Source organism: Pseudomonas sp. EggHat1 (assembly GCF_014892995.1).
In the GTDB taxonomy this organism is placed as follows: Bacteria; Pseudomonadota; Gammaproteobacteria; order Pseudomonadales; family Pseudomonadaceae; genus Aquipseudomonas; species Aquipseudomonas chaetocerotis.
Genome location: NZ_JACKQK010000021.1, coordinates 1 through 56363 on the forward strand (window position 1 = coordinate 1; position 56363 = coordinate 56363).

The following is a 56363-nucleotide window of genomic DNA, read 5'->3' on the forward strand; positions in this document are numbered from 1 at the left end:
GTGTTCGTGTTCAGCCGGGGGACATAGGTAACGGGTGTCGGGAGACATAGGTAACGCATTTAGGCTTACGGAGTTCATCGAATCGGGAGATCGAGTGATGCCGTGGCCGGAGCGCAGCACTATGTCGATAAGGCGTGAATTTGTTCTGTTGGCGGGGCAACCCGAAAGTAATGTACGGGAGCTTTGTCGGCGCTATGGCGTCAGTCCCAGGACTGGCTACAAATGGCTGGATCGGTACCGTGAACATGGCGATGCCGGTTTGCAGGACCGGTCCCGGCGTCCCTTGAGCAGTCCGGGGCGCAGTGATCCGGAGGTGGAGCAAGCGGTGGTGCAATTGCATCATCGCTATCCCTACTGGGGCGCTCGCAAGCTGCGAAGCTTATTGCGCAACGCGAATATTGATCCGCCCCATCACAGCACGATCGATGCGATCCTCAAGCGCCACGACTGTCGTGTCCTCTATCACAGCGAACAGGTCCAGCCGCCGGCTAATCACCGTTTCGAGCACCCGAACCCGAACGATCTCTGGCAGATCGACTTCAAGGGGCACGTTCCCCTCAACGGTCACCGGTCGTCTCGGTGCCATCCCTTGACCCTGCTGGACGATCACTCTCGCTTTTCGCTCTGCCTGCAGGCTTGCGAGGGCGAGCGGCTGGAGCTGGTTAAACCGCATCTGATCGACGTGTTTCGCCAGTACGGTTTGCCACTGCGCATAACTGCCGACAACGGGCCGCCTTGGGGCTCAAACATCGCTGGTGGGCTATCCACACTGGAGGTTTGGCTGATGCGTTTGGGCGTCGAGGTCAGCCATAGCCGGCCTTATCACCCGCAGACCCAGGGCAAACTGGAGCGCTTCCACCAGACACTCAAGCGTGAAGTGCTGCATCGCGCGTTCAGCGACTTGCAGCACTGTCAGCGGGTGATGAACCGGTGGCGAGACGAGTACAACCACTACCGCCCGCACGAGGCTCTGGACCAACGGCCGCCCATAGAACGCTACCGGCCCAGCCCACGGAGCTACCCGGAGCAACTGCCAACAATCGAGTACGAACCGGGAGACCACGTGGTGAAAGTACGTCGCACCGGGCAGGTATATTTCAAAGGGCTCAACGTCTTCGTCAGCGGAGGTTTATACGGGGAGCAGGTCGCCATCCGCCCTACCGCCGAAGATGGCGTCTACGATGTGGTTTTCATCCGTAAAACGCTACGTCAGATAGACCTGAGGCAACGGGCAACATGATCATCAACCTGTTACCCATGTCCCCCGACAGGTGTTTACCATGTCCCCCGGCTGAACACCGAACACAAGCCGACAACACAGGCGCTGCGGCCGTTCAAGCCCGTTCGGCAGCGGCAGGGCGCTTTCGGCCCATCTGCTTGCTGGCCATGCTCATCAGGCGCTGAAAGGTGGGGCAGCTCAGGTGGTTGTCGGCCGGGCAGAGCGCCGCATGGCGCAGCCCGTCGCGAATGGCGGACAGGCGGCGAATGGTGTGATCCAACTGCTCTGCCTTGCGTTCCAGTTGCTCACGGTCGATGGCAGGACCGCCCTCGGCAGCCAGCATCTCGGCGATAGCGTCCAGTGAGAAACCGGCCGTGCGCCCGAGTGCGATCAACGACAGGCGCTGCAGCACCGACTCGGCGAAGACCCGCTTCAGGCCATTGCGCCCGATGGAGTGGATCAGCCCTTTTTCTTCGTAGTAACGCAAGGTCGAGGCCGGCAGACCTGACCAGCGCGCGACTTTTCCGATATCCAGCTCTTTCATGCTTGACCTCAAGTCGACTTTAACTGGCAGCCTTGTTTTGAAGGCTTTTCAGATAGATTAGATGGAGGTGCGTATGGCAGTCGAGATCATCATGTTGGGTATTGGCGCAACGCTGTTGATGGACCTGTGGGCGCTGGCGCGCAAGCGCTGGTTCGGTGTGGCGGCGCTGGATTACGCCTGGGTCGGGCGTTGGCTGGGGCACATGGGGCATGGGCAGTTTCGCCATGCGGCGATTGGCAAGGCGCCCACAGTGCCCGGTGAGCGTGCGCTGGGCTGGATCTTTCATTACCTGACCGGGCTGTTATTTGCCGCGTTGTTCCTGGCCTGGGTTGGCGAAGCCTGGCTGCTGCGCCCCACGCTTGCGCCGGCGCTGGCCTTTGCTGCGCTCAGCATGGCAGCGCCCCTGCTGCTGATGCAGCCGGCGTTCGGCATGGGCGTGGCCGCTTCACGCACGCCGCAGCCCTGGCGGGTGCGTGTGCGTGCGTTACTGACCCATCTGGTATTCGGCCTGGGCCTGTACCTGATGGGGCTGTTGGCTCAATGGCTGTAACCCGGCTTCTGGCGAATGGTCTTGAGCAGGTCGTCCGGGCTGATGTGGCCGACTACCTGAGTGGCGGCGCTGCCCGGTTGCGGCAGGTCGAGGATGTGGCCCTTCATCTTGCCGATCACGTGCATCTCGCACGGCTTGCAGTCGAACTTCAGGGTCAGCACTTCATCCCCATGTACGAGCTGCATCGGCGCCACCTTGGTGCGTACGCCGGTTACGCCCTTGGCCTGCTTCGGGCACAGGTTGAAGGAGAAGCGCAGGCAGTGCTTGGTGATCATCACCGGCACTTCGCCGGTTTCCTCGTGCGCCTCGTAGGCCGCGTCGATCAGCTGCACGCCATGGCGATGGTAGAAGTCGCGCGCCTTCTGGTTGTAGACGTTGTAGAGGAATGACAGGTGCGACTCCGGGTACACCGGCGCCGGGTCGGTCTCGGCCTTGCGGCTGCCGCGTGGGTGAGCGGCGACGCGCGCTTCGGTCAGCGCTTCGATGGCCTCGCGGCGCAACGCCTTGAGCTGCGAGTTGGGCACGAAGAACGCCTGCGGCGCGTCGATGGTGACGCCCTGGGCGTGGTAGATGGTGGTGCCGAGCTGGGTGAGCAGGTCGCGCAGGCCGTCGAGCGCCTGTTCGGGTTTGTTGGCGACACCGAACGGGCCGGGCAGGGCGACTTCGACGCTGATGCCTTCTTCGCTGATGGCGGTGAGCGTGAGGGCATCTTCATGCAGCTCGGCCTTCCAGCTGACGCCGATACGGCGTTCGGCGCTGGTGCGCTGCAGCGCCTGCTGCCAGTTGTGGTCGAGGTTGCGGCTCAGTGGATGATTCGGACGCAAGCGGAACAGCCCTTCGGGCATTTCGTTGGGCTCGACGCGGTAGCGGTAGCGCTTCTCGCCGTCTTCCTCGAACTCTGCCTTCAGTTCGGCGATATTGGCGCGGAACCCCACCACCTCGCGCTTGACCAGCACGTTGAGGCCGTCGCCATTGGACAGCGGCTCGTGAGTGACGGCGATCAGGTCGCGCTTGCCCACTTTCTCGACAAAGCCCACAGACAGCCCGGTGAATGTGGGCGAGTCGAAGGCGCCGATGTCCACCTTGCGCTCGGTGACGAAGTAATCGGTGCTGCCGCGATGGAAGGTCTTGTCCGGGTCGGGCACGAAGAAGTGCGCGGTACGGCCGCTGGAGGCGCGGGCCAGGTCCGGGCGGTCTTCGAGGATGGCGTCGAGCTCGCGGCGGTAGTGGGCGGTGATGTTCTTCACGTAGGCCACGTCCTTGTAGCGGCCCTCGATCTTGAACGAACGCACGCCGGCCTCGACCAGGGCGCGCAGGTTGGCGCTCTGGTTGTTGTCCTTCATCGACAGCAGGTGTTTCTCGTAGGCGATCACGCCGCCTTTTTCATCCTTGAGGGTGTAGGGCAGGCGGCAGGCCTGCGAGCAGTCGCCACGGTTGGCGCTGCGCCCGGTTTGCGCGTGGGAGATGTTGCACTGGCCGGAGAAGGCCACGCACAGCGCGCCGTGAATGAAGAACTCGATGGCCGCGTCGGTGGCATCGGCAATCTGGCGGATTTCCTGCAGGTTCAGCTCGCGCGCCAGCACCAGTTGGGAGAAGCCGGCCTGGTCGAGAAATTTGGCCCGCTCCAGCGTGCGGATATCGGTCTGGGTGCTGGCATGCAGCTCGATGGGCGGAATATCCAGCTCCATCACCCCCATGTCCTGCACGATCAACGCATCCACGCCCGCGTCGTAGAGCTGGTGGATCAGCGCGCGCGCCGGCTCTAGCTCATCGTCATGCAGGATGGTGTTGATCGTGGTGAACACCCGCGCGTGATAGTGGCGGGCGAACTCCACCAGCCTGGCGATATCGCTCACTTCGTTGCAGGCATTGTGCCGCGCGCCGAAGCTCGGGCCGCCGATATAGATGGCGTCGGCGCCATGCAGAATGGCTTCGCGGGCGATCTCGACATCACGCGCGGGGCTGAGCAGTTCCAGGTGGTTCTTGGGCAAGGACATGGTGTTTTCTTTTATCAGGCTGGCACACGGGCAAGGCGCGCATTGTACCGGGCTGTTGGCCTGTGGGCACTCGTCAGATGCCGGACGGCTGGCAATACGCACCGATGGCGGTACAGTAGCGGCCTTTTTCAGGCGGAGGCGTGGCGATGGACAACAGAGGGTTGGAGAAGCTCGATCAGTGGCTGCTCAAGTACGGCAATGATGACTCGATCCTGTCCGCCAGCGAGCTGGACGGTTATTTCGCCGCCATCGTCTCCGGGCCGCGTCAGGTCGCGCCTGCCGTCTGGTATTCGGCGATATGGGCCGACCAGCCGCCGCAATGGCCGAGTGACAAGGATGGCGAACGCTTCATGAAGCTGGCCGTCGAGTTGATGAGCGAGGCGGCCTACATGCTCAGCGAGGAGCCGGATGACTACGAGGCAATCTTCCTCGCCGACGATAACGGCAAGGGCGAGAAGCTGATCGTTTCCGAGTGGTGCGCAGGCTACCTGCGCGGCGCTGTGGTTGCCGGTTGGCTGGAGGAGGCACTACCCGACTCGGTACAGGCCGCGCTGGCGCTGATCACCCTGCATGGCGATGAAAGTGGCAGCGAGACGCTCAAGGCCATGTCCGACGCCGAATACGAGGCCAGCACGGCGATGCTCGAACCGGCCGCTGTCGAGCTTTACGAGTACTGGCAGCAGAACCTGCAGCCGGTGCTACCGGTGCGCCGTGATGACGCCAAGGTCGGGCGCAACGATCCGTGCAGCTGCGGCAGCGGCAAGAAGTACAAGCAGTGCTGCATGCGCTGACCGGTTGTCGTCACCCTGCCTGGCGAGCGAGCCCCGATGTCGTGCTCAACCGCAGTGTGGGGCCTCGGTCATGGGCAGCAGTTCGGACCGCGCGCCGAAAACCTGCATCACGTCACTCACCGACATCCACCAGTCGTCATGCCACTTGAGTACGCGCATGCGTTTGTCTGCGGTATTGAGCTGTCGATAGCTGGGCGGGCTGGAGCTTCTTAACAGGTTCGGCAGCAAGACCTGGCAGAACCAGCTGCGCAGACGCTCGGCGCGTGAGCTGGTGCTGCTCAGGCTCAGGCGTAGCAGGTTTTCCAGGTCGATCGTGGCTTGAGGCGCTTGCTCGTTGCCGAAGAGGATGCCCTCCGGCCGGCAATGCAGCAGCAGGGCGGTTTCTTCATCCGCCAACTCCAGGGCCTGACAAACGGCCTGTGCGGCGAACCAGAAGCGGCCGTCGGCGGCGCGCCGTACGGTGAAGCGGATATCTTCGAAGATGAGGTGGATCGAACTGGTCATGACGCCCTCCCTGGTGCATGAAACAACGGCTTGTCGAATGCAATGAAACCATGATTTTCATTTAATATACAACTGACTGTTCAATCAAGCATGGAAGCGGAACTTAACGTCCGCGTCCATGACCGAGAAAACCGAATTCGCCCAGCGCCTGCGTGGCGCCATGATCGCGGCTGGATATCCAGATCGCCCTGCTGTGCTCGAGCGCGAGTTCAATTCGCGTTACTGGGGCCGTTCCGTGACCTTCCAGGCGGTCTCCCGCTGGTTGCGTGGCGAGGCAATACCGTCGCAGGACAAATTGCAGGTCCTTGCCGAGTGGCTGCGTATCGAACCGCAGGTACTGCGCTTTGGCGAACAGGCCGGCGCTGCCGTGCGCGAGCAGCGTGGCCGTTGGGAAGATCCCAAGTTCTATCAGGAACGTGAGGTCATCGAGGCCTTTCTCGCTCTGCCAGCAGCACAGCGCAAGGTGGCACGCGAAGTGGTGATGGCCCTGGCTGTTGCAGCCAAGGCTGACTCCGGCAAGAAGCCTGGCTGAGGCCCTGCCTGAAGTCAGTCGTGGTCGTGGTCGTGGTCGTCAATTACCTGCCGGCAATGCGTACTTCGCCTGACGCCGGCGAGTGAGCAGACGCCATGTTCACCCCAGCAGTTCGGCAAACGCCCTGTCCGCTTCCAGCACCGCCGGCAAGGCTTCGAACAGCATGGTCAGGTCGACTTCCTCGAATAAAGGGCCTTCCAGATTCTGCTTCGCCTGTTCGCTGACGCCGTCCAGCTCGATGGTTTGCGCGACGATCACCGACTGTGCGACCAGGCGCGCGTAGCGGCCGTCACCGGGCGCCTGAGTCGGCCGTGCCTGATAGGCAATGGCGTGCTGGATAAGCGCAGGCAGCTGCCAGCGGCGCGCCAGTTCAGCGCCCACTTCCGGGTAGCCGAAGCCCAGTTGCAAGGTTTCCTCGGCGGCATGAGCGGCGGCTTCACGTTTCGGATGACGGTTCATGCGCCGGGCGAAATCCGGCGCGCCGGTCTGGATCAGCAGTTCGCCAATGTTGTGCATCATGCCGCAGGTGAAGGCTGCGTCGGTGTCCAGCTTCAGCTGCTTGGCCAGGCTGCGGGCGATACTGGCGACGCGAAAGCTACGAATCCAGAAACCCTTGAGGTCGAAGCCGGTATCGACCTGAAACGCCCCTGTCATCGCCGAGGCCAGCACCAGCGTGCGCAGGGTGTTGAAACCCAGGCGCATGGCGGCGTCCTCGACGCTCACGGCTTCACGAACTCCACGAAAACGCGGCGAATTGGCCAGACGCAGGACCTTGGCGGCGATGACCGGGTCACGCTCGATGTTGCGCGCCACGCTTTCCAGGCTGGAGGAAGGGTTGTCGAACTGTTGGATCAGATCCTGCGCAACCTTGGGAATACTGGGCAGGGTGTGCAGTTGGGCGAACAGGCTTTCTATATCCATGGCAACTCCGATAGGGACGAACGCTGCAGTGATGGCTGATGAAAAGTGCCCCTTGAGCATAGCTGTGCCTATCGCTGCAGCCAGTTCCATAACCGCTACCTAGAGCCTTTTTCATGGGTGTTGCCCGATTGAAACACCAGCCCCGAGGGGCTGGCATGTCGGGGAGGGCTTACTGACGCGGTGCAGTGCTGGTTTCGGCCGCTGCAGACCACAGGCGGTAGCGCACTTCGACATCCTTCGGCGCGTAGATCACCAGTGGCAGCTTGCTGTTGTAGCGCACCAGTTGCGGCTCACCGCCAACGCGCACGAAGGCCTGCTTGCGGCTGCCGTCCGGGCAGGCCATCAGCGTGCTCATGGCCGGGCCGACCTGGCCCAGTTCGTAGTAGGTGTAGCCCCAGCCTTCCACGGTTTTTTCCTGCCACTGGCCGCCCAGGCGTTGCGGGTTGCAATCCACTTCCAGGGTCTTGCCGGCGATGATCTCTACCTTGTGTTCGGCTTCGTTGGCTTGCGCCGGTAGTTCGATCACATGGCGGTTATAGCCGTCGGCAGCGGCGGGGTAGGGCTTGAGCGCTTCCGGGGTTGCCGCGCAGGCAACCAGCGGCAGCGCGCAAGCGAGGGAGAGCAGTGGCAGTTTGAGTCGGTTCATGATGATTCCTTGCTGAAAGGCCTTCTGGCCTGTCCGTGGTTGGGAAATCGCCTGATCGGCGGAGCAGCACTGACCTTGGTGAATAGGCCAATTTCCCGTGCTTTTCAAGAAGTTTCAGGGCGCCTCGGCTGAGGGTTTCAGCTCGGCGGGCAAGGCTTGCTGAAGGTAATCCATGAACAGGCGCACCTTGGGCGTCAGCTCGTAGCGGTCGCGTACGCACAGGTAATAGTCCAGCGCAGCGCTGGTAGCCCGGCTGTCCGTTGGCGTGGCCGAGGAGAACAGTTCGACCAGTTCACCTCGAGCCAGATAGGGGGCGGCGACAAAGGACGCCAGTCGGGTGATGCCGCCGCCTGCCACGGCGCACTGCGCCAGGACATCGATATCGTTGCTGCTCATACCCACTTTGACCTGGGCATCGAAATGCACGCCCTCGCGGACGAAGCCCCAGCGCAACAGGCGTCCGTCGGTGGCGAAGCGAAACAGCAGGCAGTCGTGGTCGCGCAACTGTTCGGGTTCGCTGGGGTGTCCGGCGCGTTGCAGATAGGCCGGTGCGGCGCAGAAGCGTGTCTGCGCGGTGGCAATGCGCCTGGCCACCAGGCCCTCCTGCAACTGCTGTGCGATGTGGATGCTGATATCCACGCCTTCCTGGACGTGATCGACAGTGGCGTCGGTGGTCAGCAATTCGCAGCGGATACGCGGATGTTGCGCCATGAAACCGGGGAGCAGCGGAGCCAGTACGTGACGACCGAACGCTGCGCTGGCAGCAATGCGTAACTGCCCGCGTGGCTCGTCCTGCAGGTCGGCGATGGCTGCGCGAGCGAGTTCCAGCTCCTGAAGCACAGCTTGCACGCGCTCGAAATACAACGAGCCAGCGTCGGTGAGTGCCAGCCTTCGGGTGGTACGGGTGAGCAGGCGCAGGCCGAGGCCCTGTTCCAGACGAGCGATATTCTGGCTCGCTGCGGCAGCGCTGATACCCAGCAGACGTGCGCCGGCGGCAATGCTGCCGCTCTCCACGGCCTTCACGAAACTTTCCAGGCCGCGCAGGGTATCTGTGCCTTTGCTTTCCAATGTCTCATTCATTCGTAAGTTGATCTTGATACTCAACTTACCTTTCGCCCTCTACCGCCGCAATCATCTTCATCGCTAGAGTGCCCGACACTTTCATCGAACAGGGAACCTGAGCATGTCCGATCTCGACCTCGCTGCAACCACCAGGCGCAACTGGAAACTGCCAGCCCGCGCCATGCCCGTGGCCTTCGCCTTCTTCATGTCGGGCATCATGGCCATGCTCATGTCGCTGGTCATTACTGCTGCAAACCGGGGCATCGGCGAGGGTTATCTGCAGGTGGTATTGGGCGCCTACAGCCTGGCGATGCCGGTGGCGTTTGTCTGTGTGATGCTGGTGCGGCCGATCGTGATCAAGCTGGTGAGCCTCACGGTACGGGCGTCCTGAGTAGTGCTACGCCGCCATCCAGGGGGGAGGGCTTCAGGATTGGCGCGGGCGACAAGGCAAGGGCAATCGGTGGGCGCCTTGCTGGGCGCACACGGATACGAGGTGCTGTGATCAGGCGAATACGAAGTACTTGCGCACCGTTTCCACCACTTCCCAGGTGCCTTTCATGCCGGGCTCCACGACGAAGATGTCGCCGGCCTTGAGGTGGATGGGGTCCATGCCGTCCGGGGAGATGATGCAGTAGCCTTCCTGGAAGTGGCAGTACTCCCACTTCACGTACTCCACGCGCCATTTGCCGGGCGTGCAGATCCAGGTGCCCATGATCTTGCTGCCGTCTTCGGAGGTGTAAGCGTTGAGGTTGACGGTGTGCGGGTCACCTTCGATGCGCTCCCACTTGCAGGCATCGACGACGGGCATCGGCTGGGTATCGCGCAGAACGGTGATCGGTTTGTTGGCCATGGGGCGCTCCGGTGAGTGATCAAAGGGGCGTTCACCATAGAGCGGGGGCGGGGCGGTCGATTGCCTGGGGTCGACACGGGGCTGCTCATTCGCGCAGTGCGCGGGGCTTTCTATCGCTGAAAAAACCAAGGCCGGCTTATCAGGCCGGCCTTGTGGGGCTGCGTTTGGCATCGAGTCATACGACGTTCTCGATCAGGTCATCAGGAAGGTATCAGGCGGTGCGGCTTTTGATCAGACGATCCGAGCCACCTTCGGCAACGCGGTTTTCGATCAGACGGTCCGAGCCACCTTCGGCAACGCGGTTCTCGATCAGGCGATCCGAGCCACCTTCGGCAACGCGGTTCTCGATCAGACGGTCCGAGCCACCTTCGGCAACGCGGTTCTCGATCAGACGGTCGGAGCCACCTTCGGCAACGCGGTTCTCGATCAGACGATCCGAGCCGCCTTCGGCAACGCGGTTCTCGATCAGACGGTCCGAGCCACCTTCGGCAACGCGGTTCTCGATCAGACGATCCGAGCCACCTTCGGCAACGCGGTTCTCGATCAGACGGTCCGAGCCACCTTCGGCAACACGGTTCTCGATCAGACGGTCGGAGCCACCTTCGGCAACGCGGTTCTCGATCAGACGGTCGGAACCGCCTTCGGCAACGCGGTTCTCAATCAGACGGTCCGAGCCGCCTTCGGCAACGCGGCTTTCGATCAGACGGTCGGAGCCACCTTCGGCGACGCGGCTTTCGATCAGGCGATCAGAGCCGCCTTCGGCGACTACAGGTTGGGCGGAAGAAGCGGCGAATACGTTGGCTGCCAGTACGGAGAGGGCGAAGCCGAGGATCAGTTGGCGTTTCATGGTGTGGTGCTCCAGCGGTGTTGTGGTTGGGTATGGAGCAGATGTTACGCACTGGATTTTTTCAGAGAACTTCATTGGCATGATGGTGAACATCGATGCGACTGATGCTTGCTGTAAGGACCGAGATAGAAGGGTCCAAGCGCATTTTTGGGCGCTGTTCGGCCCCTAGGCAGGCCACGGCCGTATAGGCCGTGGCACATGGGCTACCTGATGAAGGTGGCGCCGCGTGTGTTGACGAACAGGGAATAGATGCCATGGCTGCTGGCCATGAACAGGCGATTACCTTTCTCGCCACCAAAGCACAGGTTGGCGCAGCGTTCCGGCAGTGAGATATGACCGATGGCCTTGCCCTGTGGGTTGAACACGCGCACGCCATCAAGCTTTTCCGGATCGCTCTCGGCCGAGCCATTGCTGCCCCAGCCGCACCACAGGTTGCCGAACTCGTCGCATTTGATGCCATCCAGCGCACCGGTGTCGGTGGCTTCGATGTGTTTGCGGCGTTGGCCGAGGCTGCCGTCGTCGTTCACCTGATAAGCCCACACCAGGCGGTGCGGCTTGGCGCGGCCCTCGACGATGTACAGGGTCTTCTCGTCGGGCGAGAAGCACAGGCCGTTGGGGCCGGCCAGATCCTCGATCACACGGGTGACCTGCTGCGTTTCGCCGTCGATGCGATAGACCCCATGGGGCAGCTCCGGCTCGATCTTGTAGCCCTCGTAGAAGTTGCCGGTCTGGAAGGGCGGGTCGGTGAACCAGACCGAGCCGTCGCGCTTGACCACCAGGTCGTTCGGCGAGTTGAAGCGTTTGCCCTCGAACGCCTCGGCCAGCACGGTAATGCTGCCGTCGTGTTCGGTGCGGGTGATGCGCCGGCCAACTTCCTGAGTGGTCGAGCCCTCGCAAGCGATCAGCCGGCCCTGGCGGTCGCGCACCAGGCCATTGGAATAGTTCGATGGCTGGCGGTAGACGGCCAGCGATTGGCTGATCTCGTCCCAGCGCATGATGCGGTTGTTGGGGATGTCGCTGACCAGCAGGTAGCGACCGTCACCGAACCACACAGGACCTTCGGCCCAGCGGATGCCATCGGCGAGCTTTTCCACGCTGGCGTTGAACAGGCGCAATTGCATAAAGCTGTCATCCAGCGCCTTGACCGCGCCGGATGGGTAGCGCAGGTCCAGAGGCTGCGTGGCGTTGGCCAGTTGCGGCAGCAGAGAGGCAGCGCTGGCGGCGGCAGCGGAATAGATCAGCGACTGCTTGAGAAAGTGGCGGCGCGAGCCGTCGGGGCGTTGTTCGTCATTCATCGTGAGGTTCCTTGTTGTTCTTGTTGATCGCGGATGCGACTTCATGAACTTATATGATGTATGACAACTGTGAAAGTGCTTCAATTCTTTCATTAGCGCCTAACACTCAGAAATCACCTGTCTGCATGATTCTGTCTGGCTCGTGCATTAAGTGGTGGCGTCGCTGACTCGGCTTTGTCATATGATGACTGGCGAAAGGTGCCTCCTTTCCCGAATGAGCGTGGCTGTTTCAAGGCGTGCCACGTCAAGTCAATGCTCGGCGGCATCGGTCATGAGCTATGATGCGCGCCCTTCGTCCTCGCGCCTCTGTCATCATGTCCGGCAATGCCCTCTATACCGACCTGTCGGGTTATTACGATCTGATGTGCGCGGACATCGACTACGCCGCCCAGAGCCACTGTGTACAACGCCTGCACCAGCTGTTCGGTAATGGCGGCAAGCGTCACCTCGATCTGGCCTGTGGCACCGGCCCGCATGTGCGTCACTTTCTCGATGCTGGCTATGTCAGCAGCGGCCTGGACATCAACCAGCCGATGCTCGACCGCGCCGCCCAGCGCTGCCCCGAGGCACGCTTTGCCCGGCAGGACATGTGCGGTTTTCAGGTCGACGAGCCGCTGGACCTGATCACCTGCTTTCTCTACTCCATCCACTACAGCGCCAGCATCGAGCGGCTCAAGGCCTGTATCGCCAGCGCGCACGGCGCCCTGGCGGCTGGCGGAGTGTTCTGTTTCAACGCCGTGGACAAGCAGTGCATCGACAACGCTTCGTTCGTTTCCCACAGCGCGCGGCATGCCGAAGGGCAGTTCCGCTTCAGCTCCGGCTGGTACTACCGCGGGGAAGGCGATGCGCAGGCGCTGCGCCTGCGTATCGAACGCAGCGTCGCCGGGCAGACCGAGGTCTGGCACGACGAACACCCGATGGTGGCGGTGAACTTCGCCGAGCTGCAGAGCCTGCTGGCGCCGCATTTCGAGGTGCAGGTGCTGGAGCACGACTATCAGCGCCTGGCGCCGTGGGATGGCAGCTCCGGCAACGCGCTCTTTGCCTGCACCAAGCGCTGACGCGAGGCCGCGTCATCCTCTGCCTGGCCATTGCCTCACGCCGGCTCCTCGACGCGCTCGGCTTGCAATGAACGCTGCAGCTCGGCCACCAGCGCATCGACCTTGGCCAAGGCCTGTTTGACGGATTCGGCAAGCAGTTCACCGCCGACTTCCTGGCCCTCGATGGCAATCTGGTGCACGCGGGTGATGCCGATGAAGCCGAGCGCGGTGATCAGGTTCGGCTCCAGATGGTTCATGTGCGCCATCTCGCCACCCAGGTCGAAACCGACGCCGCCGCGCGCCGTGAGGATTACCGCATGGCGCGGCCGGTCGGCCAGCCTGGGTACATAGGGATCAAGCGGGTTGCTCTCATCCACGTCCACGGTGCGTCCGGGGCGTACCACCTGGTCGATCCACGCCTTGAGCGCGGCGGGCATGCCGAAGTTGTACAGCGGCGTGCCGATCACCAGCACGTCGGCGGCGATCAGTTCATCCACCAGGCGATCGCTTTCGGCCAGGGTGTCGTGCATCCAGGCTTCGCGTTTCGGCTCGGGCGTGAAGGATGAGGCGATCCAGTCATGGCTGATGATCGAGGGCGGATTCTGGCCGATGTCGCGGTAGGTGACGACATCCTGCGGGTGGCGCGCCTGCCACTGGCTGATGAAACGATGGCTGAGATTGCGGCTGTGCGAACCGTGCTGATCCTTGCCGGCGAGGCCGGGGCGGGCGCTGGCGTCGAGATGCAGAATATGGGTCATGATGAGTCTCCTGCTTGAATTTGAATTCATCTGTGATTAGCAGCAGACTCAGGCTAGGGTCGCACCAGTCGGGCGACAAACGATCAATATTTTTCGCAATGGATGAGGAAAACTCAAGCATGAGCCGGCGCCGACTCCCTCCGCTTTCCGCCTTGCGCGCCTTCGAGGCGGCCGCACGCCACGAAAGCGCCAAGCAGGCCGCGCAAGAACTTTCCGTGACCGCCACAGCGATCAGTCACCAGATTCGCGCACTGGAAGAATCCCTTGGTGTCGCGCTGTTCGTGCGCAAGCCGCGTCAGCTGGAACTGACCATGGCCGGGCGCGAGCTGCAGCAGGTGCTGGAGAGCGCCTTCGACAGCATCGGTGCCACGGTCGAACGCCTCAGCGCGACGCCCAGCCGACAGGCCATCACCCTCAGCACCACGCCGGCCGTGGCCGTGCGCTGGCTGTTGTCCTGGGTATGCATGCTGCGCGACTCCCATCCCACTATCGACCTGCGTATCCACGCCTCGCACGAGCCAGTGGCGCTCGATGGCGTCACGGCAGATATCGCCATTCGCTACGGCGACGGCCGCTGGCCTGGCCTGGTGGCCGAAAAACTCTTCGACAACACCTTCGTCCCCGCCTGCAGCCCGTTGCTGGGGCTGCAAGATGCTGCTGAGCTGCCCAGGCATACGCTGATTCACTTTCGTAACCAGGCGGCGATTTCCTCGCCGATGGACTGGGCCGTCTGGCAGAAACAGGCTCAGGTGCCGGGGCTGGATGTCAGTGCCGGGTTGGTATTCTCCGATGAAACCCACGCCGTCTCGGCGGCCGTCGGCGCCCAAGGCGTGGCGCTGATGAGCAGGCAACTGATCGAGGATGAGCTGAAAGAGGGACGACTGGTGCAGCCCTTCGGCCCAGAACTGGAAGGCAAGCCGTTCTTTCTGGTGTACCCGGAGAACCGCAGGCACGATCCGACCATTCTCGCGGTGCGGGAGTGGATCATGGCGGTGCCGGGTGGGTTGTGTTCGATCTAGAGGCAGCGGCCGGCATTTGCCTGGCAAATACCGAACCCGCTAGGTGCCAGGTCGGGACTCATATAGTTTTGTCATCACCGCCCATCGCAGGGCTGGCGCCTCCTCCAGCATCAACGCCCCGACGTTGAGTTGAACCTGTGTCGGGTCGTTGCCGGCGTAAGCGACTGCCTCGTCGATGGCGAGCTTCCAGTCATCCTCGGCAAAACCAGCGCCGACCAGGATGGCGCTTCCGCTCGCTGCGCGCTGGTCGGCCGCGAGAAGGCGTGACATGTACCAGAAATCATCGGACGCGCTGAGAAACAGCTTGCCGCGGTTGTTGTTGGCGAACGGTACTTTCAGCTCGATGTAGTGGTAGCCATTGCCTGCGGCATCGCGCACCCACAAGTCGCACTGCTTGGTTGCGCGATCCATCTGCCCGCGCCGCTGATCCAGCCAGACCTTGTACTCGACGCCTACATCCATCTGCGGCTGCAGCCCGAAGCGTTCGGTCAGCCAGAGGTATAGCTCGATCTTGAGCCAGCCCTCGAAGCCATTGCGCAGTCTGGATAGCTGCGGCAGGGCGGGTGCGCGATGCGCTTGCAGGTCGTTCAGAAACGCCTGGAAGGTATCGGCGACATGGATAATGCCGGGCATCGGAACTCCTGAGCGCTCAATAATAAACATCCTCTGCGGCATGCTTTCTCTGTCGCATCAAGGCAAAGAACGACAGGCCCAGTAGCAGGAGGATCGCCGTCGAACAGCCCATGAAGACCTTGGCGTCTGCATCGCTGGCGTCGTAGGCGGCTTGCGTCATCTTGATCGACGGTGCCCACATGGAGTGGATCAAGGGGATCGTGTCGCCTATGGCATATGCAGCAGGGTTGTGTTGTTTGTTCTGCGTGTAGGTATCCGTGAACGCTGTGCCGTCGACGTCATAGCGGTAGGTGATTATGTTCAGGTCGTGGTTGGGCGTGTTGTGTATCTCGGTGATGCGGGCTTGCGCCGGCTGATTGCCGAGCAGCATGAACAGCGCGGTCGCGCCGTGGTTGCTCATGAGCGCGAGAATGGCGAGGGGCACGATCGCGATCAACGACAGGGTGGAGAGCGTGGTGAGGAAGTCTCTTTTTTCTTCCCGTGGGTAATACATGCGATGGCATCCGTTATTCAAAGGTGAAGTCCAACGGGTGTTGAACCGCGATTTTCAATCAGCGGCCCGTGGGCTGAAGGTAATAGGCATCCCACAGCTTGTTGCGGAATTTGTCGGTCGGGTCGACGCGCTTTTTCAGCGCGAAGAATTCCTCGGCGCGGGGATAGGCGGCGAGGAATTGCTCCCGGCTAGCGTGGATTTGATACGGCAGGTAGTAGCTGCCCTGGTGGGCGATGGCGAGGTCGATCAGCTGTCGTGTCCAGTCGCCGACGGCGGCGCGCTCGCTGGGCGATACGCCCTGGCGGTAGTAGATCACCAGTGCGAAGGTGTCTTCGCGGGCCCAGGCCAGCAGCGTACCCGGGTCGGCCTTGGCATGGCGGATGGAGATATTGGCGACCTTGACCTTGTGCGCTTTGAGCACGTCTCTCATGCCCGTGACGAAGGGCTCCAGCTGGGCTTCGGGAACGAAATACTCCTGCAGCACATAGCTGTAGTCGGGGCCGGAAATGGGCTGTAGCTCGCGCACGTCCAGGCTGGCTTCATGGTTGCGCCACTGCACGTGCGGTCTTTTGAGCAGCAGCGGATCGACGATGTTTTCACGCACCTTCGCGCCGCCATCGCTGCTGGCCACTGTCAGCGCGGCGCGCATGGCTTTGTAGTCGCGGTCCAACGGTACCAGGCGTTCCGTTACGGTCAACGGGGCATCCGTACGCAGGTAGGATACGGCGCGAACGCTGTCGTAGTCGTCCGTATAGAGAATGCCGTTGTGCATCACCATGTCCGGGTTATCGACGACCTGGCTGGCGAAGAACTGCGCATAGTCGCCGAGCGGCATGAGCTGCGTCTGACGCACCAACTTGCTGTTCTCCACCAACGGCAGGGTGGCCTCGACGATGACGCCGAGCCCGCCATAACCACCTATGGCGCCATGGAACAGCTCGCTGTTGTGCGTCGGGCTGGCATCCACCACCTGACCGTCGGCCAGTACCAGGCGTAGCGAACGAACGCCGAGTACCAACGGCCCTTGGCCGACGTACCGGCCATGGGCGTTGACGCTCAGTGCGCCGCCGACGGTGAAGTTGGCGTAGGACTGCATGATCTGCGGCGACAGGCCGTGCGGGTCGATGTACTCCAGTATTTCGCGCCAGGTGATGCCGGCTTGCACGCGGATTTCCCGGTGCTGCGCGGAAAACTCCAGCACCTTGTTGAACTGGCGCATGTCCAGTTGCAGAGCCTGCTCGGTGGCGGTCTGCCCGCCCATGCTGTAGCGCCCGCCACCAATGGCGATGGGGCCGGAATGCCCGCGCACTGCCTCGACGATCTGCTCCAGTTCGGTAGGCGCCAGCACCTGTGCCACCTCGATGGGATTCATGCTGGTGACGTCGTTGACGGTCTCGGTGGCGTGCGCGCAATGGCACAGGAACAGCAGTAGGACGAGGGCGAGGCGCATGGAGCTTCCTTGTTCGCAGCGGAGAACGAATTGCTTGGGCGATAGTGCGTCGTGACGTGTTCAGGTGGCAATCGCCAATGGCTATTCAGGGGCTTCATTTTCAATAGGTCGAAGAAAGTATTAGCGCGTTCTGTCGGTGTTTCTTTTCGATTGAATGGACAAGGATGACCCCACTCCACAGAGAGTGATGACGATGAAACCCATGATCAAACACCCGAGTCTTTGGCTGTGCGTGCTGCTGTTCACTGCCATCGCCGGGTGCGCAAGCCAACCCATCGAACGAGTTAACCCCATGACCCAACCATTGGTATCCCTTGCCGTACTCAAGGCCAAACCCGGTAAACAACAGGCGCTGAAAGAAGGCTTGCTGAGCCTGATAGAACCCACGCGAGCCGAGCCGGGCAATCTCGATTACGTGTTGTTCGAAATGCGGGATGAGCCCGGTACGTTCTACATGCGTGAAGCCTTCAAGGACCAGGCGGCCCTGGATGCGCATTTTGCGACGCCCTATTTTCAGGCATTTGCCGCCACCGCTGATGAACTGCTCAGCGAGCCGTTGCAGCTGATTTTCCTGGAGCAGGTGTCGGACTGAGTGGGACCCGTGGTCGTTGTTTGGTGCATGGGAATGCCCGTTGGCTCGCTGATGGTCGTTCCCGCGCTCTACGTCGCGTGTCGCAACGCTCGATCTCCATTCATGACGTGAGCGGATGTGAAGATGGGAAATAAATACTTCTAGATATCAAATGAAAAGAATTATCATGCGCGCCCGTTAATCAATCGCTACTGTCTGGATGCGTGCTGAGATGTTCTTCCTTTCGCGACTAACCCCCGTTTCGCTGGGCTTTTCCGTTCTACTGACAGCCGGCTTCGCCTGTGCCGACCCGGCTAACCTGCCTGAGACCGTGGTCTATGGTGATGTCGACGAGGAAGCCGATAACCCGCGCGTCAAGGAGGTCAGTACCGCCACCCGCACGGCCACGCCGGTGCGTTACGTGCCTCAGGCCATCGACGCACTGAAGACGAGCAATGTGCTGAACTATGGCACCAATGATCTGGGCAAGGCGCTCAGCGGCCTGCCCAACGTCAGCAGTGGCGCGGATACGCGCTTCGACAGCCTGCGCATCCGTGGCTTCGATGCCAGCAACGACTTCTATCTGGACGGCGTGCGTGACGACAGCCAGTACGTGCGCGACCTGCACAACATCGAGCGCATCGAAGTGCTCAAGGGGCCGGCAGCCGTGCTCTACGGCCGTGGCAGCCAGGGCGGCATCGTCAACCGCATCAGCAAGGCGCCCGAGGCCGGGCGCCGCTCCACGCTCGAGGCACAAGGCGGCAGCGAAGACCTGCGCAGCCTGTATGCCGACCTCAGCGCCGACCCCACCGACACCATCAGCCTGCGCCTGAACATGGGCAATGAGGACAGCAACAGTTTCCGTGACGGCGTCTCCAGCCATCGCCAACTGTTCGCGCCGTCCATGAGCTGGCAACTGACACCTGAGCTGAACTGGCTGGTGCAATACGAATACAGCCGCTTCGACCGCACCCCGGATCGCGGCATTCCCGGCGTTGGCGGGCGCCCGGCGGACGTCAAGCGCGGCACCACCTATGGCGATGACCGCGATTTCATCGACGACACCACGCAATCGCTGCGCTCCAGGCTCAGCTATGAGCTGAACGACAACTGGCAGCTACGGCAGACCACCAGCCTGTTCAAACTCGACAGCGATTTCGACAACACCTACCTGACCGGCTTCAACGCCAGCACTCAGCGCGTGACTCGGCAACGCTGGCAGCAGGATCTGCGCACCCGCAACCTGTTCAACAACCTCGAGGCCGAGGGCCGGGTCGACACCTTCGGCCTAGAACACCGCCTGCTCATTGGCGCTGAACTGGGCAGCCAGCGGCGCGACCCGAAGCTCTACACCGCGCTTGCAGCTAACAGGGGTGGCCAGGCGGTGCCCACACTCGATCTCTACAACCCGGATCGCAGCCAGAGCCACCGTGGCGCCATGGTGATTTCCAGCAACAACCACAGCGAAGTCGAAAGCCGTGGCCTCTACGTGCAGGATCAACTGCGCCTGAATGATCAATGGCAACTGCTGGCCGGCCTGCGTTACGACGAGTTCGAGGTGGCCACCACCAACAAGCTGCGCAACCTCAAGGAAGAGCGCGACAACCACGGCCTCAGCCCCCGCGCCGGTATCGTCTGGACGCCGCTGCAGCATCACTCCTTCTATGCCTCCTGGAGCAAGACCTTCTCCCCGGTCGGCGGTGGCCTGATCGGCATCACCCCGGGCGCCTCGGGCAATGGCAACGAACTCGAGCCCGAACAGACCCGGCAGAAGGAAGTCGGCATCAAGAGCGACTGGCTGGACGAGCGCCTGAGCACCACCCTGGCCGTGTACGAGCTGGAACTGTACAACCGCCGCACCAGCGACCCGAACGACCCGACCCTGACCATCCTTACCGGCCTGCAGCGCTCGCGGGGTATCGAACTGACCGCTACCGGCCGATTGGTCGGCAACTGGTATGTGCGCGGCGGCATCGGCCTGCAAGACGCCAGCATCGTCAAGGACAACAACGGCCTGGAAGGCAACCGTGTCAGCAACGTCGCCAAGCGCAATGGCAGCCTGTTCATCACCTGGAAGCCCGAGCTGGGCTGGTACGCCGAAACCGGCGTGACCCTGGTGGGCGAGCGCTTTGCCGACAACCAGAACACCACCGTACTGCCTGGCTATGGCGCGTGGGACGCCCTGGCCGGCTACCGCCACAAGGACTGGGACGTACGCGCGGCGCTGAACAACATCACCGACCGCACCTACTACAGCTCCGCCACCAGCGCCGGGCAGATCCAGCTGGGCGAGCCGCGTAACCTGGTGGTCAGCGCCAGCTACTCGTTCTGACCGGGCCAGAGCCTCTGTCGTAATGCTTTATCAGCGTTGGCGGGCGTTCAACGTCCGCCAACTGCGCGTGTGCATGCGTGGTGTCGGCTGACCGCCACAGGTAATTGCAATCGGCGTTTCGTGAAACCCCACGGCTAGCGTGGGGCATCGCCTCAATGCAGCGCGCGTGAAGGCAGGCGCTCGTCGACCAACTGCTGAGCCTGCAGGGCGAGCGTGTCGAGGTGCGCGTCACGCTGTTTTTCCGCCTGTTGCATGGCGCGCTGGCCGTGCTGCTTGAGCAGGTAGGCGTGAATCTGCCTGACCTCCGTGGAGGCAAACACCGGCGCCAGGTCCGCGACCGCCACCATGCCGCTGGAGCGATAGTCGCGGCTGCTCATCACCACCAACGCACCTTGAGCAGCGAGCACCTGCAAGCCCAGGGCCTCGAACAGCGGCACCTTGCCTGCCACGCAGGCCAGCTCCAAGTGCGGACGGTGCTCCAGCACGCGTTGCAGCAGCGCCCGGCCGATGCCTTGGGCGCGCTGCTCGCTGTGCACCGCCAGATAGGCGAGGGTGCAGGCGGCAGCATCGTCCGGGCTTGGTAGGTACAGGGCAAACCCCAGCACATGTGCCGGGTCTTCATCGTCCAGCGCCAGTAGCAACTGCACGGGGCCTTCGGCCTCGCCGTTCATGGTCTGCAGGTGCAGATGCAGCTCATAGCCGATCACGTACTGGTACAGCTGATACAGCGGATTGCTCGGTAGCAGCGGTACCGCGCTGACATCGGCGAAGTAGTCCACCACCATCTGCTGCACCTGGCTTTTCAGGGACTCGGGCGGCGGGCTGCTGAGGTGGGAAAGGGTGAACATCGGTATGTGCGGTCCGCTGGAGAATACGTGGGCCGTGGATTGTAACCCGCGGGCGGCCTTGCTCGGGCGCCATGATCGCTCCCGCGCTCGGCGTTGCCCTGCGTCGCGGATGCCGTTGTTCGACCTCGATCCATCTGTTCCCTCTGGCCGTTGAGCGTCTCGGGTAACATGGCGGCGCAGCGAACTCGGACCCAGAAGAACCTTATGCCATCGCCAAAACGAAAATACTCAAGCATCGAGCGCGAACTGATCCGCACCCTGACCCTTGCCTGTGAAACGGCAAAAAGCGAAATCGTCGGCTTCCAGTGGCTGACCCATGACGTGGACTACGAGCGGTTTCCGCAGAGCCTGCGCGTGATCTGGATGTTCGACAGCGAAGCGAGCAGGGCGCGGGCACTCGCCAGCCCGGACAAGGCGCGAATGTTGGAACTGACCCAGGCCGCTTTCGATGAGGTGGGCATCAGCGTTTCCAGCATCGCTGAGCACGTGGCGTTTTCGGTCGAGCAGCCGGCGAGGGGCACCCGTGGCCAAGGACATTGAAAACCCCTGCGTGTCGCTGTGCCAGCTCAACAGCGAGCTGTGCGTCAGTTGCGGCCGCACGCGCGAGGAAATCCGCAAATGGCGGGGCATGAAGCGCCCCGAGAAGATGGCCACCGTGCAGAAGGCCGCGGCGCGGATGAAGGCGATTGCCAAGAAGAAAGGCAAAGGCCAGTAGGGTGGATGACGCTTTTTTCATCCACCATCAGCGGTTGTCCGGTCTACTCGTTACGGAGTGAACCCGCCGCTGATGCGTAGTTCTTCATACCGGTTCCGCTCTTACAGCGGCTCACTTTTGGCAGACGCCCGGATGGCCGGCCCCGCCAAAAGTAAGCAAAAGGTCTCTGCCCCTGCCATCCGGCCCGACTTCGTCGGGTTCCCTCGTTCCATCATTGTTCCAGGGGCCCGACCGGATGCGGCCCACCGACGAAGAGCCGTCCCTGGCCCATCGCGGCTCTCGCGGCATCCCTGCCGCTCAACCCCTTACACAACGATTCCACTCGGCCTCCTGACGGGGCGTTTGGGGTCGTCTGCGAGATTGGCGTACCAGAATCCAAAGGAGCCCAAGCATTGCGGCAAAGCCGCAATGCTTGGGCTCTGCTTTTTTCTTTTTTTGTTTTTTCTGCGCGGACAGCTCAGACGACACGGTTTCCGAATCCCGTCAGGAGGCCGAGTGGAGGTGCTGTGGAGAGGGGCGTTTGGCATGGATGCCAAACGAGGAACGATGGGCCAGGGATGGCCCACCGTGACGACCCTCGGAACAGCGCTGGAGCGAGGGGAGTTGAGCGCAGCGAAACCCGGATGCCGGGCGCGCTTTCTCTTTGGTTACTTTCTCTTTCGCGCGAGCAAAGAGAAAGTAACTCGCCGTAAGGGCGAAACCAGTAGTAGAGGGCGACAGAGAAAATAAATCTGTCCCCAATATCTTCACTTACACAACGATTCCACTCGGCCTCCTGACGGGGCGTTTGGCGTCGCCTGTGAGATTGGTGCTAGGACCACAATGATCGTACCCACGCTCTGCGTGGGCACGCCTTCCGAGGACGCTCCGCGTCCGGTTCTTGATCTGCGGCAGAGATTTGTTGACGTGTTGGAACTGGGATTGATCGACGCAGAGCGTCGAGGGCTGCATTCCCACGCGGAGCGTGGGAACGATCATCATTTACCTGCACCGCCAGACCAAGCGACTCGGTTTCCGAATCCCGTCAGGAGGCCGAGTGGAGGTGCTGTGGAGAGGGGCGTTTGGCATGGATGCCAAACGAGGAGTGATGGGCCAGGGATGGCCCTTCGCGACGACCCTCGGAACAGCGCCGGAGCGAGGGGAGTTTCGCGCAGCGAAACCCGGATGCCGGGCGCGCTTTCTCTTTGGTTACTTTCTGCGCGAGTAAAGAGAAGCGGAGCGCAGCGGAGTAACAGCCGCAGGCTGGCCCGACGGACGAGCGAAGCGAATCAAGTGACTCGCCGTAAGGGCGAAACAGTAGAAGAGGTCGAAAAATAAACCTGTCCCTTTTTCTGCACTTTTTCTGCAGTATGTGGTTGTACTGCTTGACAGGTGGTCGGGTTGGATCTAGCATTCAATTCAAGCAGTACTGGGTCGTACTGCTATCTTTGGGCTAGATAGGAGGTGCTATGAGTAAGGTGCGGGGGGCCTATTGGATTGTATTGCCATGGGTATGGATGGTTCCGGATGTGAGTTTCTACTACGAGAAAACTGTTTCCCAAGGGGGGCAGGACTTAAAGGCGAGAGTTGAGATAAATTCTCCTCGCAGTAACTTTAAGATAATAGATAGGGTTCAAGAACTATGAACGTACACCTCTCGGAAATTGCGGAGATTAAGGCTGGTCATACGTTTCGAGGAAAAGCAGAAGACCCTGATCGGACCGAGGGAGTTAGGCTTATTCAGATTAAGGATATAAAGGAGAGAGGGGTAGATATACATCTATTAAATTTTGCTGCTATAGGAGAATCGAGGGTCTCTAATGTCCTAGAGGAGGGGGACGTCTTATTTCCTCTTAGAGGTGCTAGGGTTGAGGCGATGGTTTTTCCTTCCTGTGGAGGAGAGGAAGTTATTACAACGAATCAGGTTGCTATTATTAAGGTGAGCAAAGGGGTTGCTAGGGCGGAGTATGTGAGTTGGTACTTAAATTCTGAGGCTGGAGAAAGAAATGTCTCTGGATTAAAAGTTGGTAGTGTTGTTTCTAATATAGGTTTGAAAGATCTGGCAGGGCTTGTTTTGCCAGTGCCGAAATTAAGTGTTCAAGATGAGATATTGGCTTTGCACAGTAATTGGTTGGCTAGAAAAGTCGTGCTGTCGAAAATGCTTGTGGTTGGTGAGCAGTTATCTGAGAGATCTTGTTTTAAGTTGTTGGGGTAAGTGTCATGAGTGAAGAGTATTCGGTTCGCTTGAGTTTAATAGTTAATAGGTTTCGCTCTAATCTTGCTCTTGATGTATTTGAGTACAGGGATTTTTCTCTTGCTATCTATTTTTTTAGTTTCATTTCTGTTAGGGGGTGGGTGACGAGTAGTGCAGGTGATGAAAAACTGTCTGGCTTTGAAAGATATGTTAATGGTGCAGAGAGGCAGGGGTATTCAGAACTTTTAGCTTATGCGTCTGTTGTAGATGAACTTCTTGGTAATGAATTCTTTTTATCTGATGTTGTGTCTAGTTTTTTTCGGAAATCATTTGAGGCTCATGCTGCTGAGAGAATAAGAGACTTTAGTCGGGAAATGTTGGACTTTGTTTCGCAGGATGAGATTTTTGTATCAGCTGGTGATTATTTTGAATTGTTAATCAAGATCCTTTCTGAAGGGCTTGGTAAGAGGGCGGGTGAAGACTATACACGTCGATCTCTAGTTGAGTTGATGGTTGATATTGTTCAGCCTAAAGGTGGGGAGGCGGTATATGATCCTGTCTGTGGGTCAGGCGGTTTTTTAGTTGCGGCCAGTAGATATGCTTTGGCTCATGGCAGTAAGGGCCAGATATCTCTAAAGGGGAGGGAAATAAATTTCTCATCTTCTAGGCTGGCAAGAATGAACTGCTATTTACATGGGTGCTCTGATTTTAGTATCAAAACAGAAAGCTCTTTCCAGTTCGTAGATTTGGGCTCGTTTGATGTGGTTTTGGCAAATCCGCCGTTTTCCATGCCTTTTCCCGAGTCGGCAGTATCAGTTGGCCCCCAGGTTTTTGAGTTTGGTGAGCCTCCGAGGTCTAATGCTGATTATGCATTCTTGCAAGTTATTGTTAAGTCCCTCAAGAGTACGGGGCGTGCTGCTGTTGTTGTTCCTCAGGGTGTGTTGTTTAGAGGTGGCGTTGAGGGTGAGATAAGGCGTTCGATGGTTTTAGCTGGGTTGATTGATGCTGTTATTTCTCTACCGCCGAGCATGCTTATAGGTACTAGTATTCCGGTTTCTATTATGGTGCTAAGAGGGGCCTCCGCGCGGAAAGAGGGAGTTTTGTTTGTTGATGCTGCTGCTGCCTATGAAGTAATGAGAGAGACTGAGGTAGGGGTGCAAAGCGTTGAGGCTGCTGTTCTGGATATTTATAGAGGGCTGAGGGTTATTGAGGGTGCCTCTAATTTTGTAAGTATTTCTGTTCTTGAGGAGAATGAATTTAATTTAAGCTTATCTAGATATATTTCCCCGGTGGGTGGGGATATAGCGTCGTTTGAGGATTTGCTAAATGAGCAACTTGCTTTGGAGGGCGAGCTAGATAGTCTACAGGATGAGTTTTACCGAATTTTGAATAATTCGATTGAACAAAAAGCCCCGCACTAGGCGGGGCTCTTAGTTTCTCTCGCTACCCCAAACATCCATTTCAGGTAAAGCGCTCTTAATCTCTTTAGTGAATCGCCGGAATCAATCCCAGCTCAACGCCCCACCCGTCTGATACTCGATCACTCGCGTCTCGAAGAAGTTCTTCTCCTTCTTCAGGTCCATGATCTCGCTCATCCACGGGAAGGGGTTGGTGGTGCCTGGGTACTCTTCCTTCAGGCCGATCTGGGTCAGGCGGCGGTTGGCGATGAATTTGAGGTAGTCCTCCATCATCGCGGCGTTCATGCCCAGTACGCCGCGCGGCATGGTGTCACGCGCGTATTCGATCTCCAGCTGGGTGCCCTGCAGGATCATCTGGGTCGCTTCGTCCTTCATCTGGGCGTCCCACAGGTGCGGGTTCTCGATCTTGATCTGGTTGATCACGTCGATGCCGAAGTTCAGGTGCATGGACTCGTCACGCAGGATGTACTGGAACTGCTCGGCGGTGCCGGTCATCTTGTTGCGGCGGCCCATGGAGAGGATCTGGGTGAAGCCGCAGTAGAAGAAGATGCCTTCCAGTACGCAGTAGTAGGCAATCAGGTTGCGCAGGAACTGGCGGTCGGTTTCGGGGGTGCCGGTCTCGAACTTGGGATCGGAGATCGAGCGGGTGTACTTGAGGCCCCAGGAGGCTTTTTTCGCGACGCTCGGGATCTCGTGGTACATGTTGAAGATCTCGCCTTCATCCATGCCCAGCGATTCGATGCAGTACTGGTAGGCGTGGGTGTGGATCGCTTCCTCGAAGGCCTGGCGCAGGATGTACTGGCGGCACTCGGGGTTGGTGATCAGGCGGTACACGGCCAGTACCAGGTTGTTGGCCACCAGGCTGTCGGCGGTGGAGAAGAAGCCGAGGTTGCGCATGACGATGCGGCGCTCGTCTTCGGTGAGGCCGTCAGCGCTCTTCCACAGGGCGATGTCGGCGTTCATGTTCACTTCCTGCGGCATCCAGTGGTTGGCGCAACCATCCAGATACTTCTGCCAGGCCCAGTCGTACTTGAAGGGTACGAGCTGGTTGAGGTCGGCGCGGGCGTTGATCATCTGCTTGTCGCCGACCTGTACGCGCGCGGAGGCGCCTTCGAGGTCGTCCAGGCCTTCCTGGATGTCGAGGTCGTTCAGGGCTTTCTTGGCGCGGGCCACGGCCTCGGAGTCGTTGGCGTCGACGGCGCGGGCCTGCTCGACCGAGCCGGCAGCTTCGCTGTCGAGCTTGTCGAAGTTGGTGCCGGCGCTCTGTGCGTTGGCGTTGCTTGCGGCGGCTGCTTCAGCGCCGTCTTCCTTGTCGAATTCATCCCAGCTCAGCATGGCTTGGCTCCTGCGTGAGGGCCGGTGAATAAACCGGCCTGTATGGATATACAGATAATTTGAATTATGTTCCGTTGCGTAATGCGCGCAAGGGTGAAACGGGTACCACTGGTCAGCAGGCGGTGGGTTGCTGGCTGACCGTTGCCCCTCGACCCGGAGGAGGAGGGACGGGAATTTGGTGGGGAGGGGTGGCGGTTTGGCCTGGGCTTTGGGTCGCGGCTAAAGCCCCTCCCACATGTACAAGCCGAACCGCCTTGCCCTCTCCCTAACCCTCGGTTCGGGCTTCCTGCTTCACCCTACCTCCTGCATCCCTGCAGTCGTCTCCCGCAAGCGGGAGAGGGGATTTACCGCTGATTTGCTTTAGAGCTTCACAGACCTTCGAGCGTGCAGCTGAGCGAGTAGTCGCAAGGCACCTGCTGGAGTGGAGCCCCTGAGCGTACGCATGTACGTGATGGGGGCCGCTCTGGCAGGTAACGCCGCGAATGCCGCTCAGATCCACGCGAAAGCCTTACTGGCAAGCTTCGCAGTCGGGTTCGTCGATGGCGCACGCTTTTGGTACGGGCGCCGGGGCCGGTGCAGCTTGTTGCGCCGGAGCCTGGGCCTTGGCCGAGAAGCCGTCATCACCACCAGCAGATACCGCGTTGAGCTTGCCGGTGTTGATGGTGGACTTCTCGGTGCTGGTGGCGGCCAGGGCACGGAGGTAGTAGGTGGTTTTCAGACCACGGAACCAGGCCATGCGGTAGGTCACGTCCAGCTTCTTGCCCGAGGCGCCGGCGATGTACAGGTTCAGCGACTGCGCCTGGTCGATCCACTTCTGGCGGCGGCTGGCAGCGTCGACGATCCACTTGGTTTCCACTTCGAACGCGGTGGCGTACAGGTCCTTGAGGTCCTGCGGGATGCGCTCGATCTGCTGCACGGAGCCGTCGTAGTACTTCAGGTCGTTGACCATGACGCTGTCCCACAGGCCGCGGTTTTTCAGGTCGCGAACCAGGTAGGGGTTGATCACGGTGAATTCGCCGGAGAGGTTCGATTTCACGTACAGGTTCTGGTAGGTCGGCTCGATGGACTGCGACACGCCAATGATGTTGGAGATGGTCGCGGTCGGCGCGATGGCCATGATGTTCGAGTTACGAATACCTTTTTTCACGCGCTCGCGGATCGGCGCCCAGTCCAGCGATTCGGACAGGTCGACGTCGATGTACTTCTGGCCACGGGCTTCGATCAGGATCTGCTGCGAGTCCAGCGGCAGGATGCCTTTGCTCCATAGCGAGCCTTCGAAGGTGCTGTAGGCGCCGCGCTCTTCGGCCAGGTCACAGGACGCCTGGATGGCGTAGTAGCTGATGGCTTCCATCGACTTGTCGGCGAACTCGACGGCAGCGTCGGAACCGTAGGCGATGTGCTGCAGGTACAGGGCGTCCTGGAAGCCCATCAGGCCGAGGCCGACCGGACGGTGCTTGAAGTTGGAGTTACGTGCCTGGTCGACGCTGTAGTAGTTGATGTCGATAACATTATCGAGCATGCGTACAGCGGTCTTCACGGTGCGGCCGAGCTTCTCGATGTCCAGCTTGCCGTCGGTGATGTGGTTGACCAGGTTGACCGAACCCAGGTTGCAGACGGCGATCTCGTCCTTGTTGGTGTTCAGGGTGATCTCGGTGCACAGGTTGGAGCTGTGTACCACGCCCACGTGCTGCTGCGGGCTGCGCAGGTTGCACGGGTCCTTGAAGGTCAGCCATGGGTGGCCGGTCTCGAACAGCATCGAGAGCATCTTGCGCCACAGGTCTTTGGCCTGGATGGTCTTGTACAGCTTGATCTTGCCGTACTCGATCAGGGCTTCGTAGTACTCGTAGCGCTCTTCGAAGGCCTTGCCGGTCAGGTCGTGCAGGTCCGGCACTTCGCTCGGGCTGAACAGGGTCCACTTGCCGTCTTCGAAGACGCGCTTCATGAACAGGTCCGGAATCCAGTTGGCGGTGTTCATGTCGTGGGTACGACGACGGTCGTCACCGGTGTTCTTGCGCAGCTCGAGGAATTCCTCGATGTCCATGTGCCAGGTTTCCAGGTAGGCGCAGACCGCGCCCTTGCGCTTGCCGCCCTGGTTGACCGCGACGGCGGTGTCGTTGACCACTTTGAGGAAGGGCACGACACCCTGGGATTTGCCGTTGGTGCCCTTGATGTAGGAGCCCAGCGCGCGCACCGGGGTCCAGTCGTTGCCCAGGCCGCCAGCGAATTTGCTCAGCATGGCGTTGTCGTGGATGGCGCCGTAGATGCCCGACAGGTCGTCCGGCACGGTGGTCAGGTAGCAGGAGGACAGCTGCGGACGCAGGGTGCCGGCGTTGAACAGGGTCGGGGTCGACGCCATGTAGTCGAACGAGGACAGCAGGTTGTAGAACTCGATGGCGCGGTCTTCGCGGTTCTTCGGCTCCTCGATGGCCAGGCCCATGGCCACGCGCATGAAGAACACCTGCGGCAGTTCGAAGCGGATGCCGTCCTTGTGGATGAAGTAGCGGTCGTACAGGGTCTGCAGGCCCAGGTAGGTGAACTGCTGGTCGCGCTCGTGGTTCAGCGCCTTGCCCAGTTTCTCCAGGTCGTACTCTTTGAGTTTCGGGTCGAGCAGCTCGAACTGCGCACCGGCTTCGACGTAGGCCGGCAGGGCCTTGGCGTACAGCTCGGCCATCTCGTGGTGAGTGGCGCTGGTGGTGATGTTGAGGAAGCTCAGGGCCTCGGCGCGGATGTTGTCCATCAGCAGGCGGGCGGTGACGTAGCTGTAGTTCGGCTCACGCTCGACCAGGGTACGGGCGGTCATCACCAGGGCGGTGTTGACGTCTTTCTCGGCCACGCCGTCGTACAGGTTCTTCAGGGTTTCGCGCTCGATCAGTGAACCATCGACCTCGGCCAGGCCTTCGCAGGCTTCACGGATGATGGTCTGCAGGCGGCCCATGTCCAGCGGCTGCAGTTCACCGCCAGCGGTGGTGATGCGGATGCTCGGGTGCGGCTGGGCGATGTCGCTGCCGGCATTGGCGCTCTTGCGCTTGTTGGCCTGGGCTTCGCGGTAGATCACGTAGTCGCGGGCGACTTTCTGCTCGCCGGCGCGCATCAGGGCCAGTTCGACCTGGTCCTGGATCTCTTCGATGTGGATGGTGCCGCCGGACGGCATGCGACGCTTGAAGGTGGCGGTGACCTGCTCGGTCAGGCGCGCGACGGTATCGTGGATACGCGACGAAGCGGCTGCGGTGCCGCCTTCTACTGCGAGGAAGGCCTTGGTGATGGCGACGGTGATCTTGTCATCGGTGTAAGGGACGACAGTGCCGTTGCGCTTGATCACACGCAGTTGGCCGGGGGCGGTGGCAGCCAGATCCTGGGAGGATTCAGCGGCCTGCGGCGCCACGGCCTGCGGGTTCTCGCGAGTAGTGTCGGTGTGCATGGAGATCTCCGTGTTCTGTAATTTTTGGTTGGACGTCACGATTGGAAACCGTGCCCTGTCCGCCGTTCATTCCATTAACAACTGAGCCGCACGCGGCAGCGGGGCCGGGTACGGGGTGTTGCAAGAGCGGGCAGGGTGGGCACGACTTCAATTGCCGTCCTGGCGCATAAGTCACAGCGGGGCATTACCACACCCCGCCTACTACATATAGTGGTCGACTGGCGGATAAGACCGCTGTCTGACCGGCTCACGCGCAACGTCTGGCGTTGCTGCGTGGCTGTAACCCAGGCCAGGCCTGGGTCAGGGCAAAACGGTTAGCCGGATCATCTGGGAAACCCTGTGAAAAGGGCTTGCGCGATTCGTTCTTTTTGTATCCGGTTTTCTGTGGCAACCCAATATCTGGTGTGTGCCGCTCGATGGGGATACAAGATAGTGCGCTGTTGGAGGCATTGCAAGGCGCTAGAAAAGGAACTGCCTGTGGATAAGCTGTGAGTGCCTTGTGGGTGTTAACAGCGTAGCCCCCGTGTTCTCTGGCTCTGGCTGCTGATGACCGTTCGTCGCCCCTGGCAGAAGGTTTTCAGCGACGTGGCGAAGCTGTTCGGCGGTGCACAGAGTACTACTATATATAGTGCTCTTGGCATGTGCTGTGCTTAACCCGACGCCAGGTCCACGCGTGGGTTTGCCGCTCGCGCCGAGACGCGCTCAGCCCCTAGAATGGCCGCTGTGTTTGCGGCGCTTGCCGGTATGCAAAGGGGAAAGGGTGTGGAACAAGAAGCGTGGCAGATTCTGATCGTCGAGGATGACCAGCGCCTGGCGCAGTTGACCCGCGAGTATCTGGAGGGTAACGGCCTACGTGTGTCCATCGAAGCCGATGGCGCGCGTGCGGCAGCGCGGATTCTCGCCGAGCAACCGCACCTGGTGATCCTCGATCTGATGCTGCCGGGTGAAGACGGCCTGAGCATCTGCCGCAAGGTGCGCAGCGGCTACAAGGGGCCGATCCTCATGCTCACCGCGCGCACCGACGACATGGACCAGGTGCTGGGCCTGGAGATGGGCGCCGATGACTACGTGTGCAAGCCGGTGCGCCCGCGTGTGCTGCTGGCACGTATTCGGGCGCTGTTGCGCCGCCGCGAAGGCAGCGAGAGCGAGCGTGACGAGGGCCAGCCACGGCGTCTGCAGTTCGGCGCGCTGGCCATCGACAGTGCCATGCGCGAGGCCTGGCTGGGCGAACAGGGCATCGAGCTGACCAGCGCCGAGTTCGACCTGCTCTGGCTGCTGGCGGCCAACGCCGGGCGCATCCTGTCGCGCGAGGAAATCTTCAACTCCCTGCGCGGTATCGAATATGACGGTCAGGACCGTTCCATCGACGTGCGCATTTCGCGCATCCGCCCGAAGATCGGCGATGACCCGATGCATCCACGGATGATCAAGACGGTACGCAGCAAGGGCTATCTGTTCGTCGCCGAGGCCGCCGAGGCGCTGCCGTTCGGTGATGCGCCGCCGCCCCTGCGCGATTGATCGGGCTGCCATGAACTCGATCTTCCTGCGCATCTATGGCGGCATGCTCGCCGCGCTGGTGCTGGTGGCGCTGCTGGGGGTCGGCACCCTGCACCTGGTCAACGAGGTGCGCGGTGATCAGTATCGCGAAGGCCTGGCGCGCGGCACCTTTCGCCTGATGGCGGACAACCTGCTGCCGATGAACGAGGTGGAGCGCAAACGCGCCCTGGTGGTGTGGTCGCGCCTGCTTGGCATACCGCTGGAACTGCAGGCCCTGAGCGAGGTGGCGCTGGAAAGCAGCGAGCGCAATCGCCTGCAGCGCGGCCACGTGCTGGTGCAGCAGACCGGCCCGCATTCGGCCAAGGTCTATGGCCTGCTCGATGGCAAGCAGCCGCTGCTGTTGACTGGCGAGATCCAGCAGATCAGCGAGCAGCTGGCGCGGGCCACCAACTATCTGCTGATCGACGAACTGGTTCGCTACCCGGTGCATGAGCAGCCGCAGCGCCTGGCCGAGCTGAAGGCGGCCAAGCAGTTCGGCTTCGACTTGCAGCTGGTACGACTCGAAGAGGCCACCATCGACCTCGACCAGCGGCGCCGCATCGACGAGGGCGATACGGTGATGGCGCTGGGCAAGGGCGGCGACTCCATCTATGTGTTCTCCGGCATCGTCGATACGCCCTGGGTGCTGGAGATCGGCCCGCTGTACCAGATGAACCCCTATCCGCCGCAGCTGCTGGTGCTGATCGGCGCGCTGGGCCTGAGCCTGATCGGCCTGATCGTCTACCTGCTGGTGCGCTCGCTGGAGCAGCGCCTGCGTGCGCTCGAAGGCGCGGCCACGCACATCGCCAGCGGCCGCCTGGATGCGCGGGTGCCAACGCGCGGCGCGGATTCGGTGGGGCGCCTGGCCAGCAGCTTCAACGCCATGGCCGAGCACCTGCAGACGTCCCTGAGCACCCAGCGCGAGCTGGTGCGCGCCGTTTCCCACGAGCTGCGCACGCCGGTGGCGCGGCTGCGTTTCGGCCTGGAGATGATTGCCGATGCGCCGAGTGAAGCTGCTCGGCGCAAATACATGGATGGCATGGACAGCGATATCCAGGACCTCGACAAGCTGGTCGACGAGATGCTGACCTACGCGCGCCTGGAGCAGGGCTCGCCGGCGCTGAATTTCCAGCAGGTGGAGCTCAAGGCGCTGATCGATCAGGTGATCGACGAGCTGGCGCCGCTGAGCAACAAGGTGCGCGTGGAGTGTGGGGCGGTGCTCAGCGTGCAGGCCGAGGGCGCCTGTTGGGTCGAGGCCGAGCCGCGCTACCTGCATCGGGCGCTGCAGAATCTGGTGAGCAATGCCATGCGCTATGCCGAAGGCAAGGTGCTGATCAGTTGCCAGGTCGGCTACAAGCGTTGCCGCATCGACGTCGAGGATGACGGGCCGGGCGTGCCGGAAGAAGCCTGGGAGCGCCTGTTCAGCCCCTTCCTGCGTCTCGACGACAGCCGCACGCGGGCCTCTGGCGGGCATGGCCTGGGGCTGTCCATCGTGCGCCGGATCATCTACTGGCACGGCGGTCGGGCGCAGATCAGTCGCAGCGATAGCCTCGGCGGGGCACGTTTCAGCCTGGTTTGGCCACGGCGGCAGGGGGAGTAGGGCGTCTACGCCGCTGCAATTCTGTAGCCCGGATGCAATCCGGGGCTGGCCGGCCACCTGTTCCCGGATTTCATCCGGGCTACAACAGCCCCGCCCCCAGTGCAATGTCGTTCACTTAAGAAGCGGTTGAGCGCGATCAGCCCCCTCGCTCCTTTGGGGAGAGGGTTAGGGCGGGCCGCGTTCGGAGAGGGGGAAATTGCGGTTCTGCGGCACTTTCAGCCCTCTCCCCCAGCCCCTCTCCCATGAATGGGAGAGGGGAGCCAAGCGAGTGCGAACTTAAGTGAGCAGCGTGACCGCCGCCAGCTAGGTGTAGGGTGGATCGCGCTTCGCCTGCGCGGCCCGACCGATCCACCATGGTTGCCTGGGTGGTGGATGGGAAAAGCGTCATCCACCCTACGTAGCGCACTGTGCAGTGACCGTAGGGTGCGCCGCGCGCACCGGGTTTCCATCTATGACAGGCTGCCCCGTGGTCACGCCGCCACGGCCACCAGGCTCAGCACCTTGTTATCGAACAGCACGAACTGGCCATCCAGCTCGGCGCCCTCGCGCCAATCGGGGTGCAGGTCGATCAGCAGACGCAGGCGCGCGCTGTCGTGGTCGATCTCCAGCAGCTCGGCGTCGTGGAAATAGAAGCGCGTCAGGGTCAGTGGGTAGAGCGCCTTGAACAGGCTTTCCTTGAGTGAGAAAGTCAGGCTGATGCGCGCGGCGCGGGCCTTGTCGTCCAGGTCCGACAGGCGCTGCAGTTCGGCTGGAGTGAGGATGTCGCCCTGCAGGCGCTGGGCGCGCTCGGCCGGCAGCAGGCGCTCGACGTCCAGGCCCAGGGCGCGCCAATGCTCACGCTGGGCGACCAGCGCGGCAGCCCAGTTGTCGCCGTGGGTGATGGACCCGACCACGCCACGCGGCCATTGTGGCGCACGGTCTTCGCCGACTGCTGGCACGCTGGCTTGGCCGGTGACGCGGCGCAGCGCTTCGCGGGCGCACAGCCGTCCGGCCAGGTATTCGGCCTGACGCTTGGCCACGCCGCGCACCGGGGCGATGGCGCAGCGATCAAAGTCATCCTCTGTGAGCAGGGCCGGTTCGAAGTGCGTGCTGATCAGCTGCGCACCGGCCAGTGCGCGGGGCAGTGGGTTGTACGGGTCGAGAGGGCTGCAGCAGGCGGGGTGGTGAGCGTTCATGGGCGCGATTGTGCCGCGCGGCGGACCGTGCAGTCATCCGCCGTTTACATTTCTTTGCAGCCAGGTAACAAAGCTAAACGGACGCTTGCCCTGGCTTTTGTCAGACTGCGCTGGCATTCCCCAGGGAATGCAGGTGAGGTTGTAGTCAGTGCGAAGGCACTGACGTTTTCTCCGAGTTCGAGAACGGTAGCCCGGTTGGGCTGCCGTTTTTTTTGCGCTGCGTTTGGTGCGCGTTTGCCGGCGCGATAGGCTTAAAGCCTCGTAGGGTGCGCCGTGCGCACCGGGTAATCGCGGGGTCTTGGTGCGCGCGGCGCACCCTACCGGGCCGAGGCCGTCGGACGTGGGAGGCGCTTAAGCGGCGAGCTTCTTGCGGTTGCTGTCGCGGCTAAAGCCCCTCCCACAAAAAAGGTAATGTTGTTCACACAAGAAGTGGTGGAACGCGATTAGTCCTCTCGTCCCTCTGGGGAGAGGGGAGCTAAGCGCGCATCTTTAAATGAACAGTCTTACCTCCTCGTTAGCCAAGGCGTTCGCATTTGCCCTGTGGCTTTCGTGGGGGGATTTGCAGTCAAATGCCTGTGCGGGCAAATCTACCCCCGCGAGGACCATGGACGATGACCCAACAATCGCAATTCGCCCTGCTCGGCAAGAAGCGTTTTCTGCCGTTTTTCGTGACGCAATTGCTCGGCGCCTTCAATGACAACATCTTCAAGCAGTCGCTGATTCTCGCCATCCTCTTCAAGCTCAACACGGGCGCCGACCGCGATCTGCTGGTCAATCTCTGCGCCTTGCTGTTCATCCTGCCGTTCTTTCTGTTCTCCGCCCTCGGCGGGCAGTTTGGCGAGAAGTTCGCCAAGGACGCGCTGATCCGCAAGATCAAGTTCGCCGAGATCGGCATCATGCTCGTCGGCGCGGCCGGAGTGCTGCTGGACAACCTGCCGCTGATGCTCGCCGTGCTGTTCGCCATGGGCACGCAGTCGGCGCTGTTCGGCCCGGTGAAGTATTCGATCCTGCCGCAGCACCTGAAGGAAGAGGAGCTGGTGGGCGGCAACGCGCTGGTGGAAATGGGCACCTTCCTGGCGATTCTGGCTGGCACCATCGGCGCCGGCATCATGATGGCCAGCAGCAGTTATGCGCCCATCGTCGCCGGCTCGGTGGTCGGTGTGGCGCTGCTCGGTTACCTGGCCAGTCAGGGCATTCCGCGTGCGGCAGCGGCGATGCCGACGCTGCCGCTGGACTGGAACATCTTCCGTCAGTCCTGGGTGATCATGAAGCTCGGCCTGGGCCAGCGCCCTGCGGTGTCGCGCTCGCTGGTGGGCAACTCCTGGTTCTGGTTTCTCGGCGCGATCTACCTGACGCAGATTCCGGCTTACGCCAAGGAGTGGCTGTACGGCGACGAGAGCGTGGTGACGCTGATCCTCACCGTGTTCTCGCTGGGCATCGGCCTGGGCTCGATGCTCTGCGAGCGCATGAGCGGGCACAAGGTGGAGATCGGCCTGGTACCGTTCGGCTCCATCGGCCTGACCCTGTTCGGCATGTTGCTGTGGTGGTTCTCTGGTGGTTTCCCGCAGGGCGCCGCGCCGCATGACTGGCTGGCGCTGCTGGGCTACGGCCAGGCCTGGTGGATTCTCGGCTGCATCCTCGGCATCGGTCTGTTCGGTGGCTTCTATATCGTGCCGCTGTATGCGCTGATCCAGTCGCGCACCGCCGAGCATGAGCGGGCGCGGGTGATCGCGGCCAACAACATCCTCAATGCGCTGTTCATGGTGGCCTCGGCCATCGTTGCGATCCTGTTCCTGAGCGTCGCCGGGCTGTCGATTCCGCAGCTGTTTCTGGCTATCTCGCTGATGAACATCGCGGTCAACAGCTACATCTTCAAGATCGTCCCCGAATTCAGCATGCGCTTTCTCATCTGGCTGCTGGGGCATTCGATGTACCGGGTCGAGCACAAGGGGCTCGACGCAATTCCCGACGAGGGGGCGGCGGTGCTGGTGTGCAACCACGTGTCGTTCGTCGATGCGCTGCTGATCGGTGGCGCGGTACGGCGGCCGGTGCGCTTCGTCATGTACTACAAGATCTACGACCTGCCGGTGCTCAACTTCATCTTCCGCACCGCCGGCACCGTACCGATTGCTGGGCGCAACGAAGATCTGCTGATCTACGACGCCGCGTTCAGAAAGATCGCCGAGTACCTGCGCAACGGTGAGCTGGTGTGCATCTTCCCCGAAGGCAAGCTGACCGCTGATGGTGAGATCGATGAGTTCAGGTCGGGTGTCGAGCGCATTCTCGAAGAGAACCCGGTGCCGGTGATCCCCATGGCGTTGCAGGGCTTGTGGGGCAGCTTCTTCAGTCGCGATCCGCACAAGGGGCTGTTCAAGCGCCTATGGTCGCGGGTGTGTCTGGTGGCCGGTACGCCGGTTGCGCCGGAGCAGGCCAAACGTGAGGCGCTGCAGGCGCAAGTGGCGGCCTTGCGTGGGGATTGGCGTTGATGAAGGTGCGCGCGGCGCACCCTGCGGATGCGCAGAGGCCTGGGGTGGATCACGCTTCACCCATTCACCGCTGTGGTGGATGTAAAAAGCGACATCCACCCTACGGCCCGGTCGCGGCCAGCGCTGGGTAGGGTGCGCCGTGTGCACCAGCGTTTTCAGTGACTCAGCTTGAGACCGATCAAGCCGCAGACGATCAGTGCCACGCTGGCCAGGCGCAGCAGCGCCATGGACTCGCCGAACAGGATGATGCCGGCGATCACCGTGCCCACGGCGCCGACGCCGGTCCAGATGGCGTAGGCGGTGCCCAGCGGCAATTCCTTCATGGCCAGGCCGAGCAGGCCCAGGCTGACCAGCATGGCGCAGACGGTGAGCAGAGTGGGCAGCGGGCGGGTGAAGCCTTCGGTGTATTTCAGGCCGATGGCCCAGCCGACCTCGAACAGGCCGGCGAGAAACAGAATGATCCAGGACATATGACCTCCAGTAGGTGCTGAAGGGGCCGTCCCCGGATGAGYCACCCTGGCGTCAGGGTGCGGAGGTCGTCCTCGCGCGCGCCATTATTGTGCATATCGGCGCATCCGGGGCAAGGCGCCCCGGATTGGTGCGAGGTGTCCGGTCAGTTGGGGCCTTTCTCTGTGCCTTGGTCCATCCGTCGATAAAGGGTCGCCAGCAGTGGGCCGGACAGGTTGTGCCAGACGCTGAACAGAGCGCTGGGCACGGCGGCCAGCGGGCTGAAGTGGGCGCTGGCCAGGGCGGCGCCAAGGCCGGAGTTCTGCATGCCGACCTCGATCGACAGCGTCTTGCGCTGCGCCAGCGACATGCCGAACAGGCGTCCTGCCAGGTAACCCAGGCCCAGGCCGATACCGTTGTGCAGGATCACCACGGCCATGATCAGCAGGCCCGATTCGGCGATCTTGCCCTGGCTGGCGGCGACCACCGCAGCCACGATGGCGACGATGCTCACCACGGAAATCAGCGGCAGCACCTCGACGGCGGTCTTCACGCGTTCGCCGAGCAGGCGCTGGGCGATCAGGCCGAGGGCGATGGGCAGCAGCACCATCTTGAGGATGGAAATGAACATGGCGCTGAACGACACCGGCAGCCATTCCGACGCCAGCAGCCAGATCAGCGCCGGGGTGACGAGCGGGGCGAGCAGGGTGGTGACGGCGGTGATCGACACCGACAGCGCCAGGTCGCCACGGGCGAACCAGGTGATCACGTTGGAGGCGGTGCCGCCCGGGCAGCAGCCCACCAGGATCACTCCAACGGCGATTTCCGGCGGCAGGGCAAAGGCCTGGCACAGCAGCCAGGCGGTGCAGGGCATGATGATGAACTGGGCCAGCACACCAAGCAGCACCGCCAACGGGCGCCGGGCGACCTCCTGGAAGTCCGCACCCTTGAGGGTCAGGCCCATGCCGAACATGATCAGCCCGAGCAGGGGGACGATCCAGGCAGTCAGCGGCAGGAACCAGCCGGGCTGGAAGAACGCCATGACGGCGAACAGCAACACCCAGATGGCGAAGGTGTTGCCGATGAAACGGCTGAGGGCAATCAGTGCTTGCATGGCGGATTTCCTGGCAGGTTCGGAAAAGCCGGCAAGCCTACCAGAAGTGTCCAGCGCACCAGAACTGAAGGAGCCGGCTTGCCGGCGATGCTTTTCCGAGGAACTCCGATACGACGGATCGCCTGCAAGCTGGCTCCTGCTGAAGTCTTACAGCGGTTCTTCATCCGCCGGGTAGCGACTGGCGCCGAGGCTTTCCTTGATCTTGCGCAGGTGCGGCTGGAAGTCCACGCCACGGCGCAGGGTGACGCCGGTGGCGAGCACGTCGAGCACGGTGAGCTGGATGATGCGCGAGGTCATCGGCATGTAGATGTCGGTGTCTTCCGGCAGCGGAATGTCCAGGCTCAGGGTGCTGGCCTTGGCCAGGGGCGAGCCGGCGGCGGTGAGGCCGAGCACCGAGGCGCCGTTCTCGCGGGCCAGGCGCGCCACTTCCACCAATTCGCGGGTGCGCCCGGTGTAGGAAATGATCACGAACAGATCACCGGTGTGCGCCACCGAGGCGATCATGCGCTGCATCAGCACGTCGGAATGCGCCGACACTGCCAGGTTGAAGCGAAAGAACTTGTGCTGCGCGTCCAGCGCCACCGACGCCGAGGCGCCGAGGCCGAAGAAATGGATCTGCCGAGCCTGGATCAGCAGGTCGACGGCGCGGCTGACGTGCTGCGGGTCGAGGCTCTGGCAGGCGGTGTCCAGCGAGGCGATGGTGCTGCCGAATATCTTGCGGGTGTAGGCCTCGGGGCCGTCGTCGGCGGACACCGCGCGGCTGACGTAGGCGGCGCCGCTGGCCAGGCTCTGCGCCAGTTGCATCTTCAGTTCCGGGTAGCCGTTGGCGCCGAACGAGCGGCAGAAGCGGTTGACTGTCGGCTCGCTGACGCCAGCGGCCTGGGCCAGTGCGGCGATGCTGAAGCGCGTGGCCTGCTGCGGATCGTGCAGGATCACTTCGGCGACCTTGCGTTCGGCCTTGTTCAGGTCGTCAAGGCGGCTCTGGATCTGTTCCAGCAAGTTGCGCACACGGTCCATAAGGGCTCCTAACAGGCGGTTGAACGGGCTTGGCGACAGGCGATGGGCGGTAAGACAACCGGCCTATCCTACTGATGCCGCCCCAAGGTCACCACTGACTTATCGGGTATCGTGAATAATGTTGTTGCTATCACAACATTTTTCCTTGATAAAAGCAGTATCACCCGGTATTTCTAGTGCATCTTGATAAAAGAACAAACTCATGCCCGCGATGAAGCTTGAATCCTGCACCTTTGCCTTGTTCGGCGCGCTGGGCGATCTGGCCTTGCGCAAGCTGTTTCCTGCGCTTTACCAGCTCGATCGCGCCGGTTTGCTGCACGATGCCACGCGCATCCTCGCCCTGGCCCGTGAAACGGGGGAGCCGAGCGCCCACCTGCGCGCCATCGAACAGGCGTTGCGCCTGCACGTGCCAGCCAAGGAGCTGACGGAAACCGACATGGCGCGCTTCCTGGCACGCCTGAGCTACCTGAGCATGGATTTCCTCAAGCCTGAGGACTATTCGGCGCTGCTCGAGCAGGTCAGCCCGCAGGATCAGCTGATCGCCTACTTCGCCACGCCCGCCTCGGTGTATGGCGGCATCTGCGCCAACCTGGCCGCCGTCGGGCTGGCCGAGGGCACGCGGGTGGTGCTGGAGAAGCCGATCGGCCATGACCTGGCGTCCTCGCGTGCGGTCAACGATGCCGTGGCCCAGGTGTTCCCGGAGAACCGCGTCTATCGCATCGACCATTACCTGGGCAAGGAGACGGTGCAGAACCTGATTGCCCTGCGCTTCGCCAACAGCCTGTTCGAAACCCAGTGGAACCAGAACCACATCTCCCACGTGGAAATCACCGTGGCCGAGAAGGTCGGTATCGAAGGGCGCTGGGGCTACTTCGATCAGGCCGGGCAACTGCGCGACATGATCCAGAACCACCTGCTGCAGCTGCTTTGCCTGATCGCTATGGACCCGCCCAGCGACCTGTCCGCCGACAGCATCCGTGACGAGAAGGTCAAGGTGCTCAAGGCGCTGGAGCCGATCAGCGTCGAGCAGCTTGGTCAGCGCGTGGTGCGCGGCCAGTACGTGGCCGGCAGCAGCGATGGGCGGCCGGTGCCGGGGTATCTGGAGGAAGAGAACTCCAATACCCAGAGCGACACCGAAACCTTCGTCGCCCTGCGCGCCGATATCCGCAACTGGCGCTGGGCCGGCGTGCCGTTCTACCTGCGCACCGGCAAGCGCATGCCGCAGAAGCTGTCGCAGATCGTCATCCACTTCAAGGCGCCGCCGCACTACATCTTCGCCCCGGAGCAGAGGCAGCTGATCGGCAACAAGCTGATCATCCGCCTGCAGCCAGACGAGGGCATCGCCCTGCAGGTGCTGACCAAGGATCAGGGCCTGGACAAGGGTATGCAGCTGCGCAGCGGCCCGCTGCAGCTGAGTTTTTCCGACACCTACCGCAGTGCTCGCATTCCCGATGCCTACGAGCGTCTGCTGCTGGAAGTGATGCGCGGCAACCAGAACCTGTTCGTGCGCAAGGACGAGATCGAATACGCCTGGCAGTGGTGCGATCAACTGATCGACGGTTGGCATCGCCTCGGCGAGGCGCCGAAGCCGTACACGGCCGGCAGCTGGGGCCCCATGGCGTCGGTCGCGCTGATCACCCGCGATGGCAGGAGTTGGTATGGCGATCTCTGAACTGAAACTGCCGCCAGGCGTGCAGGCCTGCCCGCACGCTGGCGCCGAACGGCTGGCTCAGGCATTGGCCGTGCGCGTGGCCGATGCGCTGCGCCAGGCCATCACCAGTCGCGGCAAGGCCACCCTGGTGGTGTCCGGCGGTCGCAGCCCGGTGCCGTTCTTCGAGGCGCTGGCGCAGCAGCAGCTGCCCTGGGCGCAGGTGCTGGTCAGCCTGGCCGACGAGCGTTGGGTGCCGGTGAATCACGCCGGCAGTAACGAGGCGCTGGTGCGCCGTCACCTGCTGCGTGGCCCGGCCGCCGAAGCCCGTTTTCTCAGCCTCTACCAGGTCGCTGGCAGCCTCGAACAGGCGGCCGAGCTGGCCGATGCTGCGGTCGCCGAACTGGTGCCGATCGACGTGCTGGTACTGGGCATGGGCGACGACGGTCATACCGCGTCGCTGTTCCCGCATAGCCCCAATCTGCACCAGGCACTGCAGCCGGACTGTGCGCGCCGCGTGCTGCCGATGCTCGCCCCGAGCGAGCCGGCGCAACGCCTGACCCTGACCCTGCCGGTGCTGGCCAGCGCACGGCTGCCGCTGCTGGCGATCCAGGGCCAGGCGAAACTGAACACCCTGAGCGCGGCGCTGATGCCGGGTGAGACCGCCCAACTGCCGATCCGCGCGTTCCTCAATTCTCCTCTTGAAATCCATTGGTGCTCCTGACATGACCAGCCTCGACCCAAGCCAGCGTGTGCGCATGGCCGACAAAATCGCCGAGATCGACCGCATCTGCGCGCAGGCGCGGATCATGCCGGTGATCACCATCGCCCGTGAGGCGGATATCCTGCCGCTGGCCGATGCGCTTGCCGCTGGCGGTCTGCGCGTGCTGGAAGTGACTCTGCGCTCGGAGCATGGCCTGGAGGCGATTCGTCGCCTGCGTGCCGAGCGTCCCGAGCTCTGCGTTGGCGCTGGTACCGTATTGGATGAAGACATGCTGGCCGCAGCGACCGCTGCCGGTGCGCAGTTCATCGTCACGCCGGGCAGCACGCGCGAGCTGTTGCTGGCCGCGCTGGACAACCCGCTGCCGCTGCTGCCTGGTGTGAGCAGCGCGTCGGAGCTGATGGTCGGCTACGCCCTGGGTTATCGCCGCTTCAAGCTGTTCCCGGCTGAGGTCTGTGGTGGCGTCGCGGCGCTCAAGGCGCTGGCCGGGCCTTTCGGCGGGGTGCGCTTCTGTCCGACCGGCGGCATCACCCCGGACAACCTGCAGCGCTACATGGCGCAGCCCAATGTCATGTGCGTGGGCGGTACCTGGATGTTCCAGCGCGAGTGGGTGGAAAACAGCGATTGGGCACGCATCCAGCAATGCAGCGTCGAGGCGCTGCAGTTGCTTGGCTGATGCGCGCGTGGCGCCGCCAACGCTGGCGGCGCCGTTGCATAATGCCGCAGTCGCTTAAAATCTGTGCCGTCGTGGTCGCCTGGTACGTCAGCTGATCCCTCGTGCTGGCTTCAACAAAAACAATTCTCCAGCGAAACCTGAAACATCCGCAGTCGGAGAATTGTCATGAACACCTGGTTCGCTAATCTCAGCGTTACCCGCAAACTCGCGCTCGGCTTCGGCCTGGTGCTGGTGCTTACCCTGGCTCTGGCCTGGACCGCCTGGAGCGGCCTGGGCAGTGTGATCCAGCGCAGCACCTGGATGAGCGAGATCACCCAGCTCAATGCAACGCTGACCAACCTGCGTATCGCCCGCCTGCAGTTCATGCTGGCAAAGGGCGACGCAGCCAGTACCGAGCGTCTGCTGACCAACCTGAACATCTATCTCGATCAACAGAAGAAGCTGCTGGGGACCTTCACCAATCCGGTCAACGTCAAGCTGCTGCAAGAGCAGTACCGCTACAACCAGGACTACCAGCGTTCACTGGCGGGTATGCGCGCAGCCTACACGGCCGTCGGGCAGGCGCGTGGCCAGATCCTTAACGAAGACCAGCAACTGGGCGAGCTGCTGGGCGCGATGCGGCGCAGCGTGGAGCTGCTGCCGGAATACGACGGTCGCCGCTTCGAGCAACTGCAGGCGCTGACGCTCACTCATGGCGAGCTGCTGCGTCTGCGTTATCTGCTCGAGCGTTATGACAGCGCACCCGATGCCCAGACCGAGCAGGCCCTTGCCGAGCGCATAGCCACTGCCCGCAACAGTCTCGATGCACTGGAGCAGGTTTTCGGTAGCGCCCAGCAGGATGCGGTACGGCGTATTTCCACTGCGCTCGGCCAGTTCGAGCAGACGGTGCAGGCGTTCAAGGCTGCCACTGCCGATATCGCCCGTACCCGCCAGGAAATGACCGATCAGCAGGGCGAAATCGTCCGTATCAGCGAGACGCTTTACAAGTTCCAGATGGAGCGTATGGCCATCGAAAGTGCCCAGGCACGCAGCCTGCAGATCGGCGCCACGCTGCTGGCCCTGCTGTTCGGCGTACTTGCCGCCTGGGTCATCACCCGTCAGATCACCCGCCCCTTGCAAGACACCCTGGGCGCGGTGCAGCGCATTGCCGACGGTGACCTGACCGCCAGCGTGCGGGTCGACCGACGCGACGAGATGGGCCAGCTGCAGCAGGGCATCCAGCACATGGCCACGACCCTGCGCGAGCTGATCGGCGGCATCCGCGACAGCGTCACCCAGATCGCCAGCGCCGCCGAGGAACTGTCGGCGGTCACCGAGCAGACCAGCGCTGGCGCCAACAGCCAGAAGAGCGAGACCGACCAGGTGGCCACCGCCATGCATGAGATGTCCGCGACCGTGCAGGAGGTGGCGCGCAACGCCGAGCAGGCCTCGCAGGCGGCCAACGACGCTGATGGCCAGGCGCGCCTGGGCGACCAGGTGGTGGCCGAGGTGATTTCGCAGATCGAGCGTCTGGCTGCCGAAGTGGGGCGTTCCTCCGAGGCGATGACCGGCCTGCAGCAGGAAAGCGACAAGATCGGCAGCGTGATGGATGTGATCAAGTCGGTGGCCGAGCAGACCAATCTGCTGGCGCTCAACGCCGCCATCGAGGCAGCGCGTGCCGGCGAAGCAGGGCGCGGCTTTGCCGTGGTTGCCGACGAGGTGCGCGGCCTGGCGCAGCGTACGCAGAAATCTACCGAGGAGATCGAGGCGCTGATCGCCGGCTTGCAGAGTGGCACCCAGCAGGTGGCGGCGGTGATGCGCAACAGCCACAAACTCACCGACAGCAGCGTCGAGCTGACGCGCAAGGCCGGCGACTCGCTGGGTAGCATCACCCTTGCGGTGTCCAACATTCAGTCGATGAACCAGCAGATCGCCGCCGCTGCAGAAGAGCAGAGCGCCGTGGCCGAAGAAATCAGCCGCAGCATCCTCAGCGTGCGCGATGTCTCCGAGCAGACCGCCACTGCCAGCGATGAAACGGCCAAATCCTCCGCCGAGCTGGCGCGCCTGGGTGGCCAGCTGCAGTCCATGGTCAGCCGCTTCCGCGTTTGATTTGAGTTGGAGTCGGTGCGCGCGGCGCACCCTACGGGAATTGCGCCTTTCTACCTGTAGGGTGCGCTGCGCGCGCCGAATACGCCGAGATGCACTGCCGTAGGGTGCGCCGTGCGCACCACCGACTATCCTGAATCTGCCGGCAAGGATTCAGGAGACAGGGAATGTCCAACTACCGCCGCGCTCGCGATGCGGGTGCCTGCTATTTCTTCACGCTGGTAAGCCATCAGCGCCTCCCGGTGTTGACCGATGCACCATTGCGCACAGCCCTGCGCCGCGCCATCGAGCGCGTCCGTCTACACCGTCCGTTCGTCATCGAGGGCTGTGTGCTGTTACCAGACCACCTGCATTGTCTTTGGCGCATGCCTCAGGGAGATGCAGATTTCGGGTCGCGCTGGTCGATGATCAAACGCCTGACATCCCAGGCAATCGCGATGCCTGGAGCGGTCAGTTTGAGCCGTAGCCTGCGCCGCGATTCGGGTCTGTGGCAGCGGCGTTTCTGGGAGCATCGCATTCATGATGGCGACGATTACCAGCGGCATATGGATTACCTGCATTTCAATCCGGTGAAGCATGGCCTGGTCGGTCGTGTGGCGGATTGGCCGTGGTCGAGCTTTCATCGGTTGGTGACGGAGGGCGTATATCCGGCCGATTGGGGCGGTGATGCAGTGGTGGACAACGGTGAGTACGGCGAATGACGCGGTACGCACGGCCTAGGCGGCCCCGCGACACCCTGCGGGTGAGCGGCGAGTGTTCGTAGGGTGCGCCGCGCGCACCAACTTTTTTCAATGTGCCTGTCGATTCTTCCGTCGCCCATTCGACTACTGCATAGAACCCCACTCTGGGTTCACTGTCAGCCGTAGGGAGACACCCTGCGCGCGACTTCGACTCGAACAAGGAGAAAGGCGATGCGTTTCATGGTGATTGTCAAAGCAACGGCCGATTCCGAAGCCGGTCTGGTGCCCAGCGAAGAGCTGCTGACGGCCATGGGCCGTTACAACGAAGAGCTGGCAGCCGCTGGTGTGATCCAGGCAGCCGAAGGTTTGCACCCGAGCTCCAGGGGAGCACGGGTGCGGTTCTCCGGGGCGCAGCGCTCGGTGATCGACGGCCCCTTCATGGAAACCAAGGAGCTGGTCGCCGGCTTCTGGATCTTTCGGTGCGAATCGCTGCAGGCCTGCATCGACTGGGTCAAGCGTTGCCCCAACCCCATGCCTGGCGAATCCGATATCGAGATTCGACAGATCTTCGAGGCCGAGGATTTCGGCGCCGAGTTCACCCCCGAGTTGCGTGAGCAGGAAGACCGTATTCGCGCGCGCATGAGCAGTGAAAATCAAGGAGCGTAACGATGAAGATGCATGCTTATCTGATGTTCGATGGCCAGTGCGAGGCCGCCTTCAACCACTACGTCGAGGTCTTCGGCGGTAACCTGGAGATGATGCGCTACGCCGATAGCCCTGAGGATATGGAGGTTCCGGCCGAGTACCAGCAGCGTGTCATGCACGTTTGCCTGACCGTTGGCGATCAGTTGCTGATGGCCTCCGATAATCTGCCGCAGTACCCCTATGAGGGGATCAAGGGGTGTTCCGTTTCCCTGCAGGTGGACAACGTGCCGGAGGCCGAGCGCCTGTACGAGGCGTTGTCGGCCGGCGGTTCGGTGCAGATGGAGCTGCAGGCAACCTTCTGGGCGACCCGCTTCGCCATGCTTACCGACCGTTTCGGCGTGTCCTGGATGATCAACTGCATGGTCGATAGCCAGCAGGGTTGACGGCGAGGTTCTCGGCAAACGTAGCCCGGATGAAATCCGGGGAAACGAGACTGCGTCTTCGCGGCTGAAACGCAATGCCGCCCAGCCGCTCCTACGGACCAATTAGGCCGTAGAAGCGGCTTCAGCCGCGAAGCGCTTTCTAGCTCACCAGCGTCAGCGGCTCGGGCTCTTCCTGCACCTGCACGCCGGAGAGAAACTCCTCGCCCCAACGGCGAATGTCGTTGTAGCAGACGATATCGAACAGCTCGCGCAGGCGCGCCTGGGCCTCGCTCTTGGGCAGGTTCAGCGCCAGGTAGCAGGTCTGCGCAAGGTCGGCCGGATCGTGCGGGTTGGTCAGTAGCGCGCCCTTGAGTTCGGCGGCCGCACCCGCGAACTCCGACAGCACCAGCACGCCGCGCCCACCCAGCAGGCCCTGGGCGGCGACGAATTCCTTGGCCACCAGGTTGAGGCCGTCGCGCAGTGGGGTGATCCACATGACGTCGGCCATGGCGTACCAGGCGCTGACTTCCTCGAACGGCAGGCTGCGGAAGAAGAACTGCAGCGGCGTCCAGCCGATGCGGGCGAAGCGCCCGTTGATGCGGCCGACCGCCTGTTCGATCTGGCTTTGCAGTTCGTTGTAGATGGTCATCTCCTTGGCCGCCGGTACGCACACCGTGACCAGGGTGACCTTGCCGATCAGCTCGGGGTTGTCGGCCAGCAGGCGCTCGTAAGCGTTGAGCTTTTCCAGAATGCCTTTGGTGTAGTCGAGCCGCTCCACCGAGAGGATCAGCTTCACGCCTTTCATTTCCTCGCGCAGCTGACCCATCAGCTCCTTGATCTTCGGCGCCTCCAGGGCGTTGCGTACGCGGTCGATGTCCAGCCCGACCGGGTGTGCGCCGAGCTTGACCTGACGGGTGCCGGTGTCCAGTGCGGTGGTCATGCGCTCCAGGCCCACGGCGCAACCGTAAGTGATGAAGCGCGGCGCGCAGTTCTGCCGCTCCAGGGTCTTGAGCGGGAACACGCCACGTGCGACGTCGACGAAGTTTTCCACCTGCCGTGGGATGTGAAAACCGATGTAGTCGCACTGCAGCAGGCTGCCAACGATCTGCCGGCGCCAGGGCAGCACGTTGAATACGTCCGCCGAGGGGAAGTAGGTGTGGTGGAAGAAGGCGATGCGCAGGTCCGGGCGCAGCTCGCGCAGGTAAGCCGGCACCATCCACAGGTTGTAGTCGTGCAGCCAGACGATGGCGCCTTCGGCAGCCTCCAGCGCTGTGCGTTCGGCGAAGGCGCGGTTGACCTTGAGGAACACCTGCCAGTCGTCCTCGTTGAAGGTGGCGCGCTCCCAGAAGGTGTGCAGGGTCGGCCAGAAGGCTTCCTTGGAGAAGCGCTTGTAGAAGATGTCGACTTCTTCCTTGCTCAGTTTGACCCGCGCCGCGGTGAGCTTGGGATAGCGTTCGGCGTCCACCGTGGTGTGGCTGTCGAACGGTTCGTCGCCATCCTCGTGCACGGCCCAGGCCACCCAGGAGCCGGGGCGGCCATCGCCGAAGAAACTCAGCAGGGTGGGGATGATGCCGTTGGGCGAGGTCGGGCGACGGCGCTGCAGCTTGCCGGCGTCATTGCGGTATTCCTCATAGGGCAGGCGGTGATAGACCATCACCAGCTCGGCCTTGCCCGGCTGCGCGGCCTGGCGGCGTTCGGCAGCGATGCCGTGCTCGCCGAGAAAGCCGAAGTGGGCGAAGGCTTCGAGAATGCCGCCGCAGCCAGGGCGAGTGGCGTGCAGGGTGCGCGAGTGGCTGGCGGTGGCCTCCAGCAGGGCAGTTTCCGACTGACCGACGCACACACCGTGGAAGCTGGCGCTGAGCATGGACAGGTCGTTGAGCGTATCGCCGGCAGCCAGTACCTGATCGTGGCTCAGCTCCAGCCAGTCGGCCAGGGCCTGCAGGCTGCTGCCCTTGTTCACGCCCCTGGGCAGAAAGTCCAGGTACAGCTCGGCGGAGTAGAGCAGGTCGCAGCCCAGCTCATCGGCGATCTCGCGCAGCGCCGGGTTGGCCGCCTGTTCGGGCGTGCAGAAGTAGGAGCAGCGGCGCGCCTGCGGCACGTCCTGGCGCTCAAGGCCGAGCGGCTCGATGGCGCTGGCCACCTGGGTTTCGCCGGGCCAGCGCGCGTCGACCACGCCTTGCAGCTGCTGGATCGGCTGCAGGCTGTCGCCATGTACCAGCGTCGCGCCGACGTCGGCGATGATGTAGTCCGGCTGCGGCAGCGTCGGGTCGGCCAGCAGCGGCAGCACCGCCTCCAGGCTGCGCCCGGTGACGTAGGCGAGCTTGATCTCGGGATGAGCGGCGATGGTCTGATAAAGGCTCAGGCGATCTTCGGGATCGCCAGCGAGAAAGGTTCCATCCAGGTCGGTAGCAAGTAGCATCGTTGTTTCTCCAGAAGTGGCCGGTACGGCTCGGCGCGAATACGAGCGGCCGACGGGCCGGGTTTCTGGCTGCTTGGGGTAGGCTCGCGGCCTTGCCGAAACAGCCATCCTTCAACAGGCTGTTTTTCAACAGCCTGCCAGGTGTTCAGGAGGCGTTGGGGGAAGGTTCCTCCGTGGCTTCGTGGTCTTGTGGCGGTGCATCGGGCATCAGTTCCAGCACCGTGGGGCTGGTGCGCAGCATGGGTACGAAGTGCGCGGCGTCGCCGCTGACCAGGTCGCTGACATGGCGCAGCCGGTAAAAGGTGTAGGTGGCCAGCAGGCCGAGGGTGCAAGCGAAGTACAGCGGCAGTGCGCTGGCACCCAGTTGCTCCATCAGCACGCCGGCCAATAGCGGCCCACATACGGAGCCGATGCCGTTGACCATCAGCAGGCTGGCGGAGCCGGAAAGGATCTCGTCGCTGTGCAATTGGTCGATCAGCTGCGCCACGGCGATGGGGTAGATGGCGAAGGCCAGGCCGCCCCAGATGAAGATGGCGCCGAGCAGCAGCGGGCCGGCTGGCAGCAGGCTCATGATCAGCGCCAGGGCGACTGCCAGTATCACAACCCAGAGCAGCACCTGGCGCCGGTCGTGGCGATCGGAGTAGATACCGATGGGCCATTGCAGCAGGGCGCCACCAAGAATGGTTGCGGTCATCAGCAGACCGACGCCGGACGTATCGAAGCCGGCCAGGCTCGCGTAGACCGGCGCCATGCCCCAGAAGGCGCCGAGGGCCAGCCCGGACAAGCCCGCCGCGACGATGGCCAGCGGTGCGATAGTCCACAGCTGGCGCAGGTTGCTCGGCGGTGTCTCGGGCAGGCTTGGCTGTGCCTGGCGGGTGAGGGTAATGGGCATCAACGCGGCGCTGATGAGGATGGCGGCGATGGCGAACAGGGTGAACTGCACCGGGTCGGCCAGGTGCAGCAACTGCTGGGCCAGCGCCAGGGCACCGAGGTTGACCGCCATGTACACGGCGAACACCTGGCCGCGCTTTTCGTTGGGTGCCTGGGCGTTGAGCCAACTCTCGATGACCATGTACAGCGTTACCAGCCCCAGGCCGTAGAGCACGCGCAGAAGCAACCAGACCCAGGGATCGATCAGCAGCAGATGGAGCAGGGCGGCGATGGCGGCCAGCGCGGCACAACAGGCGAACGCGCGAATGTGCCCGATACGTTTGACCAGCGGAGTCGCCAGCCACGTACCGAGGAGGAACCCGACGAAGTACCCGGACATGATCAGTCCGAGCATCTTGGTGGAGTAGCCTTCGGCGACGCCACGCAGGGTCAGTAGGGTGTTGAGCAGACCATTGCCAAGCAGGAGTAACGCGACCCCGCTCAGCAACGAACTGATGGGGGCAATCAGGGACCACATGCGAACTACCCTAGGGAACTGTGCCCCTGATGGCAAGCATGAAGTACGCCATGTTTTTTGTGATTGTTTTTTATCTATTTGATTTTTAAGGATTATTTTTACTGATAAATGGTCGTGCAATATTTTGGCGGCAAACTTGGCCCCATCATGGTGCTTCGTTCGCGATTTGCAGGGGCATCAGCGGCTGCTCCGAGTCCTGTAGCGTGCGGTTGAGACGAGTGATGAAATCGTTGATTTCCTCGCGCTCGCGACGCTCGGTCAGATGGCGCTCGGCGGTATCGCGCACGCTGCGCGCGTGGCGCAGCAGGTCGGCGCGCTGCTGCGTGCTGGCGGGGCGATGCAGCAGGTTCTTGAAGGCCTGCAGCAGGCTCACCAGTACGCTGACATCCGCCGCACCGTAGGCGCGTATCGGCCCCAGCAGTTGCAGCAGCAACTGGTCCAGCGGCAGTTCCTGGTAGCACAGCCGGGGTGGCTCGTCAGGCAGGCTGGCGAAATCTCGCTCGGACAGCGTCAGGCGCCGACTCAGCAGTACGCTGAGCAGGTCCACCGTCTTGATCGCCGTGCCGGGATCGTTGATGCCGGGGCTCAGCGCCTTCACGGCGATTTCCGACATCTGCCGGCAACCGAAGAGGTAATGGGTGCTGGCGTACTCTTCGATGAAGAAGTCGAAGCAGTCGAGCAGTTGCTGGCAGACGGCCTCATCCAGCGGACGTTCAAGGCAAAACAGCGGATGCCCCTCGCTGACGAAGAAACCACGGTGGGCGAGTACCGTCATGCGTACCTGATGGCGACGCAGCAGCGTGTTGACCTCTTTGACGTTGAGTTCCTTGAAGTAGCCGTTGCGCTGCGCATTGACGGTCACCCATTCGCGGTCGTCCGGCCACTGTGGCGCGGCGTTGCGCGAGGCCGGGCCGCCGCTGCAGGCATCGAGCTTTGCCAGGCTGGCGTTGTAGAGGTTGCTGAGGATGTGCTCGACCTGAATCGACTGCGAGATCGAACGGATGAAGTGCACGAACAGACCCAGGCAGGTGATGCCCAGCACCAGGGTGATCAGCACGCCGAGGCTCGGCACGCGGTCGCTGTTGCCCTGTTCGATGGTGGTGATCAGCAGCAGTGCGTAGAGGATGCTGCCGAGGTAGATGCCCAGGGTTTTCTGGTGGCCCTTGCTGCTGATCAATCCCGGAATCACCCGTGGCGAAAGCGATGCCGCAGCATTGTTGAGCACCACCATGACCATCGAGAAGCTGAACACCATCAGCGACAGAATGCCGGCCACCAGGGTGCCGAGAATCAACCTGGCGTTGTCGGCGTTGCGCACTAGGCCAAGATCGAAATGCCCCTTGAGCGCCATCATCCAGGGCTGGTATTCGATGGCCATGGTCAGCAGGCACAGCAGGAAGAAGCCGATGGCGATCAGCGTCGGGTAGAAGGCCAGGCTGTGGATGATGCGCTGGTAGGCGCGAAAGAGAATGTTGCTGGGTACGGCCATTGGCGAATCCGTCGTGAATGGCGATGACCGCACTATAGCCGTGAAGTGGGCAGGCGGCGGTCTTTGAGACTACCGCCTGCGGACTCAGTTCACGCAGACCCGGGCGATGGCGTCGGCCAACTGATCCAGTCGGCTGGCGTCCAGCCCGGCGACGTTGGCGCGGCCACTGCCGACCATGTACACGCTGAACTCCTCGCGCAGGCGTTGCACCTGCAGCGGCGACAGGCCGGTGTAGGAGAACATGCCGCGTTGCTCGGCTATGTGCGCGAAGCGTTCGCTCAGGCCATGCGGTGCCAGTGCCTCGACCAGGCCGTGACGCAGGCTGGCGACGCGCAGGCGCATGCTTTCCAGCTCGTCCAGCCACAGCGCCTTGAGTTCTTCGTCGCCGAGAATCTGCGCCACCACAGCGGCGCCATGAGCCGGCGGCGTCGACCACAGGTTGCGGGCAATGGACGCCAGCTGGCTGCGGATGTCGACGAGCTTTTCGGCGTCGCCGGCGCAGACGATCAGCGCGCCAGTACGCTCGCGGTAGAGGCCAAAGTTCTTCGAGCAGGAACTGGTGATCAGCAGCTCCGGCAGTTCGGCGGCGAACAGGCGCACGGCCCAGGCGTCCTGCTCCAGGCCATCACCGAAGCCCTGGTAGGCGAAGTCGATCAGCGGCAGCAGTTCACGCGCCTTGACCACTTCCAGCACACGCTTGAAGTCGCGCGGGGTGAGGTCGAAGCCGGTGGGGTTGTGGCAGCAGGCATGCAACAGCACCACGTCGCCCTTGGGCAGGTGGGTGAGGGCGGCGATCATGGCCTCCACGTCGAGGCGATTGTCGGCGCCGACGTAGGGGTAGTGACCGACCTTGAGCCCGGCTTCGGCGAACAGGGTTTCATGGATCGGCCAGGTCGGATCGCTCAGCCAGATACCGCGTCCCGGCAGACAATGGCGGATGAAGTCACCTGCCAGGCGCAGGGCGCCGGTGCCGCCTGGCGTTTGCGTCGCGCCGGCACGCTGCTCGGCGAGCAGGGCCGAGTCAGCGCCCAGTACCAGCTGGCTGAGCAGCGTGCCGAACGCCGCGTCGCCGTGACCACCGATGTAGGTCTTGGTTTGCTCGATATTGATCAGGCGCTGCTCGGCAAGCTTCACCGCACGTGGGATTGGCGTCAGGCCCTGAGCGTCCTTGTAGACGCCGACGCCGAGGTCCAGGCGCGCCGGGTTGCTGTCGAGGCGATAGGCCTCCATCAGGCTGAGGATGGGGTCACCCGGCACGCGGGTGACCTGGGCGAAATGGCTCACTTGCGGCCCTCGGCGCTGGCTGCCAGCACATCGGTACGTGCGGCCATGATGAAGTCGTTGCGGTGCAGGCCGCGCATTTCGTGGCTCCACCAGGTGACGGTGACCTTGCCCCATTCGGTGAGCAGAGCCGGGTGGTGGCCGACTTCCTCGGCGATGGCGCCAACCGCGTTGGTGAACGCCAGGGCGTGGCGGAAGTTTTTGAACAGGTACACGCGCTCCAACTCCATGTGGTCGCAGCGTACCTCGATGTTCCAGTCGGGGATCTCGCGGATCAGCTCGGCCAGTTCTTCATCGGTCACTTTCGGCGCATCGGCGCGGCAGGCTTCGCATTGGGCTTGGGCAAGGCTAGTCATTTCAGGCTCCTTGAGTATTCGAGGTCAGAGCATAGAAGGTAAGGGGGTATCGAACAGCTCCCTCTCCCCCAACCCCTCTCCCATAAATGGGCGAGGGGAGCTAAAAGGCTACGCCGCTTTCGGCGGAAACTTCGGCGCGTGCAGGCCCAACTGCATGGCCTGATGCACCAGCGCCATGATGTCTTCATGAGCCAGCTCGAACAGGCGCTTGAGCTCGGGCAGAACGAAGTACACCGGCTGCAGGATATCGATGCGATACGGCGTGCGCATCGCCTCCAGCGCATCGAACGCCTGGTGCTCGGGGGCGTCGGATAGGGCGTAGAGGGTTTCCTTCGGCGACGAGAGGATGCCGCCGCCGTAGATGCGCCTGCCGGCCGGGGTGTCGAGCAGGCCGAACTCGATGGTCAGCCAGTACAGCCGCGCCAGGTAGACACGCTGCTCTTTCGTGGCCTTGAGGCCCAGCTTGCCGTAGGTATGGGTGAATTCGGCGAACCAGGGGTTGGTCAGCATGGGGCAGTGGCCGAAGATCTCGTGGAAGATGTCCGGTTCCTGCAGGTAGTCCAGCTCCTCAAACGTGCGGATGAAGGTGGCGACGGGAAACTGCTTGCTGGCCAGCAGCTCGAAGAAGGTCTGGAAGGGGATCAGCGCCGGTACCCGCGCCACGCGCCAGCCAGTGGTGGCTTCGAGCACCCGGTTGATCTCACCGAGCTGCGGAATCCGCTCCATGGGTAGACCGAGCTGCTCGATACCGTCCAGGTATTCCTGGCAGGCGCGGTTCTGAATCACGTCCAGCTGGCGAGTGATCAGGGTGTTCCACACCTGATGTTCGCTTTCCGGGTAATGGATAAAGCCACTCTCGTCCGGTTCCCGGGCCAGGTACTGCGTACTCTTCATCGCTGCCTCCTTGAGGGGGCTGTTGTTCTTGTCTTGACCCAAGCATGCCGACGATTGTTCGGGTTGAAATGGTGCCCATGAGCGGCGCTGCCCGGCATTGCGCTCAGAAACTGTAAAATTTTTATTACGATATTGCCGGTATGGCGATTTATCGGCTTGCTGCTGTGCTCTGCCGTCACATATTCTTGACGGAAATTATGCCGCCATCGTCGATTTCTGCGACTCGGCGGCCCATAACAAGAGCCTGAGCCATGCGTATCAAGGTCCACTGCCAGAACCGTGTCGGCATCCTGCGTGACATCCTCAACCTGCTGGTCGACTACGGCATCAACGTCGCCCGTGGCGAAGTCGGGGGTGAGCAGGGCAACGCCATCTACCTGCATTGCCCGAATCTGATCAATTTGCAGTTCCAAGCGCTAAGGCCGAAGTTCGAGGCCATTGCCGGCGTGTTCGGCGTCAAGCGCGTGGGGCTGATGCCCAGCGAACGGCGTCACCTGGAGCTCAATGCGCTGCTCGGTGCGCTGGATTTTCCCGTGTTGTCCATCGATATGGCCGGCAGCATCGTCGCCGCCAACCGCAGCGCCGCGCAGTTGCTCGGTGTGCGCGTGGACGAGGTGCCGGGCATGGCGCTGTCGCGCTATGCCGAGGATTTCGACCTGCCCGAACTGGTGCGCGCCAACAAGACGCGGATCAACGGGCTGCGGGTGAAGATCAAGGGCGATGTATTTCTCGCCGATATTGCCCCGCTGCAAAATGAACACGACGACAGCGAGGCACTGGCCGGCGCCGTGCTGACCCTGCACCGCGCCGACCGCGTCGGTGAGCGCATCTACCATGTGCGCAAGCAGGAGCTGCGCGGCTTCGACTCGATCTTCCAGAGCTCCAAAGTGATGGCGGCGGTGGTCAAGGAGGCGCGACGCATGGCGCCGCTGGATGCACCGCTGCTGATCGAAGGTGAAACCGGCACTGGCAAGGAATTGCTGGCGCGCGCCTGTCACCTGGCCAGCCCGCGCGGGCAGTCGCCCTTCATGGCGCTCAACTGCGCCGGCCTGCCGGAGTCCATGGCCGAAACCGAGCTGTTCGGTTACGGCCCCGGCGCCTTCGAAGGCGCACGCCCGGAAGGCAAGCTCGGTCTGCTGGAGCTGACCGCCGGCGGCACGCTGTTTCTCGACGGCGTTGGCGAGATGAGCCCGCGTCTGCAGGCCAAGCTGCTGCGCTTTCTACAGGACGGCTGCTTCCGCCGCGTCGGCAGCGACGAGGAGGTGTACCTGGACGTGCGGGTGATCTGCGCCACCCAGGTCGATCTGTCCGAGCTCTGCGCCCATGGCGAGTTTCGCCAGGACCTCTACCACCGCCTCAACGTGCTCAGCCTGCACATCCCGCCGCTGCGCGAATGCCTCGACGGCCTGGCGCCGCTGGTCGAGCACTTTCTCGATTCCGCCAGTCGGCAGATCGGTTGTGCATTGCCCAAGCTGGCGCCGCAAGCCTTCGAGCGCATGGCCCATTACCACTGGCCGGGTAACGTGCGGCAGCTGGAGAACGTGCTGTTCCAAGCGGTTTCGTTGTGCGATGGCGGTACCGTGAAGGCCGAGCATATCCGCCTGCCAGACTACGGCGCGCCGCAGCCGTTGGGCGAGTTTTCGGTGGAAGGCAGCCTCGACGACATCCTCGGCCGTTTCGAGAAGGCGGTGCTGGAGCGGCTGTTCCACGATCACCCGAGCAGCCGCCAGTTGGGCAAGCGCCTCGGTGTTTCCCATACCACCATCGCCAACAAGCTGCGGCAGCACGGCCTGGGCAAGGAGTAGGGTGCGTCGCGCGCACCAATGCACCGCTGGCCCTGGCTGATTCCCGCCGTTTTCGGTGCGCATGGCGCACCCTACGTCTGCCGTTTTTGGTGCGCACGGCGCCCCCTACGCTCGGGGCCCGCCGCGCCAGGCCGTGACCACGCGCTCGCGCATGGACCGGCGGTCCTGCAGGCCGACGATGACCTGCTCGGCGAGATGCAGCCAGTAGGGATCGGCCAGGGCCTGAACCACCGAAAGGCCGGAGGCGAGATTGGCCCAGGCCGGAGGCAGGCGCCCGTGATGCAGGGCGAAGCCGCCATCGCGGTCGCGCGCCAGGTAGCGTATGCGGGGGATGCCGGCCAGCAGGATACGGCCGTAGCACATCAGGCAGGGCTCAAGACTGACGTAGAGGGTCAGGTCTCGGCGGTCGACGTGCGCGTGTTTGGTTTCGAGTTGATCGAGCACCTGCATCTCGGCGTGAGCGGCGCTGCTGTAGGCCACGGCGAACACTTGATTCCGACC

The 56363-nt window shown here is 62.4% G+C and carries 49 protein-coding genes and 3 pseudogenes (1 of these 52 running past the window's edge); 25 read left to right on the forward strand and 27 right to left on the reverse strand.

Annotated features, from left to right (window positions below; genetic code table 11):
* Positions 1–97 precede the first annotated feature (97 nt).
* Positions 98–1295, forward strand: a pseudogene (locus INS93_RS23160) (IS481 family transposase).
* Positions 1296–1334: 39 nt separating this feature from the next.
* On the opposite strand, the gene INS93_RS23165 reads toward INS93_RS23160, so the two are convergent.
* Positions 1335–1763, reverse strand: a complete 429-nt coding sequence (locus tag INS93_RS23165; protein ID WP_192985691.1) for a helix-turn-helix domain-containing protein — start codon at positions 1761–1763, stop codon at positions 1335–1337.
* A 73-nt stretch (positions 1764–1836) separates the two neighbouring features.
* Between INS93_RS23165 and INS93_RS23170 the strand changes: the two genes are divergently transcribed.
* Positions 1837–2313 carry a DUF2938 family protein gene (locus INS93_RS23170; RefSeq protein ID WP_226945704.1) on the forward strand — a complete coding sequence of 159 codons (477 nt, stop codon included), beginning with the start codon at positions 1837–1839 and terminating at the stop codon, positions 2311–2313.
* On the opposite strand, the gene INS93_RS23175 is transcribed toward INS93_RS23170, so the two are convergent.
* A complete protein-coding gene (locus tag INS93_RS23175; protein ID WP_192985693.1) occupies positions 2301–4310 on the reverse strand; it encodes a peptidase U32 family protein in 2010 nt (669 codons plus the stop codon). The genes INS93_RS23170 and INS93_RS23175 overlap by 13 nt on opposite strands.
* A gap of 146 nt (positions 4311–4456) precedes the next feature.
* On the opposite strand from INS93_RS23175, the gene INS93_RS23180 reads away from it, so the two are divergent.
* Entirely contained in the window at positions 4457–5101 is a 645-nt protein-coding gene (locus tag INS93_RS23180) for a YecA family protein (RefSeq protein ID WP_160017410.1), read from the forward strand.
* A gap of 45 nt (positions 5102–5146) precedes the next feature.
* On the opposite strand, the gene INS93_RS23185 is transcribed toward INS93_RS23180, so the two are convergent.
* Positions 5147–5605, reverse strand: coding sequence for a BRO family protein (locus INS93_RS23185; protein WP_192985694.1), 459 nt, complete (start codon positions 5603–5605; stop codon positions 5147–5149).
* A 118-nt stretch (positions 5606–5723) separates the two neighbouring features.
* On the opposite strand from INS93_RS23185, the gene INS93_RS23190 reads away from it, so the two are divergent.
* Complete coding sequence (locus tag INS93_RS23190; RefSeq protein ID WP_160017412.1) at positions 5724–6137, forward strand: transcriptional regulator; 414 nt, start codon at positions 5724–5726, stop codon at positions 6135–6137.
* Positions 6138–6236: 99 nt separating this feature from the next.
* Here INS93_RS23190 and INS93_RS23195 read toward each other — a convergent pair whose 3' ends face one another.
* The 3 genes from INS93_RS23195 to INS93_RS23205 form a co-directional block, all read right to left on the reverse strand.
* Positions 6237–7058, reverse strand: a complete 822-nt coding sequence (locus tag INS93_RS23195) for an HDOD domain-containing protein (protein WP_192985695.1) — start codon at positions 7056–7058, stop codon at positions 6237–6239.
* 169 nt (positions 7059–7227) lie between these two features.
* Positions 7228–7704, reverse strand: coding sequence for a serine protease inhibitor ecotin (gene eco, locus INS93_RS23200; protein WP_192985696.1), 477 nt, complete (start codon positions 7702–7704; stop codon positions 7228–7230).
* Between the two features lie 114 nt (positions 7705–7818).
* A complete protein-coding gene (locus INS93_RS23205) occupies positions 7819–8784 on the reverse strand; it encodes a LysR family transcriptional regulator (protein WP_192985697.1) in 966 nt (321 codons plus the stop codon).
* A gap of 103 nt (positions 8785–8887) precedes the next feature.
* On the opposite strand from INS93_RS23205, the gene INS93_RS23210 reads away from it, so the two are divergent.
* Positions 8888–9157, forward strand: coding sequence for a DUF2798 domain-containing protein (locus tag INS93_RS23210; RefSeq protein ID WP_192985698.1), 270 nt, complete (start codon positions 8888–8890; stop codon positions 9155–9157).
* A 111-nt stretch (positions 9158–9268) separates the two neighbouring features.
* On the opposite strand, the gene INS93_RS23215 is transcribed toward INS93_RS23210, so the two are convergent.
* The 3 genes and pseudogenes from INS93_RS23215 to INS93_RS23225 form a co-directional block, all read right to left on the reverse strand.
* Positions 9269–9616 (reverse strand): cupin domain-containing protein, encoded by a 348-nt coding sequence (locus INS93_RS23215; RefSeq protein ID WP_192985699.1) that lies wholly within the window; start codon positions 9614–9616, stop codon positions 9269–9271.
* A 409-nt stretch (positions 9617–10025) separates the two neighbouring features.
* Positions 10026–10463: pseudogene (locus tag INS93_RS23220) on the reverse strand (phage infection protein); the annotation flags it as partial.
* 203 nt (positions 10464–10666) lie between these two features.
* Entirely contained in the window at positions 10667–11758 is a 1092-nt protein-coding gene (locus tag INS93_RS23225; RefSeq protein ID WP_192985701.1) for an SMP-30/gluconolactonase/LRE family protein, read from the reverse strand.
* 314 nt (positions 11759–12072) lie between these two features.
* Here INS93_RS23225 and INS93_RS23230 point away from each other — a divergent pair, with 314 nt between their 5' ends.
* Positions 12073–12816 (forward strand): class I SAM-dependent DNA methyltransferase, encoded by a 744-nt coding sequence (locus tag INS93_RS23230; protein WP_192985740.1) that lies wholly within the window; start codon positions 12073–12075, stop codon positions 12814–12816.
* Positions 12817–12851: 35 nt separating this feature from the next.
* Here the strand turns inward: INS93_RS23230 and INS93_RS23235 are convergent, their stop codons facing one another.
* On the reverse strand, positions 12852–13553 hold the full coding sequence (locus INS93_RS23235; protein WP_192985702.1) for an FMN-dependent NADH-azoreductase: 702 nt from the start codon (positions 13551–13553) through the stop codon (positions 12852–12854).
* 119 nt (positions 13554–13672) lie between these two features.
* On the opposite strand from INS93_RS23235, the gene INS93_RS23240 reads away from it, so the two are divergent.
* Positions 13673–14572 (forward strand): LysR substrate-binding domain-containing protein, encoded by a 900-nt coding sequence (locus tag INS93_RS23240; protein ID WP_192985703.1) that lies wholly within the window; start codon positions 13673–13675, stop codon positions 14570–14572.
* A 39-nt stretch (positions 14573–14611) separates the two neighbouring features.
* Here INS93_RS23240 and INS93_RS23245 read toward each other — a convergent pair whose 3' ends face one another.
* From INS93_RS23245 to INS93_RS23255, 3 genes are read right to left on the reverse strand one after another with little or no spacing between them, the layout of a single operon-like run.
* Positions 14612–15247, reverse strand: a complete 636-nt coding sequence (locus INS93_RS23245) for a hypothetical protein (protein WP_226945705.1) — start codon at positions 15245–15247, stop codon at positions 14612–14614.
* Positions 15222–15698, reverse strand: coding sequence for a hypothetical protein (locus tag INS93_RS23250; protein ID WP_192985704.1), 477 nt, complete (start codon positions 15696–15698; stop codon positions 15222–15224). Before INS93_RS23250 ends, INS93_RS23245 begins: the two co-directional genes overlap by 26 nt.
* A gap of 58 nt (positions 15699–15756) precedes the next feature.
* A complete protein-coding gene (locus INS93_RS23255; RefSeq protein ID WP_192985705.1) occupies positions 15757–17148 on the reverse strand; it encodes an FAD-binding oxidoreductase in 1392 nt (463 codons plus the stop codon).
* Positions 17149–17440: 292 nt separating this feature from the next.
* Here INS93_RS23255 and INS93_RS23260 point away from each other — a divergent pair, with 292 nt between their 5' ends.
* Together INS93_RS23260 and INS93_RS23265 are read left to right on the forward strand one after the other, a co-directional pair.
* A complete protein-coding gene (locus INS93_RS23260; protein ID WP_192985706.1) occupies positions 17441–17740 on the forward strand; it encodes a putative quinol monooxygenase in 300 nt (99 codons plus the stop codon).
* A 211-nt stretch (positions 17741–17951) separates the two neighbouring features.
* A complete protein-coding gene (locus tag INS93_RS23265) occupies positions 17952–20051 on the forward strand; it encodes a TonB-dependent receptor (RefSeq protein WP_192985707.1) in 2100 nt (699 codons plus the stop codon).
* A gap of 152 nt (positions 20052–20203) precedes the next feature.
* Here INS93_RS23265 and INS93_RS23270 read toward each other — a convergent pair whose 3' ends face one another.
* Positions 20204–20899: a GNAT family N-acetyltransferase gene (locus INS93_RS23270; protein ID WP_192985708.1), complete on the reverse strand. Its 696-nt coding sequence runs from the start codon at positions 20897–20899 to the stop codon at positions 20204–20206.
* Positions 20900–21103: 204 nt separating this feature from the next.
* Between INS93_RS23270 and INS93_RS23275 the strand changes: the two genes are divergently transcribed.
* From INS93_RS23275 to INS93_RS23290, 4 genes are all read left to right on the forward strand, one after another.
* Positions 21104–21439, forward strand: coding sequence for a hypothetical protein (locus INS93_RS23275; protein WP_192985709.1), 336 nt, complete (start codon positions 21104–21106; stop codon positions 21437–21439).
* Complete coding sequence (locus tag INS93_RS23280; RefSeq protein WP_064495220.1) at positions 21423–21614, forward strand: DUF1289 domain-containing protein; 192 nt, start codon at positions 21423–21425, stop codon at positions 21612–21614. Before INS93_RS23275 ends, INS93_RS23280 begins: the two co-directional genes overlap by 17 nt.
* Before the next feature lie 1621 nt (positions 21615–23235).
* On the forward strand, positions 23236–23808 hold the full coding sequence (locus tag INS93_RS23285) for a restriction endonuclease subunit M (RefSeq protein WP_192985710.1): 573 nt from the start codon (positions 23236–23238) through the stop codon (positions 23806–23808).
* 5 nt (positions 23809–23813) lie between these two features.
* A complete protein-coding gene (locus INS93_RS23290; protein ID WP_192985711.1) occupies positions 23814–25208 on the forward strand; it encodes an HsdM family class I SAM-dependent methyltransferase in 1395 nt (464 codons plus the stop codon).
* Between the two features lie 81 nt (positions 25209–25289).
* Here INS93_RS23290 and INS93_RS23295 read toward each other — a convergent pair whose 3' ends face one another.
* Both INS93_RS23295 and INS93_RS23300 read right to left on the reverse strand, forming a co-directional pair.
* Entirely contained in the window at positions 25290–26540 is a 1251-nt protein-coding gene (locus INS93_RS23295) for a ribonucleotide-diphosphate reductase subunit beta (protein ID WP_021490128.1), read from the reverse strand.
* Positions 26541–27048: 508 nt separating this feature from the next.
* Positions 27049–29958, reverse strand: a complete 2910-nt coding sequence (locus INS93_RS23300) for a ribonucleoside-diphosphate reductase subunit alpha (RefSeq protein WP_192985712.1) — start codon at positions 29956–29958, stop codon at positions 27049–27051.
* A 762-nt stretch (positions 29959–30720) separates the two neighbouring features.
* Between INS93_RS23300 and INS93_RS23305 the strand changes: the two genes are divergently transcribed.
* Together INS93_RS23305 and INS93_RS23310 are read left to right on the forward strand one after the other, a co-directional pair.
* Complete coding sequence (locus tag INS93_RS23305; RefSeq protein ID WP_192985713.1) at positions 30721–31476, forward strand: winged helix-turn-helix domain-containing protein; 756 nt, start codon at positions 30721–30723, stop codon at positions 31474–31476.
* Positions 31477–31486: 10 nt separating this feature from the next.
* Complete coding sequence (locus tag INS93_RS23310) at positions 31487–33094, forward strand: ATP-binding protein (RefSeq protein WP_192985714.1); 1608 nt, start codon at positions 31487–31489, stop codon at positions 33092–33094.
* 470 nt (positions 33095–33564) lie between these two features.
* On the opposite strand, the gene INS93_RS23315 is transcribed toward INS93_RS23310, so the two are convergent.
* Positions 33565–34269, reverse strand: a complete 705-nt coding sequence (locus tag INS93_RS23315) for a 4'-phosphopantetheinyl transferase family protein (protein ID WP_192985715.1) — start codon at positions 34267–34269, stop codon at positions 33565–33567.
* Positions 34270–34880: 611 nt separating this feature from the next.
* Here INS93_RS23315 and INS93_RS23320 point away from each other — a divergent pair.
* Positions 34881–36755, forward strand: a complete 1875-nt coding sequence (locus tag INS93_RS23320) for an MFS transporter (RefSeq protein WP_192985716.1) — start codon at positions 34881–34883, stop codon at positions 36753–36755.
* 155 nt (positions 36756–36910) lie between these two features.
* Here the strand turns inward: INS93_RS23320 and sugE are convergent, their stop codons facing one another.
* From sugE to INS93_RS23335, 3 genes are all read right to left on the reverse strand, one after another.
* Complete coding sequence (sugE, locus tag INS93_RS23325) at positions 36911–37225, reverse strand: quaternary ammonium compound efflux SMR transporter SugE (RefSeq protein ID WP_192985717.1); 315 nt, start codon at positions 37223–37225, stop codon at positions 36911–36913.
* Between the two features lie 143 nt (positions 37226–37368).
* The gene (locus INS93_RS23330; RefSeq protein WP_192985718.1) at positions 37369–38316 is read right to left on the reverse strand and encodes a bile acid:sodium symporter family protein; all 948 of its coding nucleotides are present in this window, start codon (positions 38314–38316) and stop codon (positions 37369–37371) included.
* A 147-nt stretch (positions 38317–38463) separates the two neighbouring features.
* A complete protein-coding gene (locus INS93_RS23335) occupies positions 38464–39324 on the reverse strand; it encodes a MurR/RpiR family transcriptional regulator (RefSeq protein WP_178094664.1) in 861 nt (286 codons plus the stop codon).
* Positions 39325–39535: 211 nt separating this feature from the next.
* Here INS93_RS23335 and zwf point away from each other — a divergent pair, with 211 nt between their 5' ends.
* From zwf to INS93_RS23370, 8 genes and pseudogenes are all read left to right on the forward strand, one after another.
* Positions 39536–41005, forward strand: a complete 1470-nt coding sequence (gene zwf / locus INS93_RS23340; protein WP_192985719.1) for a glucose-6-phosphate dehydrogenase — start codon at positions 39536–39538, stop codon at positions 41003–41005.
* A complete protein-coding gene (pgl, locus tag INS93_RS23345; protein ID WP_192985720.1) occupies positions 40992–41705 on the forward strand; it encodes a 6-phosphogluconolactonase in 714 nt (237 codons plus the stop codon). Before zwf ends, pgl begins: the two co-directional genes overlap by 14 nt.
* A gap of 1 nt (position 41706) precedes the next feature.
* The gene (locus INS93_RS23350) at positions 41707–42378 is read left to right on the forward strand and encodes a bifunctional 4-hydroxy-2-oxoglutarate aldolase/2-dehydro-3-deoxy-phosphogluconate aldolase (RefSeq protein WP_160017445.1); all 672 of its coding nucleotides are present in this window, start codon (positions 41707–41709) and stop codon (positions 42376–42378) included.
* A gap of 300 nt (positions 42379–42678) precedes the next feature.
* Positions 42679–43563, forward strand: a pseudogene (locus INS93_RS25190) (methyl-accepting chemotaxis protein); the annotation flags it as partial.
* 198 nt (positions 43564–43761) lie between these two features.
* A complete protein-coding gene (locus INS93_RS25195; protein WP_420707356.1) occupies positions 43762–44466 on the forward strand; it encodes a methyl-accepting chemotaxis protein in 705 nt (234 codons plus the stop codon).
* 164 nt (positions 44467–44630) lie between these two features.
* Positions 44631–45164, forward strand: a complete 534-nt coding sequence (locus INS93_RS23360; protein ID WP_192985722.1) for an REP-associated tyrosine transposase — start codon at positions 44631–44633, stop codon at positions 45162–45164.
* Positions 45165–45374: 210 nt separating this feature from the next.
* A complete protein-coding gene (locus INS93_RS23365; protein WP_192985723.1) occupies positions 45375–45809 on the forward strand; it encodes a YciI family protein in 435 nt (144 codons plus the stop codon).
* A gap of 2 nt (positions 45810–45811) precedes the next feature.
* The gene (locus INS93_RS23370; protein ID WP_192985724.1) at positions 45812–46231 is read left to right on the forward strand and encodes a VOC family protein; all 420 of its coding nucleotides are present in this window, start codon (positions 45812–45814) and stop codon (positions 46229–46231) included.
* A 139-nt stretch (positions 46232–46370) separates the two neighbouring features.
* Here INS93_RS23370 and ggpS read toward each other — a convergent pair whose 3' ends face one another.
* From ggpS to phhA, 6 genes are all read right to left on the reverse strand, one after another.
* Positions 46371–48629, reverse strand: a complete 2259-nt coding sequence (ggpS, locus tag INS93_RS23375; RefSeq protein ID WP_192985725.1) for a glucosylglycerol-phosphate synthase — start codon at positions 48627–48629, stop codon at positions 46371–46373.
* 145 nt (positions 48630–48774) lie between these two features.
* A complete protein-coding gene (locus INS93_RS23380; RefSeq protein WP_192985726.1) occupies positions 48775–50037 on the reverse strand; it encodes an MFS transporter in 1263 nt (420 codons plus the stop codon).
* A 145-nt stretch (positions 50038–50182) separates the two neighbouring features.
* Complete coding sequence (locus INS93_RS23385; RefSeq protein WP_192985727.1) at positions 50183–51526, reverse strand: DUF2254 domain-containing protein; 1344 nt, start codon at positions 51524–51526, stop codon at positions 50183–50185.
* Between the two features lie 84 nt (positions 51527–51610).
* Positions 51611–52810, reverse strand: coding sequence for an amino acid aminotransferase (locus INS93_RS23390; protein ID WP_192985728.1), 1200 nt, complete (start codon positions 52808–52810; stop codon positions 51611–51613).
* Complete coding sequence (locus INS93_RS23395) at positions 52807–53163, reverse strand: 4a-hydroxytetrahydrobiopterin dehydratase (RefSeq protein ID WP_192985729.1); 357 nt, start codon at positions 53161–53163, stop codon at positions 52807–52809. The genes INS93_RS23390 and INS93_RS23395 overlap by 4 nt, the downstream gene beginning before the upstream one ends.
* A gap of 108 nt (positions 53164–53271) precedes the next feature.
* Positions 53272–54057, reverse strand: coding sequence for a phenylalanine 4-monooxygenase (gene phhA, locus INS93_RS23400; RefSeq protein ID WP_192985730.1), 786 nt, complete (start codon positions 54055–54057; stop codon positions 53272–53274).
* A 251-nt stretch (positions 54058–54308) separates the two neighbouring features.
* On the opposite strand from phhA, the gene INS93_RS23405 reads away from it, so the two are divergent.
* A complete protein-coding gene (locus INS93_RS23405) occupies positions 54309–55862 on the forward strand; it encodes a sigma-54-dependent transcriptional regulator (protein ID WP_160017455.1) in 1554 nt (517 codons plus the stop codon).
* A 105-nt stretch (positions 55863–55967) separates the two neighbouring features.
* Here INS93_RS23405 and INS93_RS23410 read toward each other — a convergent pair whose 3' ends face one another.
* On the reverse strand, positions 55968–56363 hold the 3' portion of the coding sequence (locus INS93_RS23410) for a nucleoside deaminase (RefSeq protein WP_192985731.1). The gene runs 165 nt beyond the window's last position; 396 of the gene's 561 nt are visible here — the last part of the coding sequence; the start codon falls outside the window, past its right edge; it ends in the stop codon at positions 55968–55970.

Bases quoted from the DNA above. Each gene is read 5' to 3' on its own strand.
- INS93_RS23360 (WP_192985722.1), top strand. From the start codon at position 44,631: ATGTCCAACTACCGCCGCGCTCGCGATGCGGGTGCCTGCTATTTCTTC.
- INS93_RS23210 (WP_192985698.1), top strand. From the start codon at position 8,888: ATGTCCGATCTCGACCTCGCTGCAACCACCAGGCGCAACTGGAAACTG.
- INS93_RS23255 (WP_192985705.1), bottom strand. From the start codon at position 17,148: ATGCGCCTCGCCCTCGTCCTACTGCTGTTCCTGTGCCATTGCGCGCAC.
- INS93_RS23330 (WP_192985718.1), bottom strand. From the start codon at position 38,316: ATGCAAGCACTGATTGCCCTCAGCCGTTTCATCGGCAACACCTTCGCC.
- INS93_RS23300 (WP_192985712.1), bottom strand. From the start codon at position 29,958: ATGCACACCGACACTACTCGCGAGAACCCGCAGGCCGTGGCGCCGCAG.
- INS93_RS23225 (WP_192985701.1), bottom strand. From the start codon at position 11,758: ATGAATGACGAACAACGCCCCGACGGCTCGCGCCGCCACTTTCTCAAG.
- INS93_RS23195 (WP_192985695.1), bottom strand. From the start codon at position 7,058: ATGGATATAGAAAGCCTGTTCGCCCAACTGCACACCCTGCCCAGTATT.
- ggpS (WP_192985725.1), bottom strand. From the start codon at position 48,629: ATGCTACTTGCTACCGACCTGGATGGAACCTTTCTCGCTGGCGATCCC.
- INS93_RS23275 (WP_192985709.1), top strand. From the start codon at position 21,104: ATGCCATCGCCAAAACGAAAATACTCAAGCATCGAGCGCGAACTGATC.
- INS93_RS23170 (WP_226945704.1), top strand. From the start codon at position 1,837: ATGGCAGTCGAGATCATCATGTTGGGTATTGGCGCAACGCTGTTGATG.
- INS93_RS23165 (WP_192985691.1), bottom strand. From the start codon at position 1,763: ATGAAAGAGCTGGATATCGGAAAAGTCGCGCGCTGGTCAGGTCTGCCG.
- zwf (WP_192985719.1), top strand. From the start codon at position 39,536: ATGCCCGCGATGAAGCTTGAATCCTGCACCTTTGCCTTGTTCGGCGCG.
- INS93_RS23395 (WP_192985729.1), bottom strand. From the start codon at position 53,163: ATGACTAGCCTTGCCCAAGCCCAATGCGAAGCCTGCCGCGCCGATGCG.
- INS93_RS23230 (WP_192985740.1), top strand. From the start codon at position 12,073: ATGTCCGGCAATGCCCTCTATACCGACCTGTCGGGTTATTACGATCTG.
- INS93_RS23185 (WP_192985694.1), bottom strand. From the start codon at position 5,605: ATGACCAGTTCGATCCACCTCATCTTCGAAGATATCCGCTTCACCGTA.
- INS93_RS23285 (WP_192985710.1), top strand. From the start codon at position 23,236: ATGAACGTACACCTCTCGGAAATTGCGGAGATTAAGGCTGGTCATACG.
- INS93_RS23180 (WP_160017410.1), top strand. From the start codon at position 4,457: ATGGACAACAGAGGGTTGGAGAAGCTCGATCAGTGGCTGCTCAAGTAC.
- INS93_RS23295 (WP_021490128.1), bottom strand. From the start codon at position 26,540: ATGCTGAGCTGGGATGAATTCGACAAGGAAGACGGCGCTGAAGCAGCC.
- sugE (WP_192985717.1), bottom strand. From the start codon at position 37,225: ATGTCCTGGATCATTCTGTTTCTCGCCGGCCTGTTCGAGGTCGGCTGG.
- INS93_RS23315 (WP_192985715.1), bottom strand. From the start codon at position 34,269: ATGAACGCTCACCACCCCGCCTGCTGCAGCCCTCTCGACCCGTACAAC.
- INS93_RS23235 (WP_192985702.1), bottom strand. From the start codon at position 13,553: ATGACCCATATTCTGCATCTCGACGCCAGCGCCCGCCCCGGCCTCGCC.
- INS93_RS23365 (WP_192985723.1), top strand. From the start codon at position 45,375: ATGCGTTTCATGGTGATTGTCAAAGCAACGGCCGATTCCGAAGCCGGT.
- INS93_RS23320 (WP_192985716.1), top strand. From the start codon at position 34,881: ATGACCCAACAATCGCAATTCGCCCTGCTCGGCAAGAAGCGTTTTCTG.
- INS93_RS23265 (WP_192985707.1), top strand. From the start codon at position 17,952: ATGTTCTTCCTTTCGCGACTAACCCCCGTTTCGCTGGGCTTTTCCGTT.
- INS93_RS23380 (WP_192985726.1), bottom strand. From the start codon at position 50,037: ATGTGGTCCCTGATTGCCCCCATCAGTTCGTTGCTGAGCGGGGTCGCG.
- INS93_RS23245 (WP_226945705.1), bottom strand. From the start codon at position 15,247: ATGCCGCAGAGGATGTTTATTATTGAGCGCTCAGGAGTTCCGATGCCC.
- pgl (WP_192985720.1), top strand. From the start codon at position 40,992: ATGGCGATCTCTGAACTGAAACTGCCGCCAGGCGTGCAGGCCTGCCCG.
- INS93_RS23260 (WP_192985706.1), top strand. From the start codon at position 17,441: ATGACCCAACCATTGGTATCCCTTGCCGTACTCAAGGCCAAACCCGGT.
- INS93_RS23240 (WP_192985703.1), top strand. From the start codon at position 13,673: ATGAGCCGGCGCCGACTCCCTCCGCTTTCCGCCTTGCGCGCCTTCGAG.
- eco (WP_192985696.1), bottom strand. From the start codon at position 7,704: ATGAACCGACTCAAACTGCCACTGCTCTCCCTCGCTTGCGCGCTGCCG.
- INS93_RS23205 (WP_192985697.1), bottom strand. From the start codon at position 8,784: ATGAATGAGACATTGGAAAGCAAAGGCACAGATACCCTGCGCGGCCTG.
- phhA (WP_192985730.1), bottom strand. From the start codon at position 54,057: ATGAAGAGTACGCAGTACCTGGCCCGGGAACCGGACGAGAGTGGCTTT.
- INS93_RS23250 (WP_192985704.1), bottom strand. From the start codon at position 15,698: ATGTATTACCCACGGGAAGAAAAAAGAGACTTCCTCACCACGCTCTCC.
- INS93_RS23310 (WP_192985714.1), top strand. From the start codon at position 31,487: ATGAACTCGATCTTCCTGCGCATCTATGGCGGCATGCTCGCCGCGCTG.
- INS93_RS23290 (WP_192985711.1), top strand. From the start codon at position 23,814: ATGAGTGAAGAGTATTCGGTTCGCTTGAGTTTAATAGTTAATAGGTTT.
- INS93_RS25195 (WP_420707356.1), top strand. From the start codon at position 43,762: ATGTCCGCGACCGTGCAGGAGGTGGCGCGCAACGCCGAGCAGGCCTCG.
- INS93_RS23190 (WP_160017412.1), top strand. From the start codon at position 5,724: ATGACCGAGAAAACCGAATTCGCCCAGCGCCTGCGTGGCGCCATGATC.
- INS93_RS23385 (WP_192985727.1), bottom strand. From the start codon at position 51,526: ATGGCCGTACCCAGCAACATTCTCTTTCGCGCCTACCAGCGCATCATC.
- INS93_RS23175 (WP_192985693.1), bottom strand. From the start codon at position 4,310: ATGTCCTTGCCCAAGAACCACCTGGAACTGCTCAGCCCCGCGCGTGAT.
- INS93_RS23370 (WP_192985724.1), top strand. From the start codon at position 45,812: ATGAAGATGCATGCTTATCTGATGTTCGATGGCCAGTGCGAGGCCGCC.
- INS93_RS23405 (WP_160017455.1), top strand. From the start codon at position 54,309: ATGCGTATCAAGGTCCACTGCCAGAACCGTGTCGGCATCCTGCGTGAC.
- INS93_RS23270 (WP_192985708.1), bottom strand. From the start codon at position 20,899: ATGTTCACCCTTTCCCACCTCAGCAGCCCGCCGCCCGAGTCCCTGAAA.
- INS93_RS23350 (WP_160017445.1), top strand. From the start codon at position 41,707: ATGACCAGCCTCGACCCAAGCCAGCGTGTGCGCATGGCCGACAAAATC.
- INS93_RS23215 (WP_192985699.1), bottom strand. From the start codon at position 9,616: ATGGCCAACAAACCGATCACCGTTCTGCGCGATACCCAGCCGATGCCC.